General features: G+C 57.6%; 51 protein-coding genes and 1 pseudogene (2 of these 52 cut by a window edge). 17 read left to right on the forward strand and 35 right to left on the reverse strand.

Annotated elements, in window-relative coordinates:
- The 7 genes from IPM39_20640 to IPM39_20670 all read left to right on the forward strand — a co-directional run.
- Nucleotides 1-545, forward strand: the final stretch of a protein-coding gene (locus IPM39_20640; GenBank protein MBK8988443.1) for a putative baseplate assembly protein. The gene continues 1,456 nt to the left of window position 1, outside the view; the window shows 545 of its 2,001 coding nt (coding positions 1,457-2,001); its start codon lies beyond the left edge, outside the window; its stop codon occupies nt 543-545.
- Nucleotides 546-640: 95 nt separating this feature from the next.
- Nucleotides 641-1,876, forward strand: a complete 1,236-nt coding sequence (locus IPM39_20645; protein ID MBK8988444.1) for a hypothetical protein — start codon at nt 641-643, stop codon at nt 1,874-1,876.
- Nucleotides 1,877-5,176: a hypothetical protein gene (locus tag IPM39_20650; protein ID MBK8988445.1), complete on the forward strand. Its 3,300-nt coding sequence runs from the start codon at nt 1,877-1,879 to the stop codon at nt 5,174-5,176.
- 31 nt (nt 5,177-5,207) lie between these two features.
- Nucleotides 5,208-6,143: a phage tail protein I gene (locus IPM39_20655; GenBank protein ID MBK8988446.1), complete on the forward strand. Its 936-nt coding sequence runs from the start codon at nt 5,208-5,210 to the stop codon at nt 6,141-6,143.
- Nucleotides 6,144-6,391: 248 nt separating this feature from the next.
- Nucleotides 6,392-9,742, forward strand: a complete 3,351-nt coding sequence (locus tag IPM39_20660; protein ID MBK8988447.1) for a protein kinase — start codon at nt 6,392-6,394, stop codon at nt 9,740-9,742.
- A 57-nt stretch (nt 9,743-9,799) separates the two neighbouring features.
- On the forward strand, nt 9,800-10,705 hold the full coding sequence (locus tag IPM39_20665) for a hypothetical protein (GenBank protein MBK8988448.1): 906 nt from the start codon (nt 9,800-9,802) through the stop codon (nt 10,703-10,705).
- 65 nt (nt 10,706-10,770) lie between these two features.
- Entirely contained in the window at nt 10,771-11,370 is a 600-nt protein-coding gene (locus IPM39_20670) for a DUF1349 domain-containing protein (protein ID MBK8988449.1), read from the forward strand.
- Between the two features lie 35 nt (nt 11,371-11,405).
- Here IPM39_20670 and IPM39_20675 read toward each other — a convergent pair whose 3' ends face one another.
- The 11 genes from IPM39_20675 to IPM39_20725 form a co-directional block, all read right to left on the reverse strand.
- On the reverse strand, nt 11,406-12,641 hold the full coding sequence (locus IPM39_20675; protein ID MBK8988450.1) for a GAF domain-containing sensor histidine kinase: 1,236 nt from the start codon (nt 12,639-12,641) through the stop codon (nt 11,406-11,408).
- Between the two features lie 239 nt (nt 12,642-12,880).
- On the reverse strand, nt 12,881-13,606 hold the full coding sequence (locus tag IPM39_20680; GenBank protein MBK8988451.1) for an NAD-dependent deacylase: 726 nt from the start codon (nt 13,604-13,606) through the stop codon (nt 12,881-12,883).
- A gap of 85 nt (nt 13,607-13,691) precedes the next feature.
- The gene (locus tag IPM39_20685) at nt 13,692-14,447 is read right to left on the reverse strand and encodes an AAA family ATPase (GenBank protein MBK8988452.1); all 756 of its coding nucleotides are present in this window, start codon (nt 14,445-14,447) and stop codon (nt 13,692-13,694) included.
- Nucleotides 14,356-14,889 carry a response regulator gene (locus IPM39_20690; protein MBK8988453.1) on the reverse strand — a complete coding sequence of 178 codons (534 nt, stop codon included), beginning with the start codon at nt 14,887-14,889 and terminating at the stop codon, nt 14,356-14,358. Before IPM39_20690 ends, IPM39_20685 begins: the two co-directional genes overlap by 92 nt.
- A 77-nt stretch (nt 14,890-14,966) precedes the next feature.
- Nucleotides 14,967-15,731: an SCO1664 family protein gene (locus IPM39_20695; protein MBK8988454.1), complete on the reverse strand. Its 765-nt coding sequence runs from the start codon at nt 15,729-15,731 to the stop codon at nt 14,967-14,969.
- A 2-nt stretch (nt 15,732-15,733) separates the two neighbouring features.
- Nucleotides 15,734-16,249, reverse strand: a complete 516-nt coding sequence (locus IPM39_20700; GenBank protein ID MBK8988455.1) for a DUF3090 domain-containing protein — start codon at nt 16,247-16,249, stop codon at nt 15,734-15,736.
- A gap of 2 nt (nt 16,250-16,251) precedes the next feature.
- The gene (locus IPM39_20705; GenBank protein ID MBK8988456.1) at nt 16,252-16,959 is read right to left on the reverse strand and encodes an MSMEG_4193 family putative phosphomutase; all 708 of its coding nucleotides are present in this window, start codon (nt 16,957-16,959) and stop codon (nt 16,252-16,254) included.
- Nucleotides 16,960-17,023: 64 nt separating this feature from the next.
- Nucleotides 17,024-19,486: a penicillin-binding protein 2 gene (gene mrdA, locus IPM39_20710; protein MBK8988457.1), complete on the reverse strand. Its 2,463-nt coding sequence runs from the start codon at nt 19,484-19,486 to the stop codon at nt 17,024-17,026.
- A 13-nt stretch (nt 19,487-19,499) separates the two neighbouring features.
- The gene (gene mreD / locus IPM39_20715) at nt 19,500-20,000 is read right to left on the reverse strand and encodes a rod shape-determining protein MreD (protein ID MBK8988458.1); all 501 of its coding nucleotides are present in this window, start codon (nt 19,998-20,000) and stop codon (nt 19,500-19,502) included.
- Between the two features lie 6 nt (nt 20,001-20,006).
- The gene (gene mreC / locus IPM39_20720) at nt 20,007-20,867 is read right to left on the reverse strand and encodes a rod shape-determining protein MreC (protein ID MBK8988459.1); all 861 of its coding nucleotides are present in this window, start codon (nt 20,865-20,867) and stop codon (nt 20,007-20,009) included.
- A gap of 76 nt (nt 20,868-20,943) precedes the next feature.
- Nucleotides 20,944-21,984 (reverse strand): rod shape-determining protein, encoded by a 1,041-nt coding sequence (locus IPM39_20725; protein MBK8988460.1) that lies wholly within the window; start codon nt 21,982-21,984, stop codon nt 20,944-20,946.
- Nucleotides 21,985-22,307: 323 nt separating this feature from the next.
- Between IPM39_20725 and IPM39_20730 the strand changes: the two genes are divergently transcribed.
- The 4 genes from IPM39_20730 (at nt 22,308) to IPM39_20745 (ending at nt 26,659) form a co-directional block, all read left to right on the forward strand.
- Nucleotides 22,308-22,718: a hypothetical protein gene (locus tag IPM39_20730; protein ID MBK8988461.1), complete on the forward strand. Its 411-nt coding sequence runs from the start codon at nt 22,308-22,310 to the stop codon at nt 22,716-22,718.
- A gap of 111 nt (nt 22,719-22,829) precedes the next feature.
- The gene (locus tag IPM39_20735) at nt 22,830-24,599 is read left to right on the forward strand and encodes an SH3 domain-containing protein (protein ID MBK8988462.1); all 1,770 of its coding nucleotides are present in this window, start codon (nt 22,830-22,832) and stop codon (nt 24,597-24,599) included.
- Between the two features lie 4 nt (nt 24,600-24,603).
- Nucleotides 24,604-25,665, forward strand: a complete 1,062-nt coding sequence (locus IPM39_20740) for a dipeptide epimerase (protein ID MBK8988463.1) — start codon at nt 24,604-24,606, stop codon at nt 25,663-25,665.
- On the forward strand, nt 25,649-26,659 hold the full coding sequence (locus IPM39_20745) for a C40 family peptidase (protein ID MBK8988464.1): 1,011 nt from the start codon (nt 25,649-25,651) through the stop codon (nt 26,657-26,659). Before IPM39_20740 ends, IPM39_20745 begins: the two co-directional genes overlap by 17 nt.
- A gap of 44 nt (nt 26,660-26,703) precedes the next feature.
- Here the strand turns inward: IPM39_20745 and IPM39_20750 are convergent, their stop codons facing one another.
- The 4 genes from IPM39_20750 to IPM39_20765 are packed head-to-tail and all read right to left on the reverse strand — an operon-like array spanning nt 26,704 to nt 29,488.
- Complete coding sequence (locus tag IPM39_20750; GenBank protein ID MBK8988465.1) at nt 26,704-26,865, reverse strand: hypothetical protein; 162 nt, start codon at nt 26,863-26,865, stop codon at nt 26,704-26,706.
- Nucleotides 26,865-27,683 (reverse strand): ABC transporter permease, encoded by an 819-nt coding sequence (locus IPM39_20755; protein ID MBK8988466.1) that lies wholly within the window; start codon nt 27,681-27,683, stop codon nt 26,865-26,867. Before IPM39_20755 ends, IPM39_20750 begins: the two co-directional genes overlap by 1 nt.
- Complete coding sequence (locus IPM39_20760) at nt 27,680-28,753, reverse strand: ABC transporter permease (GenBank protein MBK8988467.1); 1,074 nt, start codon at nt 28,751-28,753, stop codon at nt 27,680-27,682. The genes IPM39_20755 and IPM39_20760 overlap by 4 nt, the downstream gene beginning before the upstream one ends.
- Before the next feature lie 24 nt (nt 28,754-28,777).
- The gene (locus IPM39_20765) at nt 28,778-29,488 is read right to left on the reverse strand and encodes a hypothetical protein (GenBank protein ID MBK8988468.1); all 711 of its coding nucleotides are present in this window, start codon (nt 29,486-29,488) and stop codon (nt 28,778-28,780) included.
- Between the two features lie 135 nt (nt 29,489-29,623).
- Between IPM39_20765 and IPM39_20770 the strand changes: the two genes are divergently transcribed.
- Entirely contained in the window at nt 29,624-29,794 is a 171-nt protein-coding gene (locus IPM39_20770) for a hypothetical protein (GenBank protein ID MBK8988469.1), read from the forward strand.
- Between the two features lie 133 nt (nt 29,795-29,927).
- On the opposite strand, the gene IPM39_20775 is transcribed toward IPM39_20770, so the two are convergent.
- The 8 genes and pseudogenes from IPM39_20775 to IPM39_20810 all read right to left on the reverse strand — a co-directional run bounded on the left by IPM39_20775 (nt 29,928) and on the right by IPM39_20810 (nt 39,961).
- Nucleotides 29,928-30,701, reverse strand: a complete 774-nt coding sequence (locus IPM39_20775) for a c-type cytochrome (protein MBK8988470.1) — start codon at nt 30,699-30,701, stop codon at nt 29,928-29,930.
- Between the two features lie 233 nt (nt 30,702-30,934).
- Entirely contained in the window at nt 30,935-31,969 is a 1,035-nt protein-coding gene (locus IPM39_20780) for an ABC transporter permease (GenBank protein ID MBK8988471.1), read from the reverse strand.
- Nucleotides 31,970-31,986: 17 nt separating this feature from the next.
- Nucleotides 31,987-33,051 carry an ABC transporter permease gene (locus IPM39_20785; GenBank protein ID MBK8988472.1) on the reverse strand — a complete coding sequence of 355 codons (1,065 nt, stop codon included), beginning with the start codon at nt 33,049-33,051 and terminating at the stop codon, nt 31,987-31,989.
- Nucleotides 33,052-33,296: 245 nt separating this feature from the next.
- Nucleotides 33,297-35,375: an ABC transporter substrate-binding protein gene (locus IPM39_20790; GenBank protein MBK8988473.1), complete on the reverse strand. Its 2,079-nt coding sequence runs from the start codon at nt 35,373-35,375 to the stop codon at nt 33,297-33,299.
- Nucleotides 35,376-35,551: 176 nt separating this feature from the next.
- Nucleotides 35,552-36,568: a dipeptide ABC transporter ATP-binding protein gene (locus tag IPM39_20795; protein MBK8988474.1), complete on the reverse strand. Its 1,017-nt coding sequence runs from the start codon at nt 36,566-36,568 to the stop codon at nt 35,552-35,554.
- Nucleotides 36,565-37,605 carry an ABC transporter ATP-binding protein gene (locus tag IPM39_20800; protein MBK8988475.1) on the reverse strand — a complete coding sequence of 347 codons (1,041 nt, stop codon included), beginning with the start codon at nt 37,603-37,605 and terminating at the stop codon, nt 36,565-36,567. Before IPM39_20800 ends, IPM39_20795 begins: the two co-directional genes overlap by 4 nt.
- A 294-nt stretch (nt 37,606-37,899) precedes the next feature.
- Nucleotides 37,900-39,299 (reverse strand): annotated as a pseudogene (locus IPM39_20805) (potassium transporter).
- Nucleotides 39,296-39,961 (reverse strand): TrkA family potassium uptake protein, encoded by a 666-nt coding sequence (locus IPM39_20810; GenBank protein MBK8988476.1) that lies wholly within the window; start codon nt 39,959-39,961, stop codon nt 39,296-39,298. Before IPM39_20810 ends, IPM39_20805 begins: the two are co-directional and overlap by 4 nt.
- A gap of 269 nt (nt 39,962-40,230) precedes the next feature.
- Between IPM39_20810 and IPM39_20815 the strand changes: the two genes are divergently transcribed.
- Nucleotides 40,231-40,623: a DUF1294 domain-containing protein gene (locus tag IPM39_20815; protein ID MBK8988477.1), complete on the forward strand. Its 393-nt coding sequence runs from the start codon at nt 40,231-40,233 to the stop codon at nt 40,621-40,623.
- On the opposite strand, the gene IPM39_20820 is transcribed toward IPM39_20815, so the two are convergent.
- The 4 genes from IPM39_20820 to IPM39_20835 all read right to left on the reverse strand — a co-directional run bounded on the left by IPM39_20820 (nt 40,582) and on the right by IPM39_20835 (nt 44,333).
- Nucleotides 40,582-41,259, reverse strand: a complete 678-nt coding sequence (locus IPM39_20820; GenBank protein ID MBK8988478.1) for a sulfoxide reductase heme-binding subunit YedZ — start codon at nt 41,257-41,259, stop codon at nt 40,582-40,584. The two genes, IPM39_20815 and IPM39_20820, sit on opposite strands and share 42 nt — an antisense overlap.
- Before the next feature lie 6 nt (nt 41,260-41,265).
- Entirely contained in the window at nt 41,266-42,243 is a 978-nt protein-coding gene (gene msrP / locus IPM39_20825; protein ID MBK8988479.1) for a protein-methionine-sulfoxide reductase catalytic subunit MsrP, read from the reverse strand.
- Nucleotides 42,244-42,644: 401 nt separating this feature from the next.
- Entirely contained in the window at nt 42,645-43,190 is a 546-nt protein-coding gene (locus tag IPM39_20830) for an NUDIX domain-containing protein (protein MBK8988480.1), read from the reverse strand.
- 18 nt (nt 43,191-43,208) lie between these two features.
- A complete protein-coding gene (locus IPM39_20835; GenBank protein MBK8988481.1) occupies nt 43,209-44,333 on the reverse strand; it encodes an aminotransferase class I/II-fold pyridoxal phosphate-dependent enzyme in 1,125 nt (374 codons plus the stop codon).
- Between the two features lie 81 nt (nt 44,334-44,414).
- On the opposite strand from IPM39_20835, the gene IPM39_20840 reads away from it, so the two are divergent.
- The 3 genes from IPM39_20840 (at nt 44,415) to IPM39_20850 (ending at nt 46,229) form a co-directional block, all read left to right on the forward strand.
- Entirely contained in the window at nt 44,415-45,320 is a 906-nt protein-coding gene (locus IPM39_20840; protein MBK8988482.1) for a carbohydrate kinase family protein, read from the forward strand.
- 92 nt (nt 45,321-45,412) lie between these two features.
- On the forward strand, nt 45,413-45,805 hold the full coding sequence (locus IPM39_20845; protein MBK8988483.1) for a hypothetical protein: 393 nt from the start codon (nt 45,413-45,415) through the stop codon (nt 45,803-45,805).
- A gap of 205 nt (nt 45,806-46,010) precedes the next feature.
- A complete protein-coding gene (locus IPM39_20850) occupies nt 46,011-46,229 on the forward strand; it encodes a YgiT-type zinc finger protein (GenBank protein MBK8988484.1) in 219 nt (72 codons plus the stop codon).
- A 58-nt stretch (nt 46,230-46,287) separates the two neighbouring features.
- Here the strand turns inward: IPM39_20850 and IPM39_20855 are convergent, their stop codons facing one another.
- The 8 genes from IPM39_20855 to aceK all read right to left on the reverse strand — a co-directional run bounded on the left by IPM39_20855 (nt 46,288) and on the right by aceK (nt 55,952).
- Nucleotides 46,288-47,466 carry an ABC transporter ATP-binding protein gene (locus IPM39_20855; protein MBK8988485.1) on the reverse strand — a complete coding sequence of 393 codons (1,179 nt, stop codon included), beginning with the start codon at nt 47,464-47,466 and terminating at the stop codon, nt 46,288-46,290.
- 833 nt (nt 47,467-48,299) lie between these two features.
- On the reverse strand, nt 48,300-50,141 hold the full coding sequence (locus IPM39_20860) for an ABC transporter ATP-binding protein (GenBank protein ID MBK8988486.1): 1,842 nt from the start codon (nt 50,139-50,141) through the stop codon (nt 48,300-48,302).
- A gap of 152 nt (nt 50,142-50,293) precedes the next feature.
- Nucleotides 50,294-51,238 carry a hypothetical protein gene (locus IPM39_20865; GenBank protein ID MBK8988487.1) on the reverse strand — a complete coding sequence of 315 codons (945 nt, stop codon included), beginning with the start codon at nt 51,236-51,238 and terminating at the stop codon, nt 50,294-50,296.
- 540 nt (nt 51,239-51,778) lie between these two features.
- Nucleotides 51,779-51,979: a 30S ribosomal protein S21 gene (rpsU, locus tag IPM39_20870; protein MBK8988488.1), complete on the reverse strand. Its 201-nt coding sequence runs from the start codon at nt 51,977-51,979 to the stop codon at nt 51,779-51,781.
- Between the two features lie 225 nt (nt 51,980-52,204).
- Nucleotides 52,205-52,843 (reverse strand): deoxynucleoside kinase, encoded by a 639-nt coding sequence (locus tag IPM39_20875; GenBank protein ID MBK8988489.1) that lies wholly within the window; start codon nt 52,841-52,843, stop codon nt 52,205-52,207.
- A 2-nt stretch (nt 52,844-52,845) separates the two neighbouring features.
- Nucleotides 52,846-53,352, reverse strand: coding sequence for a hypothetical protein (locus IPM39_20880; protein MBK8988490.1), 507 nt, complete (start codon nt 53,350-53,352; stop codon nt 52,846-52,848).
- Nucleotides 53,349-54,182, reverse strand: a complete 834-nt coding sequence (locus IPM39_20885) for a methyltransferase domain-containing protein (protein MBK8988491.1) — start codon at nt 54,180-54,182, stop codon at nt 53,349-53,351. Before IPM39_20885 ends, IPM39_20880 begins: the two co-directional genes overlap by 4 nt.
- 36 nt (nt 54,183-54,218) lie before the next feature.
- Nucleotides 54,219-55,952 carry a bifunctional isocitrate dehydrogenase kinase/phosphatase gene (aceK, locus tag IPM39_20890; protein MBK8988492.1) on the reverse strand — a complete coding sequence of 578 codons (1,734 nt, stop codon included), beginning with the start codon at nt 55,950-55,952 and terminating at the stop codon, nt 54,219-54,221.
- Between the two features lie 275 nt (nt 55,953-56,227).
- Between aceK and IPM39_20895 the strand changes: the two genes are divergently transcribed.
- Nucleotides 56,228-57,671: the 5' portion of a GAF domain-containing protein gene (locus tag IPM39_20895; protein MBK8988493.1), read on the forward strand. The gene runs 188 nt beyond the window's last position; only the first 1,444 of its 1,632 coding nucleotides appear in the window; its start codon is at nt 56,228-56,230; the stop codon falls past the right edge of the window.

A 57,671-nucleotide genomic window follows, 5' to 3' on the forward strand; every position in this document is an offset into this window, starting at 1 on the left:
TTGGACGGGTGAGATGTTTGCAGCCACGGCCGTCGGCCGCCGGGCGTGTCGCGCCGGGGCAGGTGTATGTGCTGGTTGTGCCCCGCGTAGCCAATCCGGCCGGCTTCCTGGCCCCGGAGCAGTTGGAACCCTCCGCGGAACATGTCGCCCGCCTGGGCAGCTATCTCGACGAGCGCCGCTTGTTGACGACGCAGCTAGACATCCGCGCCCCGGCCTACCGTTGGGTGGCTGCCCGCGTGCAGCTTCGCGCCGCCCCCGGCATCAACCAGGCCGACGTGGAAAGCGAGGTGCTGGCCCGCCTCTACCGTTTCCTCAACCCGCTCACCGGCGGACCAGGCGGCGATGGCTGGCCGTTTGGTCGGGAACTCTTTTTGTCGGATGTGTACCAGACGCTCCAGGGCTTGCCCCACGTGCAGTTTATCCGCAACGTGGACCTGTTTATCGCCGCGCCGGGCGGCGGGCCGCAGGGGGAACGGGTGGAATCGGTGGAAGTGGTGGCGCATGGGGTGATTGCATCCGGGCGGCACGAAGTGGTGTTTGTGTAATTCCCAGGGGTTCTTATGAACGGGAAACAGCAGCAGGAAAAGAAAGCGACCAGCGGGCAGTCTGGATTACGGCCGAAAACGGCCGTCTCCCCTCTTTGCCCGATTTGTCGTGGCGGCAGACGGCCGTATTGCAATGGCAGCGGCAGCAGGGCAACGCCTACGTCCAGCGCCGTCTGGCGCAGGGCGTGCCCCAAATCCAGCGCGACTGCCCGCCCGACTGCCCCCGCGAGCCGCGCCGCCGCGTGCCCGGCCTGGACGACGCCATCGTCATGCAGGTTGAAGACGCCATAGATAACAGCAACCCGCAGGGCGCTATCAATCTGGTGGTCAACGCCCTGGCCGCCCAGGGGCGCATCAACACCAGCGAACTGGACGGCGGCATCATGCGCTACGGCGCGGCAATGACCGATGAAGGGCACACCCGGTCCTTCTGGGACAAAGACCCGGCCACCCACCCAGACGCCAAAATGCTGCCTTTTGAAGTGACCATCGGTCCGGCCGCTTTGTCCGACGTGCCCTGGTTGTACGCCACCGTCATTCACGAATGGCGGCACGTGCAGCAGTTCCGCGTGCCGATGGCCATGGCCGACCGCAACGCGGCCACCGAAGCGGATGCCTATCTGAATGGCATCGAGCAGGCATGGGCCAGCGGTCTGACCACCGAGCAGGTGACGGAACTATTTAACCGCCTGCGCGACGACCATTGGAGCCGGATAACCGACCCGACCATTCGCGCCAGCTTGCAGCCGCGCTACGACGCCGCCGAGGCATATGTCAACAGCTTTACCACCAGCGGCCTGGCGCCGCGCATCTTCCAGCAGCTGCACTTTGCGCAGATTTTCTTTGCTACCGGCCAGGCCAAACTGGACAGCGCCGCCAACGATGAAATCGGCATTGTGGTGGACCGGGCCAACCTGCTGCGCAGCGACCATCCTGATTATGATATGCGCTGGACGATCACCGGGTTTGCCAGCCCGCGCTGGCAGCACCCGCGCCGCGGCGAGATGCCAGCCGATTTGAACCAGGCCCTCTCGCGGCAGCGCGCCGACACGACGCTGGCGCAAATCCAAAACGCCTTCCGCGCCGAAGGAGATGGCGCGTGCGATTTCCGCATCCAGACCTGCGCGCCGCAAGCGGTGACGGTGGACGACCCGACCTGGGATTCGCTGGCGCGCGGCGAAGGTTCCGCCCCAGCGCTGGCCGAAGGGCGCGACCTAAACAGCGATGATCAGCAGGACCGGCGGGTGGATGTTTTGGTGGAATTTAGCCCTGGCCCGCGTGTGCCGACACAGCCGCCGGGTTGGCTGGGCGGTGGCGGCGGTGGGACATAGATGATGAGTCGTAGAAAGCGCAGTAAAACAGCCCGAAAGCAGCCGGAACCCCAGCAGCCAATCAACGTGGGCAGGCACGGGGAACAGTCTTCGGTCATTGCCCCGGAGCTGGCCGAACAACTGCCGGAACATGCCACGACACGGCCGTTGCGCCAATCGGCCATCTTGCAGCTGCAACAAACACATGGCAACGGCTTCGTCCAGCGCTACCTGCCCCCGGCCATGAGCGACCAGGCCATCGAAGCCTACGACGCCATGGAAGAAAAAGCGCGCGGCATCGGGGACGCCATTCACGAGGCCCTCTATTCCGGCAAAGCTGTTGGCCCATCGCTGACGGTGATGAAATTAATGGACCACAATTTGGGGATGCGCGCCAAAATTCAGAGCGAATTTGCCTACCATCACGGCCAGAGCTTGCAAAGTTTCCTCAAATCCCACCTGACCGGGGACATGCTGGTGAAGGCGTTTGCCTTGCTCGAAGCCGAACATTTTTACGATTACCATGTGGACGTGGCCCTGGCGCTCATCCCAGAAGGGACCCGCGACGCCCACCTGATCCGCATTTTGCAAAGCCTGCCGCTGGCCGGGCGCAAGAAAATGGAGACCATCTACAACCAGGTTTTCCGGCAAATCGGCGAGGGGTCTTTGTTGGCCGACTTGCAGGGCGACCTGGCGACCGACAAAGACTTATACCAGGCGCTGGCGCTGATGCACCGCGAAAAGCTGAACAAAGCCGACGAATTGTATATGATGAGCACCGGTCAGGCGGGCACGGAGACCGACGCGGTGGTGGAATTGTTTATGAGCGCCTGGGAGCAAGGACCGGAGCAGGTGGTGGCGCTGGAAAAAGATTGGAACGCTTACGTGCGCAACCATGATGGCTGGTCCAGCGCCCGATGGGACAACATGGGCCTTTCGCTCTATGAGGCGATGGACGGGGAATTATCGGGACGGCCGTGGCACACCGTGAAGGCCATTCTCGATGGGACCAAAGCGTACCAGGAGAGCCTGTTTACCGACAAGGCGCTGGCCTGGGGGCAGCAAAGCCTGGCCGAAATCGCTGCCAGCGACGCCGACCCCGGCGCGGCGCTGGTAAACATTGTGCTGCGCGATGCTTTCAAGGTGGCCCTGGGTAAGCCGGTGCTGGAGGAAACGGCCGAAAACAGCCCGCAGATTGCCAGCAAAAATTTGCTGAACGCGGCCATGTCGGGCGATTTGGTGGGGATGGGCCAGGCGACAGAGCAGTTGAACCAGCAGGCGCAGCAAGCGCTAGAACGCCTCTATCGAACGGAAGAAATTCAATTGCAAACCGCCTGGGATATTGTGACGGCGACCACCGACAAGGGTGGCTTCTTGTACACCGGCGCGGGAACCGACGACGCCAATCTGAATCGGGCCATCGGCCAGATGCAAACAATCTGGCAGGGGCGCATCGAACGCGCCGCCGGGACGCCGCAGGAAGCGGTATACAAAGAGCAGTGGGCGGCCGTGCAAACCCGGCTGCGGCTGGTTATCAAAGACGAGATGAGCGAAGGCTCGGTGGAATATGAGCGGGCGCACCTGCGGCTGGCCGGCGATTTACGGCCGGCCGATGAGATTTATCTGGCGCTGCGCGAAAACGACAACGCCAAACTGCTAAAGCTGGCGACGAAATTCTGGGCGACGGGCGAGCTGGCCGATGTTCACCGGGAGATGCGCCGGGAACGGCCGTTGGGCGCTTATACCCGCCCACCCTTCGACGAAGTGGATATTTCGCGCCAGATTGGCGCATTGTCGCCGCTGGATTGGGAGCGCGCCGAATACATGCTGCTGCCCTATCCACCGCGCGAGCAGGCGATGCGCGGCGCGCTGCGCCTGGAACTGGAACTGCGCATTGGCGATGGTGATGGCGACCTCAAACGCGCCTACGACTTCCTGAACGATAAGAACGTCAGCGAGAGCCTGCGCCGCGACATCATCGCCCAGTTTGTGGCGCGGCAGGCGGCCAATCAACCCGGCGACAACGACACGCAGAAGTTTTTGGCCTACATTGACCGGCGTTATGACAGCTCTTACACCTGTTACGAATTCCGCGATTTGCTGGACCCGACCACGGATTTAGGCGAATTGGTGGCGCGCGGCGAGGGGCGGTTGGCTGCTTCGGAATCAGGGCTGATGGACCCACTGTTGAACGTGGTGATAGACAATTGGGACGCCATGACCGGTGAGGATGACCGGATGGTGACGCTGCGCGCCCTGGAGCGGCTGCGATTTATTCAGGCGCAGGCGGGGGCCAAAGACGAAGAGTTGGCGGCGATGCTGGCGATGACCGGCAAGACGACGCCGCAGGAGTTGGGCCAGTTTACCTACGATGAGTTTAAGGCCAATCTGGAACAGGTGCGGGCGGTGAAAAACGGGATTGCCGAGGGGATGGCAACGGCCGTTTCCCTGGCCGTTCAAGCCGTTTTAGCCGCCGCCACCGCCGGGGCCGCTTCTGGTCCATTGGTGGTCGCTTTGGGTGGGGCGGTGGCCGAAATGCTGGCCAAAGAAGCCCTGTTGGGCAAAGATTTTGAGCTGACCAGCGCTGAAAACGCCGGTAAGTTGATGCAGGCCGTTGGCGAAGCGGGCATGGGCATGGCTATTTCTAAAGTAAACATTTTGGATGCCGAAACGCTCAAAAAGATGGGACGCGCCGGTTCCTTTGTGGACGATGCGGCGAAATCGGGCATTGAAATGGTGAGTAAGACGGGTATTGAAGCAGCCTACAAAGAGAAACTGCCTGACGATTCGCAGGTCTTCGAGGCGGCGCTGGCGGTGCTGGTGGCCGGTGGCAAAGGGGCGATGACCCACCGTATCAAGATTGAAGAAGTGACCGACGATATCGGCAAGCTAAAAATCAACGTGGCAGCCAACATTGCCGCCAATGTCAGCGGCGATTTGGGTAAAGAAGGGTACAAAGCGGCCCAGAGCGGCGATTGGGAAGCGGTCCACGCGAAGGTGTTGGAGATTGTAGTCATTGGTACGTTGAAAGGAGCGCACAGCGCCGCTTCCGATTTTGCGAGTGGCAAGGTGGAAGACAAACGCAAGGCGCAGACGCAAAAAGAGATTGAAGCGCTGGACGCCCAGGAGCAGGCAGAGCGGCGAATGGCTGAAGCAAAGTGGCAGCAGGTATGGCAGCAGAAGAACAGCGCGAAACAGTGGAAAGAAATTGAGGCAGAGTGGGAGCGCATCATTCAAGAAGCGGAAACCAGTGACAAATGGGCGGAGATTGACGCCGGGTGGGATGAGATATTAAAGGAGGAGATGGCGAAACGGCCGTAACCTGTAACGGCCGTTGCCCACAGACATACCTATGGCAGAAACCTACATCTTTCAACTCAACATCACCGGACCAGACAGGGCGGAGACGGTCACGCTGGCGATTGGCGCAGCTATCTTTGGCCGCCAGCCCGGCATAGATATTTTATTAGAGCACCCACTGGTTTCGCGGCGGCACGCGCAGGTGGTTGCCACGCCCACCACCTGCGAACTGACCGACCTGGGCAGCAGCAACGGCACGCGGCTGAATGACACGCCGCTGCTGCCCAACACGCCCATTTTCCTCAACCACAACGACGTGATCGAGATAGGGCCGTTTAAGATGGTGCTGGCGGTAACGGCCGTGCAGTCGGAGCCAGAGCCAAAGCCAGAGCTAGAGCTAGAGCTAGAGAGAGAAAACCAACCAGCCCTCTCTATCCCCCCTGCTCCCCCGTCCCCCCGCCCGCCTGCTCCCCGTCTCCCCCACTCCCCATCTCCCCCACTCCCCCCTGGTCTTTCCAGCCATTCCACCCGCCTGCTGGGCTACCTGCCCGGCATCTACCATACCGACTTGATGAGCCGGTTTTTGGCGTTGTTTGAATCTATTCTCATTCCGATTGAGTGGAATATAGACAACTTCGACCTTTACCTGGACCCACACACGTCACCGGTGGGCTTTTTGCCCTGGTTGTGCAACTGGTTCGAGGTGGTGTTTGATGATACCTGGACCGAGCGGCAGCGGCGGCAGTTTTTAGGCGAGGCAGCGGAATTGTACGGCCGTCGGGGAACCAAATGGGCCATGAGCCGCCTGCTGGAAATTTACACCGGTCACCAACCTGAAATCGTAGACAAAGCCGAAAAGCTGGACCCCTTTACGTTTAGTATTGATATACCCGTTCGGGAAAAAGAGTTGAATCGAACCCTGATTGAGCATATCATAGATGGTAACAAACCGGCGCACACCACTTATAAACTACGTTTTAAGCAGTAATCTATACTTGACAAGGTGACATCTGACGACAGCAATTCTCATTCTGCAAATGCCTTACCTGTCGCGCCGTCCCGCCCCTACGATAACACCAGGGCAAATTGAGAACTGCTGATCTGACAAAGCGGCATTTGACAAGGTGACAAAAATGTCGGATTATGACTTTGCGAGTGCAGATTAAGGCGAAAGAGCGTTGGTTTACAAACCAACTAACCAACTAACCAACCAATACACCCAAATACGTGAAATTCATGGACAACATAATCGGACAACAAATTGACGTTTACCGCATTGAGGCGCGACTGGGGGCAGGCGGCATGGGCGCGGTTTACCGCGCTTACGATGCGGGTCTGGCGCGGCGCGTCGCCCTGAAGGTAATGCATGCCCAGTTTGCCAGCCAGCCCCAATTCCAGCGCCGCTTTATGCAAGAAGCCCAGGCTGTCGCCCGCCTGACCCACCCCTCCATCGTCGTCATCCACCGCTTCGACAACAAGCAGGGCTACCTGTACATTGTGATGGAATACGTCAACGGCCTCAGCCTGGGCGCATACATCAAGCAGTTGGCGCAGCGCAATCAGGTGATGCTGCTGACGGAAACGGCGCACATCATCGCCCAGGTGGCCGACGCGCTGGGCTACGCCCATCGCCAGGGGGTGGTTCACCGCGACATCAAGCCGGACAATATCCTGATACGGCCGTTAGACCAACCCGAACGAGACAACGAACCGCCGGTACGCTCCGTGGTGACAGATTTTGGGCTGGCCAAGCTGCTGGAAGGGGGCATCGAAACCCAATCCGGCACATTTATGGGCACACTGCCCTATATGTCGCCAGAACAGGCGTTGGCCAAGACGGTAGACGGCCGTTCCGACATCTATTCCCTCGGCGTCGTCCTCTACCAACTGGCGACCGGCCAACTGCCCTTCGACATCAAAACCCCCACCGAGGCCGTCCTCAAGCATCTCAACGAAATCCCACCGCCGCCGCGCCAATTGCAGCCTGGCCTGCCGGCCACCCTGGAAACCGTCATCACCAAAGCGTTAGCCAAAGAGCCGGCCGACCGCTACCAGACGGCCGAAGCATTCGCCAGCGCCCTGCGCGCCGCCGCCGCCGGCCTGACCAGCGAAGACGTAACCGTCTTCAAAACCGTCGCCGCCACCAACGTTGTCAGCCTGATGACTCAACTGGAAGCGCCGGGTGGCGTGGCCGAGCCGAGCCAATGGGATTACGACGCCGATGCCCCTGGCCGTGTAGACCGGCTGATTATCGCCCACGAGGACGAAACCAACCGGCCGCAAAACCTGGAGAAAAAATCGCTGATCATCGGCCGTACCGATGAAAATGACGTAGTCTTGCCCGCTAAAGGCGTCTCGCGCCGCCATGTCCGGCTGGACAAAACGGCCACCGGCTGGCAAGTAACCGACCTGGGCAGCACCAATGGCACCTTCCTGGAAGGCAGTAAGCTGCTGCCAGACATACCCGAAGCGTGGCAAGTGGGGGAAACGCTGCGGGTCGGGCCGTATCATTTGCAGTGGCAGGCGGGGCAGCCAACGGCCGTGCCGCCGCTGGGAATGCCCGTCGGCGGGTTAACCTACCAGGCCACCCGTCCCGCCTCCACCCCACCCGGCGCATCACAAATTCTCAGCAGCAGCGGCCAACTGAGCGTGGTGGTCAACCCGACGCACGTGGACGTAACCCCAGGACAGCGCGCCGATATGCAGGTGGAACTGTTCAACCAGGGCATGACGGTCGATCATTTCAGCCTGAATATCGAAGGATTACCGGCCAATTGGGTCACGCTGCCGGCCGATTCGCTGCAATTGATGCCCGGCGCGCGCGGCTCTCTGCCCATTTCTGTGCATCCGCCGCAAGACAGCAGCGCCCGTTCCGGCCAGCATCGCTACAGGCTGATTGTCACTTCGCGGTCAGATCAAAAAGAATCGGCGGCCGTTTCTGGCAGCGTTACCGTGAAGCCCTTCAGCCGCTTTAGCCTGGATATGCGGCCCAAACGGATCAACAACCCTGGCATTTGCCGCCTGCTCATTCGCAACGAGGGCAATTTTGACACGACGTTTAGCCTGGTTGCGCGGGATCCGGGCGAGGCGATTAAATTCGAGACAACGCACCAACGCCTGCCCGTGGCTGCCGGGCAGGCGACGACGGTAGATTGGCAGATCGCGGCTAAGAATCGGCCGTTTATGGGGCCAAAACAAACCCTGCCCTTTGAAGTACAGGTGAGCGCGGCTACCAGCGATCAGCAAAGCATTGCCGGCCAGTTGGACGTGAAACCGGTTATCCCTGCCTGGGTTCCTGGTTTGTTGATGGCGCTGTTGGTGCTGCTGTGCGTGGTGGCTGCCGGGGCGTATGCCTACCTCAACCAGCAAAACCAGGCGGCCGAAGCGACAGCCCAGGCCATCGCCAATGCCCAAATCGTGGCCACACAGACCTTTGAGGCGCAGTTGTCGGCGGCGGAGTTGGGCACGCGGACGGCGGAAGACGCGGCGGCGGCGGCAGCCACTTCATTGGCGGCAACGGCCGTTGCCCTGGGCGACGACGACGGCGATGGGCTGAGCAATCAACAAGAATTGCAGTTGGGCACAGACCCCAACAACCCAGATACCGACGGCGATGGCCTGAGCGACGGGGCCGAAGTCAACCAGTTCGGCACAAATCCGAAGAATAAAGACACCGATGGCGACACCTTGTCGGATGGCGACGAGGTGAACATTTACGGCACGTCGCCGACCAACCCAGACACAGACGGCGATGGCATCCCCGATGGCGTCGAAGTGGCGGCGGGCAGCAACCCGCTGCTGCCGCCGACAGCTACCGCCACCAATACGCCGGAACCGGCCCCGGTGACGCCGACGTTTACCCCCACGCCCAGCGCCACGCCGCCAACGGCCGTGGGCATCTGGGACGGCGCATGGGATACCACCTGTTCTTACCTGAATTGCAGCAGCGTCACCCTGAAACAGGCCGATGGCAGCGACACCGTCACCGGCTCTTTCCAGGCGTTGGATAAAACCGGTACGCTGGTGGGCATTGTCGAAGAGAACCGGCTGACGGGCACGTGGTCGCTCAGCGGCAGTAATGGCACGTTTGACTTCTGGATTGATCCGGTCGGCAGTATGTGGCAGGGCAATTGGGACAAAACGGCCGATTGGTGCGGTGTGCGCGACGCCGATGCGCAGACGTTCCCCACGCCCTGCGGTATCGCCCGCTGGTATGGCGAATGGGCCACCACCTACGATACGCTGACCATCACGCAAGATGGCGTGGAAATTGAAGGCGTCTACGCCAACGGCGATGGGACCGTGACCGGCACGGTAAACGGTATTCGCATTAACGGCAATTGGTCCCGCGGCGTCAGCAATGGCACGCTGGCCTTTTTCTTGCAGGGCAGCGGCGACCAGTTTAATGGCAATTGGGATACTTCCAACGCCTGGTGCGGCCGGCGCAGCAGCGTGCCAGAACCAACGCCTTGTTTTAACAGTGGTATTTCTATCTTCGAAATTCCGCCGTTGATCATGGTGACGCTGCAACCGAACCTGCCCATTTTGCCCATCATACCGATTATCATTCCCACGCCCACGCCGTAAACTGCCCGCCCCGAAGGATTTAGGAAAATCCTTCGGGGCTTTTTTTACAAGCGACTTATGAACCGATTTTGGCGGTGGTGGGTAACGGCCGTTACTCTGTTTCTTTTATTAGGCTGCAACCTGACGACGGCCGTGATCCCATCGCCATTTCCCACCGGCACAGCCGCGCCGCCGCCGACCACTGCGATTGTCCCCTTAGCCACGTCGCTGGCAACGGCCGTCCCCCTCATCCCCAGCCCGATCCCCACCGCAACTTACACACCAGCGGCGGCGCAAACGGCAACGGCCGTGCCCGTCCCATCTCGCTTCACCAATGTGCGATTCGCTGCCGCTCCATCTGGCCCGGCGCAAACCGAGTTTCCGGTGGGCACAGCCGAGGTATTCGCCTTGTGGGAGTTCAATGGCATGGCTGCTGGCGACGTGGTCCAGCGCGTCTGGCGTAAAGATGGGGCAACCTGGCTAAACCGCGAAGAAATCTGGGCCGCCGGGTCGTCCGGTGGTGTGACCAATATCTCAATTTTTGATCGTGGTTTGGGCGGATTAGACCCTGGTTTGTACGAATTGGACCTGTTGGTCAACGGCGTCTGGCAGGCGGTCGGCCAATTTACCATCTTGCCCCGGCCGGCCGCCGGCAGCCCGGTTTTTGCCAATTTGCGTTTTGCGGCGACGCCCATCGGTCCGCCGCAAAGTGTGTTCCCGGCCGGGACACAGCGCATTTTTGCCGTGTGGGATTACCAGAACATGGGCGTGACAGACGTGGTACGGCGGGAATGGCGCAGAGACGGCGAACCCTGGCTGATACGTGAAGAGACCTGGGATTATCTGCACTATGGACCGCAAGGCGTGGTCAACGATGTGTCTATTTATGATTTTGAAACTGGCCTGCCGCCGGGTGAGTATGAGTTGCTTCTTTTTTTGAATGGGATACAACAATTAGCGGCTGCTTTGACGATTACCCAATAGCGGCCGCCGCTACAAAAGTCTCTGAGACTTTTGTGGCTTTATTCATTTTCTACAAAAGAGGCAATATGGAACGATTGGAAAAGTTTGACAGCCCGACCATACCAAACGGATTTTACTGGTTCAATCCCCCGGATACGTATCGTTTTGGCGATGGCCTGGAGATTGTGACCAAGCCGCAGACGGATTTCTGGCAGACGACGCATTATGGGTCTCGGCGTGATGATGGGCATTGTCTATTGACGCGCATCAGCGGCGATTTTACCATACAGACGCATGTTACTTTTGCGCCGCGCAATCGGTATGACCAATGTGGTTTAATGGTGCGCCTGAACGCGGAGAACTGGATTAAGATGGGGATTGAGTATGAAGACACGGCCGTTAGCCGTCTTGGCTCGGTGGTAACAAACCTGGGGTACTCTGATTGGGCCACGCAGGACATTGGCTCTGATCTGACCGAAAGGTGGTATCGGCTCAGCCGCAATGGCAACGACTTTTTGCTGGAACAGTCGGTGGACGGCCTGACTTGGGCGCAAATGCGCATCACCCATTTACACCTGGGGCCGCCGCAGTTAGAAGTAGGCCCCTACGCTTGCAGCCCCACCGGCCAGGATTTTCGCTGCCAGTTTTCCTGGGTAGAAATCAGCCCAAACGTCTGGCGGGTTTAGAGGCGTGTTCCGTATTCCGTATGACGGCCTACGGCTTACGGTAAACTCGTCAGGGGCAGTTCAATGGTGAAAGTGGTTCCAGTTCCTACTTCGCTGTAGACGGCGAGACGGCCGTTATGTTCCCGCACGATTTTTTCGGCAATAGCCAGCCCCAGGCCGCTGCCTTCGGCGTGGTCTTCGCTGCCGGGGATGCGGTAGAAACGCTCGAACAGGTGGGGCAGGTCCTCTGGGGCAATGCCTGGGCCGGTGTCGCTGACTGTGAGCACAACTCTGTCGGTGATACTGTCGGCGGTGATGGTGAGACGGCCGTGTTCCCGGTTGTACTTGATGCCGTTGCTCACCAGATTGAGCAGCGCCTGCTTCAGCCGGTCCTGGTCGCCGACCAGGCAAGGCGAGTCGGCGGGGGAAGGCAGGGCGGGGAGGCATACGGCCGTTAACCTGATCTGCCGCGCATCAGCCTGGGCTTGCGACAGGCGCAGCACATCGTGGACCACCTCGGCGATGTCTACCGGCCGGCGCGCCAATTGCATTCGCCCCGATTCCAGGCGGGCGAAATCCACAAATTCCTGCGTCATGCGCGAGAGCCGCTCCGATTCGCGCTGGATCATGCGCACCACTTCCGCCTGTTTGGCCGCCGGAAAATCGGACCGGGCCATCAGCTCGCTGGCGGTGGTGATCGCCATCAGCGGTGTTTTTAGCTCGTGCATAATCTCGGCCAGCAGATCCGATTGGTAAAACAGATGGGCGTTGAGGATGGCGACGGCCGACTGCGAGGCCAGCGCTTCCAGAATCGCCATGTCTTGTGGGCTGTAGGTGCTGTTATCAATCTTGTTAATGACTTCCAGGCAGCCGATGATACCTTTGGCCGTCACCAGGGGCACGGCCAGCATGGAGCGTGTATGAAAAGCCAGGTCTTCATCCACGCTGGCGTAAAAGCGGTCGTCGGCCTGCACATCGGCCAGGACCAGGGAACGGCCGGTGCGCACCACCCAACCGGCAATGCTGGTGTCTAATGGCACGATGATGTCTTTGGGCATCTGGCTGCCGGTGGAGGCGGCGAAATGCAGTTGGCCGGTTTTCTGGTCTACCAGCAAGATGGAGGCGGCTTCGGTGTGAGTCAGTTCCGTCGCCACGTCCATAACCAGGTCGAGCAGGGTGTCCAATTGCAGGGTAGAACTCAGGCGGGTGCTGATCTCCAGCAGGCGCTGCAAGCTGTCGGCGCGAATGGCGGGGGATGACGGCCGTTGCTGTTCTGTTTCGATGATGGTCATGGTACTCCGTTGAAACTGTAGAGCCAGCATCCTGCTGGCGGCGGGCCAGCTATACTCGCAAAGGTTATCATCTGACATTGCTGGTCTGTTTCGATGATGGCCATGGTACTCCGTTGAAACTGTAGCGCCAGCATCCTATTGGCGGCGGGCCAGTTATACTGGCAATGATCATCATCTGCCATTCTTGTCACCTTGTCAGATGTCAGCTTGCCAGATATAGAAGCTGGCGTTTCCACCAATCAGGCAAAACTGGTCGCCAGCCGGGGCAAAACATCCACCACGTCGGCGTGAATAAGCACGTCGGCCATGTCGTCCAGGTGGGTTTCGCCCAGGTTCACGATGATCAATTTGGCGCCGGCGTATTTCGCCAGCATCGGCAGATCGCCGGCGGGCGCAACTTCCAGCGACGATCCGGCGACGATCATCACGTCGCAGTCGCGCGCGTGGCGTTTGGCGCGGTTCATAATGGTAACCGGCAAAATTTCGCCGAACAGAATGACGTTCGGTTTTAAGATACCACCACAGCCGGGGCAGCGAGGAATCTCGCCATCGGCCAGGTAGTCGGTCAGCACGACTTCGGCCAGATAGGTTTGCAGGCAGTGCATACAGGTGGCCTCACGCAAATGGCCGTGTACTTCGTAGATGGTTTTGGACCCGGCTTTGGTGTGCAGCACATCTATATTTTGGGTGATAACAGCTTGTAACGGGCCTGATGCTTCCATGTGGGCCAGGGCCAGGTGGGCCGGGTTGGGTTGGGCGACCATGATTTTTTGGAATAACGGCCGTATCCAACTATAAAAAGCCTGTGGGTTTTGTTTAAAGGCGGTTATCGTCGCCACTTCCATGGGATCATATTGGTCCCATAAGCCAGATTCCGGGCTGCGAAAATCGGGAATGCCAGAGCGGGTGCTGATGCCGGCGCCGGTCAGGGCCACGACGTGTCTTGCTTTGTTTAAGATGTGCATTGCCTGGTTGATTTGTGCTTCAAAGTGGTCCACGGGCCTCTCCCTCTTGCTGGTTGTTGGCAGACACAATGTCGTTACGGTTGGCTCAGGCGTTGACGATCTGGTGGGCTAGTTGGTGCAAATTAAGACCCGCTTGCGTTTGGGCGCTCAGGTATACCAGTGGTTGGGCTTTGTTGACAGCGCGGGTCATTTCTGCGACTGGGATGGAAAGGATAGCCAGGAGGGGGTGGCCCAGAAAGCCTTCAACGGCCGTGCGTGGCAGCTGCGCCGCTTCCTGGCCAAAGTCCAACATCACGGCGCTAATTTCCAGGTAGGGATACATCTCTTTGAGCGTGTTGAGAATCTGGCGGGCAGACGAGAGGGCGACACGCTCCGGGCGCAGGCAGACGATAATTTGGTCTGCCTGTTCCAACACCGGCCGGCTTCTTTCATTCAATTCCTGGCCCAGGTCAGCCACCACGAGCGGACTGATGCGCCTGAGGGTGGCGAGTAAGGCGCTTGTTTGGGGTGGGGTCAGTTGTGGGAAGCGGCGATTTTGATTCACCTGGCTCAATAACAGGCGCAAATTGGGGCTGTAGGTCACCAGAAACGATGGTAACTGTTCGGCAATTTCAACCTCCGGCAGCGTCGCCAGCATGTTCAGGCCGCTGGCATTCTTCTGGTTGAGGTAAAGCCCAACGTGGCCCTGCACCATGTCCAGGTCTACGAGTGTGGTGAGGTGGCCGGCGCCGGCGTAAACGGCCGCCAGATTAATAGCCACCGTGGTGGCCCCGGCGCCACCGCGCGCGCCGAGGACAGCAACGATCTGATGGCTGGCCGCCTGGCCCGCCGACCCAGCCAACAGGCTCGGGGCGTCTGGCGAAGTATGGAGTTGGGTTTTGTCCTGGGGGCCAGTTTCGGGTAAGGGGCCATAGGCCGTTTCCAGCAAGGTTCGTACCCGGTCTACCAATTCGGCCGGTTCGGTGGGTTTGTTCAGGTAATCGTCGGCCCCGGCATCGAAGACGGAGAGTTTTTTGCTGGGGGTCGTCTACGGCCGTAAACATCATGATGGGCACTTTGGCCATTTCTGGCCGTTGGCGCAGGCGTTGGCACGTTTCCCGGCCGTCCATCACCGGCATCATAAAATCCAACGTCACCAGATCGGGCTTTTCCTGTTCGGCCAGTTTTAGCGCTTCCACGCCGTTCGACGCCGTGACAACCTGATACCCCTGCTGTGTCAGGACACGTTCAATAATACTTCGCGTTTCCGGGTGGTCATCCACGATGAGCAGTTTAAAAGTCATGGGTCGTTCGTGTTTGCTGCAGATTACGGCCGTCTGTTAAGCGTCGCCCACAAAACCTGTCTTGTCTCAGGCGAACCTTAAACCGGCGGCCAGGGATAATGGCGTCCAGGGCCGGGGTAACTAAATTTACCTTCGGCGATCAGGTGCTGCAAACGTTTTTGCAGTGCTGCAATTTCGGCCGGGCTAAGCAGGCTGCCCAATTCGGTCCGCAGCCCGCCGTCATTCACTGCCAGACGTTCCTGCAAAACCATCAACGCCTGCCGCAGGTCGTCGGGAATAGGTTCACCGGCAAATTCCCAGATAACGGTGCGCAGTTTGGGATCGCTATGGAAGCAAATACCATGATCAATGGTCCACAGTCGGTTACGGCCGTCTGCGGGTTCCGTTTCTTGCAATAAAACGTGGCCGCTTTTGCGGTCGGCGTTGTTGATGAGGATGTCAAAGAGCACAATTTGCTGCAACTGTGTTCGATGGGTGAGGTCGCCTTCAAACGTCAGATAATGGTTTTCCGGGTTGTGGTGGATAAACGCCTGCACAGACCCCAGGCCATGTGGCCCATCGCGGACTACCGTCGGCGGGACCAGGTCCCAGCCCAGGGCAGCACTGGTTAAAAAGGCGGCCCGTTCGCGCAGACAAAGCGTGCCTGTCGCAAAATCCCATAACGGCCGTTCCCCACGGCGCGGTTTATACACCGCCTCAAACTGCCGGGTTTGCCCGGCGCCGTCTTCACCACAGACCTGCACTAAAAAGGTATAGTTAGAACTCCAGGGCAAAAGCCCTTCAATTTCTAATGCGCCGGCGGCGAGCAGGCGCAAAACCTCGGCCGGGACCATCTCTTCCATGACTAATGGATATGCCCGTTCCGATTAGGGCAAAAATGCCCATCGGCGTCAATGGGCCGGCCACAGTTGCCACAAATCGGTCGGCCGGCGCGCACCACTTCTACCGTATGCCGAATAAGCGATTGAACCTGGTTGCGCGAAGCCCAGAAGCTAACGACGTTTGGCTCTTCTTCTTCCTCGACCAACTCGTAGGCCACCAGAACGATCTGGTCGCTGTCTTCATTGTAGCCCAACCCCATGTGGCCCACGCGGAACAACGCTTCCACCGGCTGCCGCAGCCGTAAATCCGTCCAGATCGGCTCTTGGGATTCCCGGGTTTCCAGGGGATGTTTTTGGTTCAATTCGGCCAACAAAGATTCAAAGCTGCCAGACAGCATGGCTGCCTGTTCTTTTTCAATAACCAGAGTCACAACTTGCGTGCCCTGCCCACCTTGTAAATAAAACGTGCGTTGGCCGGGTTCGCCCAGAGCGCCAATGGTCAGGTGGTGGACCGGGTTGAGTTCGATATGGTGGGCCATGCTTACGCCTCTTTCACTTCGTGGTAGTCGGAATTGTTGTCTGTTTGAATGGGTGGATATTGACTGGCGGTAACGGCCGTTGCCTTTTCTGCTTCCGCCTTAGGCGGCTGCAACGGCCCATCATCATTCAGGCGTACCACCCGCATACCGCCATTGGGCATTAACGCCAGGATGCTAACCGAAGCGGGCGCGATGACAATGCGCTGAAATAAATCTACGTGGACGCCCAAATAGTAGGCCAATACAAGTTTGATGACGTCGGCGTGAGAGACGACGATGATGGTTTCCTTTTCGTGCCGGGCGCTCAATGCCTCTAGCGCCTGGATAGCGCGAAACTGTACTTCGCGTAGGGCTTCGCCTTCGGGGAAACGGAAGCGGCTGGGGTAATGCTGCACCGCGTGCCAGGTGGGGTCTTTGAACAGCTTTTTAATTTTTTGCCCTTCCCACCGCCCATAGCGCACTTCACCCACTTCGGGACATTCGATAACAGGCAGGTTGTGGGGCTGGGCGATGGACACGGCCGTTTCCATGCAGCGAGTGACCGGACTGCTGTAGATGGCCTTCACCGGCAAAACAGACAATCGTTCGGCGGCATGTTGGGCCTGGAGACGGCCGTTTTCATTCAGGTGTACGCCAGGAATCCAACCGGCCAACCGCTGCTTTTTGACCCAATCGTTTTCACCATGACGGACGAGAATAATGGTTGCCATGTCTCAATGATAGCACATTTAAACAGGCAACGGTACGCCTGCCGTCAGCCGGATGTGCGCCGCTTTACGGCTGTTGAATGGTCTGCGGCAAGATCACCTCATCTTCCGGTTCAGGCGCAAATGACAACGGCTCCACAATTGGCACAAACCAGCGCGCCTGCCCTTCGATAAACGTATTGCAGACCCGGTTCTCCTGGCGCAAAGCTTCCTGCCACTCCGCCGCCGTCAGGTTATCGGCATATTGGCCCATGTCAAAATAAGAAGCCATCACGTGGCAGGCAACCGGCGCCGCCCACTGTGACCCCTCGCCGCCGTTGAAGATAAAAGCCATCACCGCAATTTCGGGATTCTCCAGCGGGGCATAGCCCACAAAAAAAGCGTGGGTGGGCTGAATGGCGCGTTCTTCAAAGCGGCACCAGCCCCGTTTAATGGCGATATTGTCGCAATACTCAGACGTACCGGTTTTACCGGCCGTCACCAACCCTACATCCGCCAGCCAGGTCACATAAGTCGTCCCTGTACCGGCCGGCCGCCCTTCTGCATCCACCGAATTAACCCGACGCATCCCTTCCGCGATAATTTCCAGATGCTCACGATCCACGTCCAATGAATCAATTACTTCCGGTTGGTAAACAAAGTTGCCGTCAGCATCGAACTGGATATTGATGGATGGGTCATTCAGGGGATTGCCGGCCGCGTCTAGCAGCACCGTTTCGCCATTTGCCCCCGGGTGGGCGCGGGCGACAATGCTGCCATCGTCGTCTACCACCACCACGTTGCCATCTTCATCGGTCATATGGTTGATAATCGTCGGCCGGTATAAAAAGCCACCATTGGCGATAACAGCGGCCATTTGCACCACCTGTAATGGGGTGGCGGTGGCAAAACCTTGCCCAATGCCCAGGTTGTAATCATCGCCGGTGGACCAGGGTTCACCATAGATTTGCGCCTTCCAGTCCCGTGAGGGGGGCAGGTTGCCGGCCGCTTCTAATGGTAGTTCGATCCCCTGAACCCGACCGTAGCCGAACTGACGGCCGTATCTGGCAATGCGGTCTACCCCCAACCCTTCAACATACTCTCCATCCTGGTCGAACCCACCGGTCACTTTGTAGAAATAAACGTCGCATGAATTGGCCAGCGCCAGCACCGCGTTCATCAGACCATGACCTTCCCGGTTCCAACAGACAAAAATCTGTGCCCGGCCGGGGTCGTTGGGCGCAAAACGGTTGGCAATTTCGATCTGTCCCGGATCGAACAAAAAGCGCGACGCGGAAATGGTTCCTTCTTGCAAAGCGGCGGCTGTCGGAACCATCTTAAAGGTGGAACCCGGCGGGTATGTGCCGCTAATGGCATGGTTCACCAGGGGCGTGTAATCGTTGCGCGCCAGGCTGAGGTAGTACTCCACCGGCACTTCGCTGGCAAAGCGGTTGTTATCAAACGTGGGAAAATTGACCATCGCCAGAACTTCGCCGGTTTGGGGATTAATCGCCACGACAACCCCTTGTTCAACTTCCGGGAACGAACGCTGGCCGGTTATGTTGTCAATACGTACAGTGTGTGAATCTTCCACCATGTATTGCCGTAAGATTTCGGCCGCTTCGCGTTGCAGTTCCATGTCCAGCGTCAGGTGCAAATTTAAGCCAGCCTGCGGTTCGATGGCGCTGCCGATTTGGCGCACTTCGCGCCCGGTCCAATCCTGTTCGATTTGTCGCCGCCCCTTGCTGCCGGCCAGCTCAATCTCCATGGAAGATTCCAACCCAGACCAGCCTACGCGGTCATTGCGTTGGTAGCCTAAAATGTCAATCCAGCCCTGATTGGGGATGGGTCCCATAAAGCCCATGATGTGCGAGGTCAGTTCGCCGGAGGGGTAATAACGCAGCGGCTCCTGAATAACGCGCACGCCGGGTAGGAAGATGCTTTCTTGCTCGATGGTATAGGCCAACGTCACCGGCACGTTGGCGGCAATGGTGGCCGGCAGGTATTGGGCGAAGCTGTTTTCGCGCCAGATGGCTTCAATGCTGCTGGGCAGTTGTTCGACGATACCCGCCCTGTCCAATGTTTCTTGCACATCGGCGCCGTAGATGTCTGCCAGCCGGCTGTAGGTGTTGACCAGTTCAGGGCTGGCTGCTTCGATGAGGATTTGCTGTTGTAGGGTATTGGTAACAGGTACGCCGGTCAGCAGGGAGAGGCGTTCAAACACGGCGCGGCGTTCGGCCGGATCGGAGGGCAGGAAGGCTGGGGTGATGGTGACGTTGTAGCTGGGCAAGTTGACGGCCAGTGGTTCGCCGTGTCTGTCGAACATGACACCGCGCGGGGCGGTGGTTCGGAGGGTGGCAATCTGGTTGTCTGTGGCTAAGGCTTGCAGATCGGGGCCGCGATTTTGTTGCAGCCAATAGACGCGGTACAGCAGCAGGCTGAGGATGATGATGATCAGAGCGCGGAGGAAGTAGAGACGGCCGCGCAGCCCAACGTCTACATTTTCTTGTTCTTCTAACTCTTCAATGCGTTCCCAACCCATGTGTGACATAGGTGTTACCTCGCTATAGTTCTACCCGGCGGGGATGTACCCGGCGGTCTATGGCGTAGACCAGCCAGTATATGGGCAGCATGAACCCGGCGTTTAGCAGGATGATGGGAGCCAGGTTAACGGCCGTTTCCGCCGACGGCGCAAAACCAAAAAGCTGCAAAAGCAGCAGGTAGACAATCAAATAGACAATGCTGCTGATAGCCGCCATCATGGGCGGCACAAAAAAATGGCTCTGTGGCAAGACGCGCAAAAGACCGGCCACGGCCAGGACGGCGACCATGTAGGCCAGGGCGGTGGACCCTGACGGCCCAATGGAGAACAAATCCAGGCTCATCCCGGCGATGAAGGCCCAGGCCACGCCCTCCTCCACGCCATGCAGCAGAAACCAGCTCAGGGCAACCAACAGGGAGATTTGCGGCGTCAGACCGAAGATAGGAAAACGCGTAAGCACGGCCGTTTGCACTATCGCCAACAGCAGCATCACCGGAATCGCCACATAGATGGTTGCGCGCATTGCTGCCTAATTCCCCCCTGGATTGGTAAAAATATCCACGTCCAAAGGCTGAAAATCAATGATCACAAACACCAGTTCCAATGAATCAAAATCGGTGGCCGGCTGCACCAGCGCCCGCTGCGACAATTCCGCCTCGCTGCGGTTTACTTCAATCACCCGGCCAATGACAATGCCCGACGGAAATTCACCCCCCAGCCCAGAAGTCAGGGCTACTTCGCCAATAGCCACCTGATACTTCAGATCAATCCAATCCATCAACAAAGAACCGCCTAACGCGCCGCCGCGCAGCACACCGGTGGCGCGAGAACTGCCCAGCCGGGCCGGCACAGCGCTGGCGTTGTCGGTGATCAGCGCCACCTGGGCCGAGCGGGCCGTGGCGCGATAAACTCGTCCCACCAGCCCACGCGCGCTTTCTACGGGCATGCCCACGCGCACGCCGTCGTCGGTTCCTTTGTCTATGATGATGCTGCGAATGGCGGGGCTGGGGTCGCGGCCGATAACCGAGGCGATCTGGCGGGTATATTCGGGGGTTTGGCGAGCGCGGTTAAACAAGTCTAGCAGCAGTTGGTATTCACCCTGGATTTCGCGCAGTTCTTCGTTTTGGCGCTCCAATTCTTCTACTTGCGATTGCAGCAGAGCCAGTTCAGCGCGGGCGGTTTGCAGATCACGCGGACCAGCCAGCGCCCCGGCCAGGGTATCTGAGCCACCAGAAGAGAGGTTGAGTACGGCCGTAAACGGGTCACGCAGCACACGGAATGCAGCGTCCAGATTGCCGGTGGCGTCTAAAATAGACAGCAGCACGGCTATACCCACCAGAACTGCTATCGTTATCCACCGAATCCGCTGCGGCGCATCATTAAGGTTCATCTTAAACTCTGAACAATGAACGATGAGCCACGAACGTCAGAATGCGTTCCCTGTTCATCGTTCTCAGTTCCTCGTTTTAGTGGTGGGTGCTGCCGCGATGGGTTCCAACCAGAACACGCGAATAGTTGTTCAGGTCTTCCAGCACGCGCCCAGCGCCGCGCGCCACGCACGTCATCGAATCTTCGGCCACCCACACCCGCATCTTCACCACGTCTTCCACCCGTTCGGCCAGCCCGCGAATTTGCGCGCCGCCGCCGGCCAGGCACACGCCCACTTCCATCAGGTCGGCCACCAGTTCCGGCGGCGTATCGTCCAGGGCGTCGCGCACGGTATCGACGATGATGTTGATGGACGGCCCCATCGCTTCGCGCAGTTCGATACTGCTGATTTCCACCGCTTGCGGCAGGCCGTTGATGAGGTTGCGTCCGCGCACCGTCATGGTGCGCTCTTCGGGCAGTGAAAAGGCGGAGCCAATGCCGATTTTGACGCGCTCGGCCATACGTTCGCCGACCAGTAAATTATATTTGCTGCGCACGTATTGGATGATGTCTTCATCCATTTCGTCGCCGGCCACGCGGATGGAGCGGCTGACGACGATGCCGCCCATGGCAAATATCGCTACTTCGGTCGTGCCACCGCCGATGTCTACAATCATGCTGCCGCGTGATTCGATGATCGGCAGCCCGGCGCCAATGGCCGCTGCCATCGGCTCTTCGATCAGAAAAGCCTCACGCGCTCCGGCGGAGATGGTGGCGTCGTAGACGGCCCGTTTTTCCACTTCGGTCACGCCGCTGGGGATGCCCACCACGACGCGCGGCCGGGGAAAGGGCACAATCATCTGTTCGTGGGCTTTGTCTATGAAGTATTTGAGCATGGCTTCGGTGATCTCGAACTCAGAGATCACGCCGTCGCGTAACGGCCGTATCGCCACAATATCACCCGGCGTCCGCCCCACCATTTCGCGCGCTTCGGCCCCAATGGCTAACGGCCGTCTGGTCCGCTTATTAATGGCGACCCAGGAAGGCTCGTTAATCACAATCCCCTTGTCACGAATGTAAACCAGGGTATTGGCCGTGCCCAGATCAATGCCAATGTCTAATGAAAACAGGCCTAGCAGCCAATCGAGTGGTCTAAACAACGTTTGTTACCTTATTTCCCAAAAATATGGTTGTCTCTTCCCGAAATCAACCAAGCGACGATTATACCATACGCCTTTTGCCCTGCACGCATTCTCTAACTTGCCCTCATAAACGCCCACAAATGCCACCAACCGGAAATCTTATCCAGCAAAGGGTGACGCGCGACATCTAACGAGTGACGTAGGAATTGTATGATTATTTCTTGGTTAACCGCCCATAAGTTTGTATGATTTAAGCTAACGTATCATTCGTGGGTCAATTTAGACCTGACAAATTGCGACAGACCCAAAGGATAGAACAGATGGCACAACAAGCGCTTTTCGCCGGATTGGTGTACGACGAGTGGGACCACCCCGTACCCACCCGTCTGATCGGCAGTGATGCCCATTATGTCATTGATGATGATGGTTTTTTGCGGCACATTGATTCAGAAAGTGTAGACCGCCAGGTTTTGGGCGTTTTTTTACAACAGTTGGAAAGCAATAAAGACGTGGCCGTAGAGCAAATGCTCAACATGATGGGCAAAGATGATCTGTTCACCAAAGCGGCCGTAGATGCTTCCCTACGCAACATAGACATGAACCAGATTATCGCCCAGGGCATTCCCGCCCAGGCCCGCGACATGTTGGGCATGTTGGGCTTCCGCATCATCATCAACGTCCACGGCGAGGTTATCCGCATGGACCAACCGGCTGTGCCGGATGAAGAGTGAATAATCGTCAATTTCCCATTGGCATTTGCCAGAGGCAGCGCCCTACGGAATGCGGATTACCGAATACGGGTCCTGGTTCGCCCTTCTCTGAAAGTCCAGTAAAATAGCGGCATGTCTCAACGACTCGCGCTGCTCATTGCCCACACCTCTTACCAGGACGACCGCCTGTCTGTCCCCCATGCGGCTGCGGAAGTGGCCGCCCTGGCCGATGTGCTGCAAGATAGGCAGCACGGCCGTTTTGCTGCCGTCCACACCTTGCTAGACCAAACGGCCGTGGATGTGCAGCTCGCCATCGCCGCCTTTCTGGAACAACCCCTCACCGCCGATGACCTGATCCTGCTCACTATTTCCGGCCACTGCCTGCTGGACCAGAGCGACGTGTACCTGGCAGCGGCCGACACGTTCAGCGAAACCTACCTGGACGCCACGACCATCCAGATGGAGTTTATCCGGCGGCGGCTGGCGTACTGCCCGGCGCAAACAGTGGTGGTGTTAGACTGCTGCCACAGTCGGCTGGATGGCGCGCCCGCCGCCGACGCCGCCCGCCGGGTGGCGCAATCGCTGACCGGACCAGGGCAGGTCCTGCTGCTGGCGGCGCAGCCCGCGCCCCCGGCCGCGCCATCCACCTTCATCCGCACACTGACCGATGGGCTGCGCCATCTGGCGGCCGACAGTGACCGCGACGGCCGTCTGACTGTGCAAGAATGGTTTGCTTATGCCCAATCGGCCGATGCTTCCTGGCAAAAACGGGCCAGTGAAGCGCAAGATGGCTGGGTGCTGACGGCCGTTTCCGCCGCCAAACTTGCCCCACTGCCTGTCGCCTTGTCGGCTGAATCCACGCCAGACGCGGATACGGCCGCTGCCCCAATTGTCCCGGCTGCCCCGGCCAACCGGCGCGGCGTGCTTATCGCCGCGCTGCTGCTGCTGTTGCTCCTGGTCGCCGGTGGGTTGTACGTGCTGCGCGATGGGTTTGCGGCGGTGGGGGCCGCGCCTACCCGCGCCGTTGGCGCGGCGGACAACACAACCACCCCTGAGCCAGCCACAGAAACGGCCGTATCCCCCGCCACGCTGCCGGTCATTGCGCCCACAGATTTCCCCGCCATACCGACGGTGACGCCCACCACCACCTTAACACCGGCTGCCATCTTGTCGCCCACGCCGACCATGTCGCCCACGCTGACCATGTCGCCCACGCCGACCATGTCGCCCACGCTGACCGCAGCGCCAACGCTGACTGTAGCGCCAACGCTGACCGTAGCGCCAACGCTGACCGTAGCGCCAACGGCTTCGTCAACGGCCACGCAGTCGCCCACACCCACGGTCTCGCCCACGCCAGTGCCGATGCAAATTACGGCCGCCGCCGCCTTTTTGCGCGCCGGGCCGGGCATCAATTATCAGATTCTCGCTTTTCCGCCACAGGGGACCCGGGTAACGGCCGTTGGCCGCAATACCGACGCCACCTGGTACAACGTCATCTTGCCCGATGGCCTGACAGGTTGGATTTATACCGATGTGGTGCGCCCGGCGGATACGGCCGTTGGCCCATCACTGCCCATCGCCGCCACCATCCCCGCGCCGGTGAATGAGTTTTACAATTTTGTCGCCCAGGATACCGGCGGCAGCCTCATCACCCAGGTTTACCACGTTTACACCGGCGTGCGCGGCGAAACCGCCTTCCTGCGCGCCCGCCTGCTGCCAGAAACCGATCAGGTGCAGCCCAATTATGTCAATGGCGCGGAATTGGGCCTGGGGCTGCTCATCGTCGAATTTACGCGGGTGGGCAGCCAGCCATATACCAGCACGGCCGTCGAATTTTGCATGACAGACGTCACCGGCGAGGCTTTCCACTGCCAGACCTTCCCGGCGCGTAAAGGGTGGTAAAGACATGAATAACACAACAACATTCCCCCGGTTAACCTGGGAAGCCATCACCTTACAGCTGCGCAATCCATTTCGCATTTCCTATGGCGTCAGCGAGACGCGGCAGGCGTTTTGGCTGCGGCTGGCGAATGATGAAGGCTGGGGCGAGGGCACGATCCCGGCTTATTATGGCATTCCCGATGAGGCGCTGACGGCCGTCTGGCAAACCGCCGCCCATTCCCCCAGCCCTTTCCCCGATGACCCGGCCGACATCCCCGCCTGGGTGGGCGACGACGGCCCCGCGCCGGCCCGCGCCGCCCTGGACCTGGCCCTGCATGATCGGATTGGCAAACTGCGTGGACGGCCGTTGTACCAACTGCTCGGCCTGCCGCGCCCGGAACCCATGCCCACCTCCTTCACCATCAGCCTGGATACGCCGCAGAAAATGGCCGAGATGGCCCGGCAGGTAGGCAGCTACCCCATCATCAAAGTGAAATTAGGCGGCGACGATGACGTCGCCTGCATCGCCGCCATTCACGCCGCCCGGCCAGACGCCCGCCTGCGCGTGGACGCCAACGCCGGTTGGAGCGCCGCGGAAGCTGTGCGCCACGTGGCTGCTCTGGAGCCGTTTAACCTGGAACTCATCGAGCAGCCGACGGCCAAAGAGGACATCGAAGGCATGGGTTACGTGCAGGCCCACACCCGCGTGCCGGTGGTGGCCGACGAATCGGTGCAAACGCTGGCGAACGTCGAGGCGTTGGCGGCGGCCGGGGTGCAAGGCATCAACCTGAAGCTGATGAAAGTGGGCGGGCTGGCCCCGGGGCTGCGTTTGCTGCGGCGGGCGCAGGAATTAGGGCTGCGGGTGATGTTGGGCTGCATGGTGGAAACATCGTTGGGCACAACGGCCATGGCCCACCTGAGCGGTCTGGCTGAATGGATAGACCTGGACGCGCCGCTGCTGATTGCCAATGACCCGTTTGATGGCTTGCGCTATAATCAGTCTCTAGACATTCATGTGCCGTCGCGCCCTGGCATTGGGGTTGTGCGACGCATTGCGGGAGAAAGCAGTTTTGTTAGAGAAAATTGAGGCCGCTTTAAATGATTTTGCCCAACGGGATACCCGCCTGCATTATTGCCAGCTAGACGTGGACAGCCTGGAACGGAGCGTCTGTGCGCTTTCTGGGGTTGTGTTGGATGCGGCCGGGTTGGCCGCAGTGCAGGCAGACCTGGTGGCGCAGTTCCCAACGACGACTTTTGATACGCACAAGGTGAAATTTCTCAGCCAGACGCCGCCGCGCGTGTTGGCCGTCAGCACCAACGTGACCAGCGTTCAGGATGAACCGTCGTGGCGCGCTGAGCGCATGACCCAGATTTTGCATGGCTGGGAGATTGAAATTTTGCTGGAGCAGAAGGAATGGGCCTTTGTGCGGCAGACGGATAATGGTTATTTAGGCTGGGCGTACCGCGCTTATCTGACAGAGCAAGCTCCGCCGCCGCCGACCCATATGGTGGTTGAACCGATTGCCGTGCTGCGCGCCGCGCCGGATAACGCGGCGGAATTGGTGGGGCGGATGTTGGCGGGCACGGCCGTATCTGTCGCCACCATCCACGACCAATGGGCGCAGCTTGGGCTGGCCGATGGCAAAAGTGGCTGGGTACAGGCCGGTTATTTGCGCGGCTTAACCGATGTGCCCGAAGATGAAAACGGCCGTCGCCAGACCATCATCACCGCCGCCCACAGCCTCATGGGCGTGCCCTATCTGTGGGGCGGCTGCACCGCTTTGGGCATAGATTGTTCTGGCTTTGCCCAACTCACCCACCGCCTGGCCGGTGTCACCATCCCCCGCGATGCCGACATGCAGTTCGGCGCCGGTAAACCGATAGAACCCCCTTTCCAGCCGGGCGACCTCCTCTTTTTTGGCAGCGAGCGGGGCCACCGGGCCATCTCCCACGTGGGCATCAGCCTGGGCGGCTGGCGCGCCATCCACTCCTCCCGTTTGCGCAACGGCGTGTACATAGACGATGTGCAAGCGGCCGCCTACCTGCGCGATATTTACGTCGGGGCGCGGTCATTCTTATAAAACGTCAGGCGTTAAATGTCGCCAAAGACGCCCGACGCACCTACTTACTGGCGACGCGGGTTCAGCAAGTCATTTAACCCATCACCCAACAAGTTCCAACCAATGCCAAACAAAACCAGCGCCAGTGAAATGGGGATAAACGTCCACCAATAAGCCAGTGGATTGCCCCCCAATCCGATGATATAGTCGCGGGAGGCTACCAGCATCACCCCCAGGTCACACTGCCGCCGAAGCCGATGAAGATAAAGGCCGAGGCCAAGATCACGGAACCACCCACATCTCTGGCCCCATACACAATGGCCGGTGAGATGACGTTGGGTAGTAAGTGTCGCCAGATTATGCGCCGATGACTGGCGCCCAGGGCGCGCGCGGCTGTTACATAATCGGCCTGCTTTTGCTGGATGACCATGCCGTTAACCAGCCGTGCGTAGGGCATCCAGGCAAACAGGATCAGCGCCAGCATGATGGGGTCCAGGTCCAGCCAGATAAAAGCCCGCTCCCACCCGAGATACATCTCCGGCAGTGTCAGCGGGTTGAAAATACGACCGAAAAGAAGTCGCTGAAAAAGCCAGACAGCGGCGATAACCGGAAAGGTGAGAAAGGCGTCGGTAAAGAGCATCAGTCCTTGCTGCACAATGCCGCCCGCGTAGCCGGAAATCAGGCCGATGAGCAGCCCCAAAACGGCCGTTGTCAGCGTCACCGTCAGTCCAAACCGCAAAGCTGACCGCGTGCCCCATATCAGCGTGTAAAAAACATCCCACTGCTCAAAGCGGTCCTGGCCCGGCGTGAAGCCAAATCGGGCCAGATTCGCCAACTGCCCCACCGAACCAAGAGGACTGTCGCCGCCGGGCGGCTGCGGTAGTCGATCAAATGTGCGGTTGACGCTTTTAAAGGGCGATGGGTTAGCCGGGTTATCTGGCGGGGCCAGCCAGGGCGCGGCCAAAGCCACAAATAGGAATCCACCGACTAGTAAAAGAGCCAGCCAGTTTTGCTTACGTCGGAAAAACCTACGCCAGGCGATCATCGTGATGCCTCGGCTGCCTCGCGGTCGCGGGGATCGGCGATGGCTTTGAGAATGTCCAGCAAGACCATGATGGGGATGACCAGCAAGACGCTGTAGACGGCGAAAGCCAGGGTCAGGGGGGCATCGGGCACGCCGGACATGCCCATGACCAACAGTTCCGATAATCCTTTCAGGCCGAAGATCACCTCAATGACATAAACGCCGGTGATGATGGCCGCGGCCGAAAGTGCTGTGCTGGTCAGGGCGGGGGAAACAGTGTTGCGGAAGGTGTGCCGCCAGACAATGGAGCGCTGCCGCAGGCCACGCGCGCGGGCAGATAAGACGTAATCTTTGTCTTTTTCTTCGATGATGAGGGCACGGGTGACACGCCCCAGGGTGGACCAATGCAGCAGGCTCAGTGTAAAAACGGGCAAGACCAGATGGCGAAAGGCGTTGAGGGTGACATCTAAACGGCCGTTCAACAGCCCATCTAGCGTCAGAAAACCAGTGTGAGCGATGAAGGTGGAACTGCTAAGGCTAAGGCCGGGAATGCTGGAGCGCCCTGGGGGGAACCAGCGCAGTCCGACGTAAAAGACAGACAATAAAATCAGCCCCAGGATATAAGGAGGAATAGACGCACCGATAAATGCAGTCAGGCGAAACAGGCTGTCACCCCAACCGCCGGGCCGCCATCCGGCCACGACGCCGTTGAATAAACCCAGGGGGATAAACAGCAGCAGAGAATAGAAGGTAAGCTCCAGGGTAACGGCCGTGCGCGCCAACAACACCGGCCGTACTTCGCTGCCCAACGTCGGACTCCATCCCCAATAGCCACTCAGCCAATTTTGCGCCCAACGGCCGTACTGTACCCAATATGGATCATTCATGCCTTGCTCGGCGGCAATCCGCTCCAACTCGAAGGCGATTTGCGCCGGCGTCAGGCGGCTGGGTAGGCGCGGCGGCAAATAAAGCGCCGCCCGCTCACTCGGCGGCGCCAACAGGATAATGCCGTAGAGGAACATGGTGATGATGAGCAGGGTGATGGGGATGGTGATCAATCTACCCAACAGGTACTTTTGAAAAGGGGTCATGGCTGCACCTCGACCGGTTTTGGCTCAGGGCGTTTCGTCGCAGCCCACCAGCCGCACATTGCTGACGCCCCGGAACAGGCAGTCGGCCGACTGACGGCCGTCCTCAGACGTGATTGTCATGATAACATAACTGCCATACTGCGCTTGCCGCTGCACCACCGGCGCTGCGCCAAACTGCATCCGGTGGGCGTCGAGCCAGGCTTGCGCCTGTGGCTCTGGGTTGGGGAAACAATCGCCACAATCTTCCGGCTCTGTCTGGCCGGTGAGCAGTCCGATGAGGCCACTGGTGTAGGGTGGTGAGGCATCGTAGCAGTGGGACAACTGTTCGTTGACAACCCGGCAGTTGATCCAGCCGCCAGCGGTGAATACGGCCGTGACGTTGGTTGTTGTTGACACAGCGTCAATCTCGCTCAGGGTCAGCATGTAGTCTGGGCCTAACAGCTCCCGCACCCCTTTTAAGGCGTTGTAATTCACCCCCTCGCGCCGGCTCAATGCAAACAGGTCGCCCTCATAACCACGGCTGCGTTCGATGGCCTGGTGAACCAGAGGCACGGCCTGCCAGGAGCTGCTGCCCATGATCTGGGTGGTGAGGAAGGCAGCCAGGAGAACGATGGGCATGGGCAGCAGCAAGCCTTTCCAGACCTGGGCGTTGGGCCAACGGCCGTCGCCCATTTCGGCCTGCAAACCAAATAGCCGGACCTCTTGAAACACGGCCAGCACCACCGCCGCCAACATGAGAAAAAACCAGCCACCACAATGCTGATGATGGCTAAGGCAGAAAGGTCTACAAAGGGATAAACATTGAGACCCCAAAAGTTACGGTTCACCAACCACACCGTCAGAGTACGTATCTGGTACGGTTGGAAGCTAATGATGAAGGAAGAGAGAACGGCCGTCACCAACCACAACAACACCGTCACCACACTGCGCCCAATTCGCGCCGTCACCCAACCGGTTAAGCCACCCAGCCCCATAATTAGCAGGCCAGACAACAAAATGCTGCCATATTTTAGCGTTACTGGCAGATTGCCCAGCGAGTAGACCTGCGGCCCCCACACCCCCAACGAGATAAACAGGCCAACCATCAGGCCATTTAAAACGGCCAGTCTATCGTTCACCGGCCGAACAGATTCACCGTCGGACAACAACCCCGCGCCCCCTTTTCCCCGATCGTTTATTTGGAGCGACGCCATCGCCTGACCCCTCCGACAACCGCCACCGCGCCCAGCAGAAGCCCGCCGCCAAACAGCCAGGGTATCACTGTTTTATTGGCAGGTGTGGTGGGAGAAACGGCCGTAGACATTGGCGTTACCGTCGCCGCAGCAATTGGCGGATGTTCCTCCGGCCGTAAACGCATCTGCAACACAGTACGCTCTGTCAGCGGTGTACCATCCCAAATTCCCCGTTTATGGGCCAAAAAAGCCGTCAGCGCCAGATACTCTTCATCGGTCAGCCGTCCCGGCATTTCCAGCGGCATCGCCCCCCGTGTGTAATAATACACTTCGCCCAACGTATCAAAGCGCGTCAGACCATCTTCGCCCACCAGCGGTGGAACCACAGTCGGAATCAAAAAACCATGCGGTTCCGGCGGATTGCTGCCATGGCAGCCCGAATTCCAACAATACTGCTCTTCCTCCGGGTATTGCTCGCGCCACTCATCCGTAAGCCCTTGCCCCACATCGCCATGACAGGGTAAGCAATATAACCAATACAAATACGCCCCTTCGTCCGCCTGCGTCGGGTTTTCCACCGTTGGCGGCGCCGCCAGCCGGTCCACTGTCGGCGTCGGTTGTACAACAAAAGGGGTGGGAGTCGCGGTTGCCATACGGATCGGCGTCGCCGATGGTGGCGGCAAAGCATGAACTGCCGGAAATGGCGCAGCCAACCCCATCGCCGCCGCCATGAACAGCATGATCGGCCCAATGAACAATAACAATTTACGTATCATCACAATCCACAAAAATAAAAGCGGGCCACCTGAAGCAGCCCGCCTGTTTTATAACCATGCCAACGCTTGAACGAACGTAACAATTCACCACGTAGGGCACAGAGATTAAACCTGTAAAGCCTCCGTGTCTCCGCGGTGCAATCCCACATGGGCTGTATAGATACGAACGAACAAGCTGTTTCGCTGCCCAGTTTTGGCGTACTCCTATGGAGGAGAACAAGCCGACCGCCCAACTACCTTCCGCGCATTTTAGGATCAAGAATGTCGCGCAGCGCATCTCCCACCAGATTCCAGCCCATGCCGTAAAACAAAAGAGCCAAACCCGGAAATACAATGATGTACCAATGTTTATCCAGCGTCAGAATCCAGGAGCGGGCAAAACTCACAAGCTGCCCCCAGTCTGCATACCCTTCTTGTACGCCAATCCCCAGGAAGCTGAGCGCCGCAAAACTCAATACAATCGCCCCCATGTCCAGCGACAAGACCACCAGCGTGGGGTAAATCGCATTAGGCAAAATATGTCGAGTGATCAGGTGAATGTCACGCGCACCGCTGGCCCGCGCCGCCTGCACATAATCCCGTTCCTTGGTAGACAAGATGTCACCACGCAGCAAACGCGCATAGCCCGTCCAGCCAAAAACAATCAGCGCAATCGAAGCCGGCCAGATACTTCGGCCGAAAATCGGCACTAAAATCGAAGCCAGAATCAAGGCCGCCACCAAGAAAGGAAAGGCGATAAAAATCTCTACCACACGCATTAACGTTTCATCTACCCAACCGCCATAAAAACCGGCCGTGGCCCCAATAAGCATACCGATTAGCGCCGATGTTGTTACCACCATCGTACCCACAAACAACGCCGTGCGGCTGCCCCAAACAACGCCATACCAGATATCGTACTGACCACTGGTAGTACCCATCAAATGAACCCATTCCTCATGACCCGTAATACCGTACCAAAAGGGTATGGTCTCCGGGGCGTTTCGTACCCAAGGCGTCCCTGGCGGCTGTGGCTCGGCGCTGAATCCGGCCCGCGGCACCAGCCGCGTATTCCAGTTGGCGTTGATCGGTGGGGCCAATACAGGCGCAAATATGGCTACGAGAATAAAACCAGTAAGAATGATCAGGCCAGCAACCGAGAGTGGATTGGTGACAATCCCTTTTAAGAGCCGTGCCCACTCCGGACCCAACAGCTTTTCCAGCCGACTCTGTTCATCCAAATATTCGTCTTCAAGTTGCACAGGCGAAGAAGCAGCATTCGCACTCATGTTTTAACCTCCACAAACTACTCCAGGCGTACCCTGGGATCGAGAACACCATACAAAATATCAACTAGAAGGTTGACAAGGATGAACAAACTGGCTGTAAACAAAGCAAAACCAAGCATTGTTAGAACGTCCAGACTCAACGCCGCCGCCGCCGCCGCCGACCCTATGCCCGGCAGGTTAAAGATCGTTTCTGTAATGACCACGCCGTTCAAAAGGCCGGCAACGGTTGCTCCGGCAATGGTTGCCACCGGGATCAACGCATTTTTCCGCACATGCCGGTTTACGACCACTTTCTCGCTCAACCCTTTGGCCCGCGCTGTGGTTACGTAATCCTGGCGCAGCGCCTCCAACATGGAGGAGCGCGTCACTTTCAGCAGCAGCGCCCAAGATAGATAAGAAAGTGTAATGACTGGCAAAATCAGGTGACGCAAGGCATCCAGGAATATGTCAAATCGTAGATTTAGCAAGGCGTCTACGCTCATCATCCTGGTGTAGTTCACAAATTCTGGCTTGAGAACTTGTTGGCTGAACTGCGTAGACAAACGTCCGGGAGGAAACCAGCCTAATTTCGCATAAAATATCAACAGCACCAACAACCCAAAGACAAAGGTTGGGAAAGAATAACCCAGAATCGCAATGATACGCGCCAACTGATCCGGCCATTTGTTGTGGTTTAGGGCCGCTTTAATTCCCAACCAGATGCCGATAAACACGATAGGAAACATACTCCATAGAGCCAATTCCATGGTCATGGGAATGCGACGTTTGAGCGTGTCTACCACTGGCTCGCGCCCAGTGCGCGAATAGCCTAAATCGCCGCGCAGAACCCCACCAATGGTTTCACCGTTTATAGGGTCTGTCCGGCCGACCAGCCAGGACCAATACTGCTTATAGAACGGGTCGTTCAGGCCATACCGCTTGATAATGGCATCCAATGCCGCATCGGAATGGGGCAGGTCCTTCACGTATAATGCCGAACGCTCTACAGGCCCTAACACCTGCAACATGGCAAAAATAAGAAGCGTTACCCCTAGCAAAATAATGGGTAATACCATAAGCCGTCGAAGTATGTAGGCTGTCATCCTGAAGGACCTCCCAATGGATTGGAATTTCTAAACCTTTTGTCACGTATGCCATGAATCCATTTGATTCGTGGCATACGTGGTAAAACGTTTCTCAGTTGTTAAAAAGGGTTGGTGGAGCTTTGCATACAGTGTATGTCAAAGCTCCACCAAGGGTTCATGGGCAGACAATGCTTCTCAGTTTTGTCTGAAACAATCAATCGTTCAGACCTGGTTGAGCAAGCGTTATCACGCCATTGGTATTGTTACTCGTCCAGACTCATGGCGTAGTAATAGGGGGCAAACGCGCCAACCCGATTGTACCAGCCTTGCACCCAACGTTGCTCGTAGCGGTTGCTCAACGCCTGGGCGCCGGTGATCTGGATGGCCGTGTCGTAGTGCAGCTGCTGCAATTCAAAGTAGATAGCTTCACGTTCGACCGGATCGGAGGCCAACACGCCGCGGGTAACCAGGTCGTTGAATTGGTCTACCAAATCTTGCGGCAGATTTTGGCGGCCGGCAAATGTGCCAACGGTGAACGGCTGCGCCCAGTTGTGCGGGTCATGGATATCTTCGACCCAGCCGCTGACAGCCAGCGGCAGTTGAGCGGCGCGGAAGGAGCGCAGCAGCGTCGGCCACGGCACACCTACGATCTCAACCTGGTAAGCCGGGTTGATGGTACTGAGATTGGCTTGCAGGATTTCACCAATAATCTGGCGGGTGGTGTTGCCGGTGTTGAAGACAACCTGTACGCGGAAGCCATTCTCGGCCACAGCGCCATCCCAGGCCATTTCCAATTCAGACGCGCACATGTCCATATCAAACTGAACGTACGGACCATCCGGGTTGTAACCGAGCATGTCCTGAATGATGGGGCCATTATTGCGGATGCCCTTGCCATTCAACGCCTCAGCGATGTAGGTGTCATAATCGAAGCAGGCACGGAAGGCCTGACGCACATGAATGTCGGAGAAGAAGTCGGCCGGAACGCCATTGCCATCCAGTTTACCGCTGCCGATGTACGGGTTGTTGCCCTGGTCATCGGTGACGACATTGAAGTTCATGAAGATGTCTGTACGGCTGACGCTGGGCAGATCGGGCCAGACACGCAATGTCCCTTGCGGATTGTCGCTGGGCACGCATTCATCGGTGTGGTAATCGCAGATTTCGCCTACCAGCGGATCAACCTGGGTGTAGTTTTCCAGCGGAACGCTGACCCATTCAGCATCACCAGCCTGCAAAGCAGCAAAGCGGGTACCCCATTCGCTGACGTTCTTGATAATAACAGTCGAGACTTTGGCGACGCCAGAGGGGCCATTTTCCCACATTGGATCGCCTTCTGGACGCCAGTAATTCTCGTTGGCGACCATCACGATCTCTTCGTTGGGGGTCCAATGATCCAGGATGTAGGGGCCGGTGCCATTGATTTTGTCGGTGATCGGGCTGTTTTCGGCGCCAGGAGCATAGTAATTCTGCCAAGTGGCGCAATCGCCGTCCCAGTCACCCTGGGCTGCGGTCCATTCTTGATCCAGCACGTAGCTAAAGCCAGCCATTGTGGACAGGAAAGGTCCCCAGGGTTGGGCCAGGTTGAAGGTGACAGTGCCGGCCGCATCATCGGGCACAACGGCCGCTTTCACAACCTCGCATACACCGGCCAGCGTGTCGGCGTCGAGCGCTTTCACGGCGTCAGGATCACCGGCAATCGCACACTCTGGGTCAATGCCTTCGGTCACGTCGTAGCAGTTGCTGTAACCCAGGATGGGTTCCAACCACAGCCACTGCGGGCCATTGGGGTCAGACTGGAGCAAACCACGCCAGAAGGTGTAGGCCACGTCGTGGGCTTCCAGCGTACCGCCATCGTGGAAAGTTACACCCGGACGGATGTTGAAGGTGTAGGTGAGGCCATCTTCAGAAATCAGGCCATTATCCAGGCTGGGGACTTCCATCGCCAACACAGGCACGTAAGAGGTGGCGTCTTTGTGATTGTAGAAAATCAGGGGTTCCATCACCTGCATGATCACGCCGCTGCTGGCGGTATCGTAGGCAAGATTCGGATCCAGGGTGTCCGGATCGCCAAACAAGATTTCGGTATACGTGCCCGGATTCGGGGCGACAAAGCTAACGGGCGCAACTGGTTCCGGCGTAGCCGTTACCACAATTTGTTCCGTGACAACACGGGTCACTTCCACCGATTCACCAGCTTCGGTGACGGTTTCGGTAATGACGCGGGTTACTTCTACGGGCACTTCTTTGATGACTTCAACTGTTTCTGGCTGACAGGCCACCAGCAAAACAGCAAAAATCATCATCAAGGCCACTAACAGGCTCATTTTTTTATTAAACATCTAACTAAACCTCCTCCAAATTTTGCATAAAAGTAAAACGTTAACGCTTGTAAATTTTTGTCAGCTGCACTTTGTTCAGGCATCACCTCCTTTCATAAAGGCTTGGCGGTTCACCATAGAAATGTGTTCATTCAGGCAGACCTGGCAAGTTTTTAATATCTGCCAGATGAGTACATCTATAGAAATTTATCGGCGTGATGGCAGGCTACCATGTGCGGTTTTGTTTCTGTGCCCAGATTGCGGAATTCCGGGTCTTCCTGGCGACAAATATCGGTGGCGAAGGAGCAGCGGGGGTTGAAACGACAACCGGCGGGGGGATTGGCCGGGCTGGGGACGTCGCCTTCGAGAAGAATGCGCTTTCTGGTGGCTTCTTTGTCTGGATCGGGAATGGGAATGGCCGACAGCAGCGCCTGGGTATAAGGATGCAGCGGATGGTCATACACTTCATCCCGCTCGCTTAACTCGACGATGCGTCCTAAATACATCACGGCGACCCGGTCGCTGATGTAGCGGACCATTGATAGGTCGTGGGCGATAAATAAATAGGTGAGGCCGAGTTCGGACTTTAAGTCGTCCAACAAATTGACGACCTGGGCCTGGATGGAAACATCCAGGGCGGAAATGGGTTCGTCGGCGACGATGAAGGAGGGGTTGGTGGCCAGGGCGCGGGCGATGCCAATGCGTTGGCGCTGGCCGCCAGAGAATTCGTGGGGGTAACGTTTGACAAAATAGGGGTTCAGACCGACCACGCTCAGTAGTTCTTGCACGCGCTCTTTGCGGCTGGCGGCGTTGCCGATGCCATGAATTTGCAGCGGTTCACCGACAATGCTGCCTACCTGCATCCGGGGATTGAGTGAGGAATAGGGGTCCTGGAATATCATTTGCATGTGCCGTCGTTTGCGGCGCAAATCGTTTCGCTTGAGAGTGGTCAGGTCTTCCTGGCCGAAATAAACTTGCCCGTCTGTGGGGGCTAACAATTGCAAAATTGTGCGGCCGGCGGTGGATTTGCCACAGCCGCTTTCGCCCACCAGGCCCAGCGTTTCGCCTTTGTAAATGTCGAAACTGATGCCATCAACGGCCTGAACTGCGCCAACCTGGCGGCGGAAGACGCCGCGGCGAATGGGAAAATGTTTTTTGAGGTTTTTGACGCTGATGAGGACTTCTTTGCTGCCGTTGTTGTTTGTCTGGTTCATGCTGTCGCTCCAACAGGTGCAGTTTGTTGTTGCAGGTCTTCGGCGGTGATACGCACACCGTCATGGATGTCTTCCCAACGCCAGCAGGCTGAATAATGTTCTGGCGCTACGGCTTCTAATGGAGGGTTTTCTTCCCAGCAGCGCTGTATGGCATAACGGCAGCGTGGGGCAAAGGGGCAGTGCTTGGGTTCTCGGAGCAGATCGGGGGGCAAACCCTGAATAGGGATCAGGCGTTTTTTCTCTTTGGCGTCAATTTTGGGCAGCGATTCCAGCAGACCTAAGGTATAGGGGTGGCTGGTGTGGCGATAAAGTTCACGGACGGGGGCCGACTCGACAATGAAGCCAGAGTACATGACGGCGACTTTTTCAACGACACTGGTGACGACGCCCAGATCGTGGGTGATCCAGATGATGGCCATGCCGAGTTGTTTACGCAAGCGGGTGACCAAGTCTACGATTTGGGCCTGGATGGTGACGTCCAGGGCAGTAGTGGGTTCGTCGGCGATGAGGAGGGAAGGGTTGCAGGAAAGGGCCATGGCGATGCCAATGCGTTGGCGCTGGCCGCCGGAGAATTGATGGGGATAGTCGTCTAAACGTTCTTTGGCGTTGGGCAGGCCGACCAGGACAAGCATTTCGGCGGCGCGTTCGTTGGCTTGGTCGCGGTTCATGCCCAGGTGGAGTTCCAGGCCTTCGGTCATTTGGCGACCGATAGTTAGCACGGGGTTGAGGGAAGTCATGGGGTCTTGGAAGACCATGGCCATTTCCCGACCACGTACATGGCGTACTTCTTCTTTGGAGAGTTTAAGAAGATCACGGCCGTTAAAAAAAACTTTGCCCGCTTCTACCTGTCCCGGTGGGGTAGGTATCAAACCCATGATGGAAAGGACACCGACGGATTTGCCGGACCCACTTTCACCGACAATGGCCATTGCCTCACCCTCGTTCAGGGTGTAGGAAATGCCATTTACTGCATGAACAATTCCTTCTTCGGTGTAAAACCTGGTTACAAGATTTTCAACTTCAAGTAAATGGGTCATGTTTCCCCGTTTGACGTGAGATAGTTTGTTAATTTGTTTGGCTGATGCGCAGAGTTAAAATCAGGAGGATTGGATTAACACCGAACATCGTTCCTTTCCCTTGCAGTTTGAAACTATACCCGAACAAACGGGACTTAACAAGTGTTAAGGTTTGACCACAAAACAGGAAATCTTTCCCGTTTTGCCAGTCTGGCGCTCATAAAAATTCTATAACAGTTGGCATTGTCTGTCAATCTGGTGTCAAATAAGGGTCAATTCAGGGGCGACGGCCGTCTGTGTGAATCACGGCCGTAACTACCCAATTAACACCCGCGCTTCGGGGTACTGCACCAACTGCTTAGATGGTTCCTGCCGGAACAGGGCCACGGCAATGGTCAATGCTCCCAATCGTCCCCAGAACATCATAAAAATAATGATGATCCGGCCAAACAGGTTCAACTCGCCAGTAATGCCCAACGATAAACCGCAGGTCGCCAGAGCCGAAACCACTTCAAACAGCACTTCATTCAGAGCCAGATCGTGCGTTAGCAAAATGAGCCAACTGGCAATAAAGACCAGGCCCAGGCTGATGCTCAACACGGCCGCGGCGCGGCGCACCGTCTCGTCCATAATCGTGCGCCGCCGAAAGCGCACGGCCGTCCGACCTCTGGCCGAACTCCACAAAGCCATCGCCAGCACGCCAAACGTGCCCGTGGTAATACCACCGCCCATCGAAGCTGGGGCGCAGCCGATAAACATCAACATCATCACCAATAAGCGGCTCTCCGGCAAAAGCTGATCAAAATCTTCCAACCCAGGGAATCCGGCGGTGCGCGCCGACACGGACTGAAACCAGGTATGAACAAGCCGGTCCCGAATGACCGCCTCGCTTAAAACACCATCCACCTGCGTTTCGGCCACCAGCAGCCCCACCCAGCCCAGCACAATCAAAAACACAACCACAATCAGCGTCAGTTGGGTGTGCGAAGAGAGCGCCGCCGCGCGCGCCACTGCGAAAAATCCAAAAAAACCGGGATACCCAGGCCGCCCAACAAAACCAGACCGCCCAAAATAAGCAGGGTGATGCTGTCGCCAGGGATGCCGCGTGGATACTGGGGCAGGCCGGCAAACAGATCAAATCCGGCGTTGCAGAAGGCTGATACCGCATGGAAAATGGCATAAAAGAGGGCCTGGTCGGCCGACACAATGCCACTGATGCGCCAATGCGCATACAACAGCAGCGCGCCAATGCCTTCGATAACCAGGATGCCCACGATGACGCGCCGCAGCAGAAACAAGATGGCCGCCGGTTTATCCAGCCCCAAAGAGCTGGAAACGGCCAGGCGGTCTAACAGCGAAATGCGCCGACCGAGGAGCTGCAGTGTCAGGGCGACCAAAACCATGTACCCCACGCCTCCTAGTTGGATGAGGATCAGCAGGATAACCTGACCCAGAAACGTAAAGTCGGTGCTGGTTGTCAGCACCGTTAATCCGGTAATGGCCGCTGCCGATGTAGCCGTAAACCAGGCATCCATAAAAGTGATGGGACGGGTGGTCATGCCTGGCAGCAAGAGCAGCATCGTCCCAATGGCTACCAGGACCGCCAAACCCAATACCAGGCGAGCAGGCACAGACAGATGCGGCCGTCGTCGGGCACTTTTCACCGGCTGGCGCAAGTGTTCGATGCGGGTTTTAGGCCGCGCGTGTTGGCTCATGTCAGTTTGCTGAAGCGGGTGATGGATTGGTTGTCGCCAAAGACGATCAAGAGATCGCCCTGCTGCAGAATGGTGTCGGCGGTGGGGGAAATAAGCACCTCGTCGCCCCGTTTGATGAGCAAAATAGTCAGGTGGTGTTTATTACGCAGATCGCTTTGGGCCAGACTTTGCCAGGTCAGACACATCGGCAAGACGATTTCGGCGATGGCGTAGCCCTGGCTCAGGTTAAATTTTTCCAGCAAGGTGGGGGTACTTAGCTCTTCGGCCAGACGGCGGGCGCTGTTTTGTTCGGGCTGCACCACCATGTCGGCGCCCACGCGCAGCAAAATCTCTTTTTGTCGGCTGGTTTGTGTCTTGCAGATAACCCGCCGCACGCCCAGGCTTTTGAGCGAGGCTGTGGTGAGGAGGTTGGCTTCAAAATCGGCGCCAATGGCGACAATGACGGTATCGAAGGAACCAATATCTACGGTACGCAAAGCGTCTTCATTGGTAGAGTCCAGAACGGCCGCATGGGTCACTTCATCGGCAACGCTTTGCACCAGTTGGGCATTCTCGTCAATTGCCATTACGGTTTGGCCGTTTTCTTCCAGCGCGCGCGCCAGGCTGCTGCCAAACCGCCCTAATCCGATCACTGCAAATTCCTGGGGCTGCTTTTTTGCCATCAGTAAAACCTCGGACCTGTGAAATGCTGCTGGTAGCTGTGAACCGTATTCCGTGAACCGTATTGCGTCAATGGCATTTCGTGAATCGTATTCCGTTAAGGCATTTGCCAGAGTTAGCGCCCACCGATTACGGATTACCAACTACGGACCACCGACTACGGCACTAGTATAAAGAGGTTTTACGGCCAGGCAAAGAAGCTCGCTGACGTTTTAGAGAGCGTGGGGTAAACTAATAGCTGAAATTTATGGACTGTGAAGGATGATGCGTGATGTCGAAGAATTCTAAATCGGGTTTGTACCGGCGGTATCGGTATCAATCGAATGCGACGTTGGTGGGGTTGGTGGTAACGGCCGTTCTTGTCGGCGTTCTGGCATTTACCACCACCTGGCCCTTTTACCTGGTGTGGGTCTTGTCGTTGACGGTTACAACATTCATGTTGTTTGGCCTGGACAAAAGCCTGGCCGTCGCCAATCAGAAGCGCGTGCCAGAAATTGTGCTGCATTTGTTTACGCTGTTGGGTGGGTTTGTGGGGCAGACCGTGGGACGGGCCATTTTTCGGCACAAGATCAGCAGCCAGAAGCGGTTGGTTTTTAACGTGGTGCTGCTGTTAGCCGTTGTCTTACATGCCGGCATCATCTATTGGCTCTATTTTTCCGGCTGAACCGCGCACCGTCCGGCTTTTCAGCTCTCGCCGCCAACTCACAATCCGCCGTCTAACGGCCGGTAGACGCGCTGTTAACAAAAGCGCCAAAATCAGCGCCAGGAAAAGCGGCTGCGTGTACGCCTGCTTCACCAGCAGCACATAATGCAGCACAGCCAAAATTCCGGCCAGATACACCCAACGGTGCAGAGAGGTCCATCGCTTGCCCAACCGCTTCATCATCCCCTGGGTAGAGGTTAGCGCCAGGGGCAACAAGATGAGAAAAGCGGCCAAACCGACCAGCGCGTATCGTTTTTCCACGATGGCCTCGCTGATGAGGGGCCAACTCAATCCATAATCCAGCCAGACAAACGTCAACAAGTGCAGCACGACGTAAGCAAACGCATACAGCCCCAAAATACGGCGCAGCGGGTGGAGTTGGTTCCAGCCTAAGATCAATTTGAGCGGCGTTACGGCTAACGAAGCCAGCAGCAGCAAGATGGCCGCCTTCCCGGTACGCAGCGTAATTTCGCGTACCGGGTCGGGGCTAAAATTGGCTGTCTGCCAATCTAGCAGCAGCAGCGTCAGGGGGATAAGCGCCACCAGATGGCCGCCAATGCGTAACAGCCGGGTTTGCAGTTTACGATCCACTTTCATACCCCTCTAAAAATTCGCCCGCAGGTTCATGCCTTCATACAGGTAAGCCACCTGCTCCTCGTAGCCATTAAACTTTAGCGTGGGGCGTCGGCTTAATTCGCCGATGCGCCGTTCATTGGTCTGCGACCAGCGTGGGTGGGCTACTTCAGGATTGACGTTGGCGAAGAAACCGTATTCGTTGGGCGCGGCGTCCATCCACAAAGAAGAGGGTCTTTGCTCCACCAGATCGATTTTGACAATGGATTTAATGCTCTTGAAACCATACTTCCAGGGCATTACCAGGCGAATGGGCGCGCCATTTTGTGGCAGCAAGTCCTTGCCGTAAAGGCCGGTGGCCAGCAGCGTTAGCTCGTTCATCGCCTCGTCCAGACGCAGCCCTTCGACATAGGGCCAACTGAACCAGCGGCTTTTCTGACCGGGCATGTTGTCGGGGTCGTATAGGGTCTCGAAGCGCACGTATTGAGCGTTGGCTGTGGGCTGGACTTCTTCCAGGAGTTTTGCCAGGGGGAAACCCATCCAGGGAATGACCATGGACCAGGCTTCCACGCAGCGCAGCCGATATATGCGTTCCTCCTGGTCGAATTTAGTGCGCAGATCGTCTACATCATAGACGCCCGGATTGTTCACCAATCCGCCGATGGTGACTTGCCAGGGAGAGGTGACGAAATTTTGCGCTAATTTGGCCGGACCATCTTTGTCGGTGGAGAACTCGTAATAATTATTGTAGGTGATGATGTCTTCGTAGCTGTTGAGCGGATCGCCCAGTTCATCGGTAGTGGCGCTGGTTGCGCCGGGCATGGACTGCGTGTCGCCAACCGGGGCGCGACCCTGGGGGGTGTTGGGGTTGGGGCTGCATGCGGCTAACAGTGAACCGGCGGCTACGGCCGTTGCCCCCTGTATAAACTGACGACGTGATAAATACAAGGATTCCGGCGTAATTTCGGAAGATGGTAGTGCATAAGTGGCACGTTTTTTGATTAGCATTCGTTTCCCTCGCAGATAATAGATTTATCGGTGCTGCCCTTCAAGAAGCTAAACGGTAAATGAAGAGTATGATATTTTTCTAAAGAGAAGATGACAAAATGATGACAAAACTGGGCATGGTTCAAAATAGCCATCAATAGACTTTATCGGCAATAAGATTTTGTCCACAGATTTTGACATAATACTAAAGCCGATACTATCTATTACACCTCGGCACAAATAACGCGCGAGTTTTTTGTTGGGCGATTTTGTAAATCGCCCCGGAACGATTTGCAAAATCGTTCTACAAATTGTCGGCTTATTTCTGCCATTGTGTACGATTGATCTTTGCAAATTTTCTGAAGTTACGTGGAGGTTCACGGAGATTTTAGAGGGGAAGCAGGGTTTTTCTCCGTCGTTGCCTAAACCGCCGCTCGCCATGCCCACAAATGGCGCTGCACCGGGTCGCCGGTCCGGGCGGCCAGGTTGTCGCGCCAAAAGGGTCCATCTGGCAGCCCGGTCACCTGGGCGACGACTGGATAAAAGGTGTAGTTTGTTAGCAGACCCGGATAAGAGGGTGAATCGGCAATCTGTTGGTAGGGCGGGTCGGTGTGGGGCAGCCAGGTAACGGCCGTTTCTGCCACCGCCAATTCTTCCTGCAAACAGCGCCGGGCAGCGGAGTCCAGCGCTTCTCCCGTTTTTATTTTTTCAGAGGGGAGATGGTTGCGGGCACGGAAACGGCCGTTTTCCATCTCCTGCTCTATTTCCAGCAGCACGCACGCGCCGCGGCGGATGGTAATTTGCACCACCGCCACCTCCCGGCGCGGTGGATTGTCGGCCAGCGTGCAGTCACCGCCGCGCAGCTCTTCCCAAAGGTCAGCCACGCTTTTGGCCGCGCCTGTGCCCCACGCCGACGTATCAATGCCCCGCGCCGCCAGCCAATCGGTTAAGTCATTTACTGTTTCCATTGTCACAAGTAAAGAAGTTTAGTGTTCAGTGTTCAGGTGTAAATGCTGTTCGTAGAGCGCCAGATTGGCCGCAAAATCCCGACGGCCTAGACCCAGGCGCACATGCCCATCACCGTACCCCAGGCAGCTGCTCGGCAGCAGTAAAATGCCCGCCTCGGCCGCCAGTTGGTGGCAGTAGGCGGTGGCCGAGGGCGCGTTCAGCCCCACCAGGGCCACCGAACCGGCCAGCGGCGGCCGCCAGTCGAACATCTGCGGCCAACGGCCGAAAAACGCCTCGGCCACCGCCAGATTCCCGGCGATGATAGCCTGATTGCCAGCAACCAACCGCTGGTGGACGCGCAGGGCGGTCTGCGCCAGAAATTCGCTGGGGCCGGGTGGGCAAATGGTGGTGTAATGCTTCCAGTTGATCAGCCGTTCGCGCAGATCGGCGTCCTGAATGAGCAGCCAGCCAGAGCGCAAACCGGGCAGCCCGTGCGTTTTAGACAAACCGGCCAGAACGATGGCGCGTTCATACAACGTGGCCGCCGAGGGCAGCGTTTCCTGGCCGGGCAGTTCCAGACCGCGATACATCTCGTCGCAAAAGAGCCAGGCTCCATGCCGCCGGGCAATGGTGATGATCGCCTGCAATTCTTCGAGTGTGGGCAGAAAACCGGTGGGGTTGTGGGGGAAGTTGACAATCAGCAGGCGGGTCTGGTCGGTGACGAGATGTTCCAGGCGGTTGAGGTTGAGCTGCCAACGGCCGTTTCCCCCCTTTTCCACCTCCCAGCGGCTCACGTTGCCCGTCACATGCTGCGCCAGATTCAGCAGCGAATCATATGCCGGCGTCAGGACGACGACGTGGTCGCCCGGCTCCAGCAGCGTGTGCAGCGCCAGGAAAATACCCTCCTCCGGGGCAGTCACCACCACCACGTCGTCCGGTGACCAGGCTGGATAAAGGGCGGCGATTTGCGCCCGCAGCGCCGGACTGCCCTGCGATTCCGTGTAGCTCAGGCGCAAATCCAGCAGCCCACCCGATGGCTCCCCGGCCAGGGCCAGCAGTTCGCCCACGGTCAGCGCCTCGCAGTCGGAAGCGCACAAAATATGGGGCGTGCTAAATTCGTACACGGCAAAAAATTGTTCGATGGTAAAAGGGGCAATGTGCATAAAACCGCCTCCATTCAGACCTGTCTGGTCTTTGTCTTTCACGCTATCATAGCGCAACAAACCCTTTGGAGCATGATTTTTATGAGCAACATCCTGGTCTCTGGTCTGATCAACATCGAAACGACGTTGAAAGTGGATGGGTTTCCGGTGCAGTATGAGCCGGTGCGCTATCCATTTTGGGGCGTCCACAGCGCGGTCTCTGGCGTTGGTTACAATGTCGCCAAGGCCCTGACGACATTGGGTGATACGGTGAGTTTACTGTCGTTGATTGGAGGCGATTTGTCCGGGCAGACAGTGGCGCGAGCGTTGGCGCAGGCGGACATCTCGGCCGATTGCGTCCTGGCGCAGTTGGCGCAAACGGCCCAATCGGTGATTTTATACGAGCCGTCGGGCCGGCGGCAAATTCACGTGGACCTGAAGGACATTCAGGAACAGGTTTATCCGCTAGACCGGTTCGATGCAGCTTTGGCCGGCTGTGATTTGGCGGTGCTGTGTAACATCAATTTCAGCCGCCCACTTCTGGCGCGCGCCCGGCAGGCGGGCGTGCCCATCGCTACCGACGTGCATACCATTGCCGATCTGGACGATCCATATAACCGGGAGTTTATGGCGGCCGCCGATGTGTTATTTATGAGCGATGCGAAGCTGCCTTGCCCGCCAGAAGAGTGGGCGCGGCGGCTGCAAGGGCGGTTTGGCACGGCCGTTATCGTCATTGGCCTGGGCGCAGAGGGGGCGCTGCTGGCGGTGAAGGGGGATGGCGCGCTGGAAAGGGTAACGGCCGCTGCCACCCGCCCCGTTGTCAACACCATTGGCGCCGGGGACGCTCTCTTTTCTGCCTTCATTCACATCTACCACCAGACTGGCAATCCTTACAACGCTTTGCGCCAGGCGGTGGTCTTTGCCTCGTACAAAATTGGCGAAACCGGCGCGGCCAACGGCTTTCTAACTGCCGCCGAACTGGCCGCCTGGGTGGATCGCCTAAATTGACGTGTGAAAGACTTCACAAACACGGCCGTTGTGTGCTACAATGATGCAGTGCGTCATAAAAAGAGTATAGCTAATCTGAACCACAGAAGGAGATGCGGGCAATGTTAGAAGTTGTCATGCCAAAAAATTACCTCAATTTATTTGCCGGGTTGGTAAGCCTGGCTTTTGAACGCCTGGCGACGGTGGGTAAAGCCCTGCCGGAGCAGCCAGAAGTTGTAGTAACAGAAGTTGCGAAAACCGAAGCAATAAAAAAAGAAGTTGTAGAACCATTGCCGCCAGTTGCCACGTCGGTAAAACCGGACGATCTGACCCTGATCAATGGCATTGGCCCGACGTTTGCCCGGCGGTTAAACGAAGCCGGCATCAATACCTTCGCCAAGCTGGCCGCCACCAAACCAGAAGAGGTGAAGGTCATCGCCAAAGTCGCCGATTGGCAGGCCGTTGATCCGGCCCATTGGGTTGCGATGGCGAAGCAGTTGGCCTAGGTCGAATCATTTAAGATGCAGTTTGCAGCGCCAACGGCCGTTTACCTCCGAAAACAGTCGTTGGCGTTGATGTGAGGGGCTGTTAGCAACGGCCGTCTCTGGGCTTGTGGGAGCCAACACAAAAACAGCCTCACAACTGATGTCAACCACCCTGGTCGGTTTCGGGAAGGAAACCGGTCCAGGGTGGTTGCTTTTTGGAGCAGCCATGAAATCAATGAAGTGCCCCTACTGCCGCGGCGAAATGCGCGAAGAGTTGTTGGACTACATCGTAGAAATGGAAAACGGCCAGCAGCTTCGCCTGGAAGAAGTGCCCACCTGGTACTGCGAAAAATGCGACTACACCGAAGTGGAAGAAGAGGTCGGCGAAGCTATCGAGGACATGTTGGAACACCTGGATACGGTGCAAGGGGAGGAAGAAGAGTAAGAGGTGTTCAGTGTTCAGTAGTCGGTGTTCAGTGAACACGCAAGTATGCCTGTTTCACTTAGGCGCTGTTGATGTCCCCGTGCCAGAGGCGCTGCATTTCTGGCGATGTCGCCAGCAGGTGGTCCAGCGCGCCCTGGGCTTCGATACGGCCGTCTTTCAGCACCACGATCTGGTCCGCCTGCTGCCAGGCCAGCCGCCGGTGCGAAACCACCAGGCAGGTGATTGCGGATATTTGATTGCGGATTTCGAATTGTTTTCCATCCCGCAATCCGACATCCGCAATCCGCAATGCCAACAATCGTTCCCACAACGTCTTTTCCGTCTCCACGTCCAGGGCGCTGGAGAGGTCGTCGAAGACCAACAGGTCGGCGGGGCGGGCCAACATGCGGGCGGCGGCGGCGCGCTGCACCTGTCCGCCAGACAGCCGCACGCCGCGCGGCCCAACGATGGTGTCCAGCCCGTTTTCTAACTGGGCGATGTCGGCGGTGAGAACGGCCGTTTCCACCACCCGCTCCATATCCACCGCATCCTCCGGCATACCCAGCAGAATGTTGCGGCGCAATGTCTCGCTGAACAGGCGCGGCGCTTGGGGCGTATAAGCGCTGCGCGGCGGCGTGAAGAAGGTCGCCGGGTCCGTCACCAATTCGCCGTTCCACAAAATCTCGCCGCCATCTTGGGGCAGCAGCCCCAACAACACCCGCAGCAGCGTCGTCTTGCCCGACCCGATCCGCCCGGTGATGACGGTGAAGGAGCCGCGCGGGATGGTGAGGGAGATGTCGTGGATGCCGTGTTGCGTAATCCGTAATCCGTGAGCCATATTCCGTGAGCCGTATTCCGGGTTGCCGGTTCCGATTGACGGATTACGGTTCACGGAATATGGAAAACGATAAGATAGGTTTTTCACTTCCAACACTTGCAGGGGGGTAACGGCCGTTGCCCCTGCTGCCTCCACCCCTCTTTTCTCCGTGCCCGCCGTGCCTCCGTGGTGCATCTCTTCATGCAAATCGGCATGGGCCACCAGGCTTTCCGGCGGGGCGTCTGGGGTGATGGCCTGCATCCGGTCCAGCACCACCCGCTGCTGCGCCACCTCGGAAATATAGCTGCCGATGGTCGCCGGAAAGCGGCTGACGAAGAACAAATAGCTGCTGAACAAGACAAAATCACCGACGGTAAACGTGCCTTGCGCCAGACCAATCCCGGCCATCACCACCATCAGCGCCACCGCCACATCGCCCATGTTGTCGGAGATGGCCTGGAAAAGGGCATAGAACACGCCGTAGCGCACGTTGGTGCGGCGACGTGTTTCATTCAATTCGTCGAAGTAGGCCAGCGTGCCGGCCTCGGCATCGGCGATTTTGAGGGCCTGGATGGCGCCAAACATTTCGCCCAGGAAGCCGGTGACGCGGCTGGAGGCGGCGCGGCTGGCGTGGCTGTAAGTAAGGAAGCGCTGCCAGGCAAAGCGGTTGAGGAAAAAAACGCCAACGAGTGGGATGAGGGTAACGGCCGTGATCAACGGCGCAATACGGAACATAATCGCCAGGGCAAACAGGGTGAACAACCCGTGCCCAACCAGTTCGGGAATCCAGGTCGGGAAATCGGCGAAGTCGCCCAGGTCGTTGTTCAGGCGGTTCATGGCATCGCCGGTGGACACCGGCAGCGGCGATGCGCCCGGTTTGCGCAGCACGTTTTGGGTGATGTTCTGGCGCATGAGCGAATTCCCGGCCATACGCACTTTGGCGCTGCCCCAATGTCCAGCCGTGTCGGCCCCCAGGCGAATGGTCTCGGTAACGACCAATAGCGTCAGCAGGAGATAAATGGGGGCGATGGCTTCCGCCTCGCCGGTGAGTTGATCATACACCGACCTTTCCAGCAAGCCGGGAATCAGCCGGGTGACAAAGGCGTAACTAATGCCCGCCACTCCCACCAGAAACGCCCACGGCCGAAAACGAATCAGCGCCCAGGTTCCAGTGAAAATGGGGAGTTTGTGTTTGTTCATAGTTTGTTGTGTTGCGTATTCCGTCTTGCGGCTCACGGTTTACGGCTTACGGCTCACGGTTTACGGCTTACGGCTCACGCCAACATCTCTTCCAGCCCGGTTTGCAGCAGGCGGTAGAAGCGCGAGGTTGAGTCGTTGGCTAAGCGGCTGCGTGGTCCGTTTTCCAGGACACGGCCGTTTTCCAGAATCAATATATCATCCGCCCGCTGCACCGTGCGCAGGCGATGGGCGATGATGATGCCGGTACGGCCGTCTAGCAGTCGGTCAATCGCTTTCTCCAACAACTGCTCCGTCGCCGGGTCCAGCCGCGAAGACGCCTCGTCCAAAATCACCAGCTTTGGGTCGCGCAGGAAGACCCGCGTAAAGGCCAGAAGCTGCGACTGCCCGGCCGACAGCCCTTGCCCGCCCGATTGCAGCACCGTGTCCAGACCATCCGGCAAGGCACGCAGCCAATCGCCCAGCCCCAACGTCTCAAGGGCGGCAATGATGTCGGCGTCGGCGATGGGTGGGCGGGAATGGTCGCGAACGCGGTCGCGGAAAAGGGTCAGGTTGTCACGCACGGTCGCCTCGAACAACTGCACGTCTTGTGTCACCATGCCCACGTGCTGGCGCAAATTGCTTAACTGGACGGCGCGCAGGTCACGGCCGTGCAGCCTAATCCCGCCCTCATCCACGTCATAGAGGCGAAAGAGCAGCCGCGTCAGCGTCGTTTTACCGCTGCCCGTGCGGCCCAGGATGCCCAGGACTTTACCGGGTTCAAGGGTGAAGGTGATGTCGTTTAGGACGTAAGCCGTGTTCCGTAACCCGTATTCGGTGTTTTGGGTTTCGTGTTCTGTGTTGAGCGAGTCGTCATTCGGCCCACGGTTTACGGGTTGGTCTTTGTAGGCGAAGCACACGCCGTTGAAGGCAACAGACGGCGCGATATGGGGCAGAACGGCCGTTCCTTCATCCTTCACCTCTGGCCGCAGCTGAAAAAATTCGTTGATCCGGCCGATGCTCGCCAGCGCCCGCTGCAAGTTCCCCATTTGCCGGCGAATGTACTTGATGGGACCTTCCATCAAACCGATGTAAAAAGTCATTAGATACACTGTGCCGATAGTCATCTCGCCGCGCAAATAGAGCGCGGCGGCCAACCCCAGGGTGGCCGCCAGCGCCAGGATGTACAACAATTGGCCGGTGGCAAAGGTGAAGCCGCCGAACAGATCAACGCGCACCCGCTGCCGGGCGATGCGGGCGTGCAGCGGATACAGCCCGGCCAGCACATAGGCTTCGCCACCGTTGGCGCGAATATCCTCTGTGCCGCCGAAGCGCTCTTCCAGGTAGCCAAACAGGCTGGCGCTGGTCTGGCTAATGTCACGCCAGAAGCTCACCATCGGGTTTTGGATGAGGCGCAGGAAGATCACCGTTACCAGCGCGTAGGTCAGGCCAATCAGCCCAAAACGCCAATCTTCGCGGAACAGCAGGGCCAACACGCCGATGAGCAGCAGGGCGTTGCTCAATACGTGAATGATCAACTGCGAGAAGTATTCGGCCAGGTGGCCCACGTCGCCATCAATGCGCTCGATGATTTCGCCGGGGGTGCGCAGCTTGTGGAAGCCCATGTCCAGGCGCATGGTGTGGGCGGCCAGGTCGGCGCGCAGCCGATTGGTGGACGCCCAGCCCAGGTCTTCGCCCAGGTAGGTGTTCACCAGGTTGACGCCCTTCTGCCCGACGACGACGAGCAAAAAGAGCAGTCCCATCGTCACCAACTCGCCGGCCGCCGCGCCGGTTTGCGCTGCATCCAAAAAGCGGCGGATCACCTGGGGCGCGAACAGTTGCAGGCCAATGCCCAGCAGCAGCAGCAGCCCCAATAAAAAAACACGGGGAAAAAACGGCCGTAAGTAAATCCACAAAAAGTTCAGGCTGTGTTGTTTCATAAGGGGTTGGCTAGTACACAATGGCAGAAATAAGCCGACAGTATGTAGAACGATTTTGTAAATCGCCCGACAAAAAACTCGCGCGTTATTTATGCCGAGGTGTACTAGTTGGTTAGTTGGCTGGTTAACAAACCCAACCAACTAACCAATCTCTACTCTCCATTGATATACGGTTGCCACATTTCCAGCGTGATTTCCACCGGGTTGGCGCTAACGCCGAAGCGGGCGAAATAGTCGCAAACGCGGGTCACGTCACGCTGGAGTAGGTCCAGGGCGTGCGGGTTAACGCGGGCATCCACCACCTGGGGAAAATCTATCAGGCAGATGTCGCCATCCCAGTAGAGGATGTTGTAGGCGGATAGATCGCCATGGATGAGGTGATGGTTGAGCAGCAGATGTACGTTATCCATCACCCGTTGGAACAGGGGGCCAGCTTCTTTGCGGTCCAGGGTGATTTCGTTGAGCGCCGGCGCTGCGCCGTACTCGTCACCGACGAATTCCATCAGGATGGTGTGGCCGTTGTGTCCGATGGGCTTGGGCACGTCGGCGCCGGCTTCGTAGAGCAGGGTTTGGGCGCGGAACTCGGCGCCCACCCACATCATGAAGTCCAGGTGCAGGCCATAACCTGTTTTGTTGAGAACGGCCGTTCTCTCCCGTCGGCTGCGAATCTGTTTACCCTGGGCGTCGCGCAGCATTCGTCCCTCTTTGTAGATGGCGTCGTTCTTCAGGCTGCGCAGCATACGCTCGCGGTACAGTTTGGCGGCTACCAGTTCGTAGCCGGTGGCCGGGTTGGCCAGGCAGGTGTAGACGTTGGCCTCTTTGCCGCCCTTCACCAACCGCGTTACGTCGGTGATGACGTTTTCGCGGTAGAAATGCTCCAGGGAGCTGATCAGCCAGTGACGCTCGTGGTGTTGTGGGTCCAGGCTGGCGGCGTAGGTAGGAACCCAACTCTCAACGCCGTCGTCCATGGCTACCATCTCGGCGGCGAAAGGTTGTGGTTTTGCTTTTTGTGGCCGTTTGTGTTGGCGATGGGCGGAACGGCCGTTGTCAGTATATTCATAATCGGCAAATAGTTCTTGCCAGTCAGTTGTACTCATTGTCAGTCTGATAATCCTGTTTTCGTGGGCGGAATGGCTCGTGAGCCGCCCGATGGGTTGATTTAAAATAAAAAAGCCACCGAACAAATCAATGTCCCGTGGCTTACGGTGGCTAACAACTAACCACTATCAACTCCCAACTGGATCAAAAAAGCCACGGGTCAACGTCGTGTGAACCGTGGCTGCCGCCAGCTCTTGGCAGATCGCTGCCGTTATTCAGTTTAGGGCTGAAAGATTACCCAAAACAGCTTACCGGCAAACAGGCGTACTCACACGACGCATATTCAATTCGCGCACCTGGACTTCATTCAATTTTTGCATCATGTCAGTACCTCCTCAAAATGTAGTGTTGTGTCTTCTAATCAGACAAGCGACAGTCTACCACAGGCTGACTGTCGTGGTCAAGCCCCTTTTAAAGGCAAAAATCTCCGTTAACGGCCGTTACGCGGAGATTTTAGGAACGAGATTTGAATAATCTACACGTTTAGATTGGACAAATCTTCTGAGATTTGTCCAATCTTCCGTATGCCAAGTGGGGGATCAGGTAGTTGGAACCTGTCGTGAAACGCGGCGTTGACGACGGGCCGCCTTCTTCATTTTGATGCGTTTAACTTCGCTCTTGGAGACGAACCAGCGCTTGCGGCGCACGTCGGCCAATACTTTGCTTTTCATGACTTCTTTGCGAAAACGCCGGAGCAGCTGCTCTTGCGATTCATTGTGTCGTAATTCGACCTTGGGCAAGTTTTCCTCACCTCCTCGTGTCTGGTCTCATCCCTACAAACGCAGACAACCACATCCAGAGGAAATAAATGATTGTTCCCTGGTTAGGATGAAAGTCTGCGGCTAGTTGATAACGAAGGTAAAAGCTACCATTCGCGGGGGCGGGATGGCGCCTAGCAATCTTGTAATATGTGGCAGGCCACACTTCGACTCTCCAGTCTACCGCCAGAGGATGTCTGTGTCAAATTATCGCAGAGCCAAATAATCTTTGCCTTGCAGACGATCTTCGATTTTGTGCCAGATTTGGTCCAGATGTTCGTCGTACTGGACGTAATTGAGGTTATCGGTGTCTACGGTGAGTACCGGACTCAGGCGGAAGGCGTCTGACCAGCGATCATACAGTTTGTTCAGGCGGTCCAGGTAGGCGGCGCCTATTTCTTGCTCGTAATCACGGCCGCGTTGTTCGATGCGGCGGCGCAGTGTGGGTACCGAAGCGCGCAGGTAAATGACCAGATCGGGCGGGCGCAGCAAAGTCGCCAGGGTACGATACAGATCGAAGTAGCAGTTCCAATCGCGTTCGCTCATGTGGCCCTGGTCGTAGAGGTTGCGGGCGAAGATTTCGGCGTCTTCGTAGACGCTGCGGTCCTGCACGACGGATTTGCTGAGCTGCAGCAGGCTGTGGTGTTGGCGCAGCCTCCGGGAAAGGAAGAATACCTGTGATTGAAAGCTCCATTGGGGCATGTCCTGGTAAAAGTCGGCCAGGTAGGGGTTTTCTTCGACGGCTTCATAAACCGGTTCCCAGGCCAGCCGTTGGGTAAGCAGGCGTACCAGGGTGGATTTGCCGACGCCGATGTTGCCGGCGATGGTGATGAAGTAGGTTTCCATGCTTACTGTTGGGCCTCGATCAGAGCAGTGGTCTGGCGCACGGCCGTTGCGCCGCTGTCTGGCCCGTAATAGGTGCTGTAGATTTGACCGTCGCCATTCAACAAAGCCAGGGCCAGGTGGCGGCGAATGTCTGGAACCCGGTAAGCCTGGCACACCTTGCCTTCCCAATCTGGCAGGATAATCAGGTGGTCATCGGGGTTGTACTCTTTGGGGATTTGGCGGGCGGCTTGTTCATAGATGGTGTTCATGATGCGCTGCGATGGCCCCCGCATCAGGCGAGGCACGCCGCGGAAATCTATGACGTTTAAAATCATCAACTGCTGTGGATCGTCGTAGCGGCGGCGTACTGTTTTGACCAAGTCCTGGATGGTGTGGGCGGTCTGGTAATCGCTAAAGGTGAGCAAGACCGGCCGCCCGCGGTATTTGCCGGGAGTGATGGGGGTTTCGGTGTAAACGGCCGTCAACGTAAACAGCGGCGCGGCCATTCCGGTGGGTAAAAAATCGGTCATACTGCTCCTTGATGGGCGATGAAGAGTCCCGTTTCTTTTTGGATGTGATAGGCGCCCCGGGCGGTGATCATCTCCTGGAGGTGCTGTTCCAGAGCAGCAGCGTCCTCTGGTGTTATGAGCTGCGCCAGGGACATGGAGTGCAGGTAGGCCAGCAGGGGGGCAACGGCCGTTACCCGCAAACCATCCGCGTACAACACCAGGTCTACTGTGTCGAAGGTGGCAGCGAGTAGGGCACGGCCATTTTCCAGCCGAAACGCCAGTTGCGGCCAGGTATTGAGCAGACCGGGGGCAAATTGGCGGGCCAGTTCTCTGAGTTCGCGCATGTGGCTGTCGCCGTTGGTGGCGGCGAAGAAACGGCCGTTGGCCTTCAGCACCCGCCGCACTTCGCGCAATGCCTGGGGTAAGTCTGGCACATGGTAGAGCATGTGGTTGGCGACCACCACGTCGAAGCTGGCGTCGGCGAAGGGTAGATCTTCGATGCTGGCTGTCTGGAAATGGAAGCCAGGCCGGCCGGCAAAAGCCGCTTCTGCCTCGGCGACCGCCGACTGTGCTTCGGCGACCATGCCCGGCGACAGGTCGGTGAGGGTGATGGCGCAGCCAGCCGGAATACGGTCCAGATTGTGTCGCCACAGCCAGCCAGGACCACAACCGCATTCTAAAACGGCCGTGCCCGGTTCCAGCGCCAATTGATCAAACACCCACATTTGCCAATCATACGGGTTGGTGCTGAAATCGCGGTGCAGCGCCACCCGCGCCTCCAAGTTCCGCGACGTGCGGTACTGCTGCTCACGCAAATAGGACTTATCTTGAAACAGTGGTTTTGTAGACATAAAAATCTTTGTATTGCAGACTTGTCAACGCTTTGTTCAGGACATGTTTTTCAGCCGTTGGTGCGGCGCATAGGGGAAAATGTCAATCACTTCCCCATCCTTCAACCGCCCCTGTACGGAATGCCAATAAGCCAGGTCAAAAAGGTCGGCGTGATGCGCCAGAAACGCTTCGCGGATACGCCCCGACAGCCCCATAAAATGCTCAAACTCCTCCGGGAAATAATCGTTGTCGTTGACGGTGAACCAGGGTTCGGAGGCCAGATCGTCTTCATAATATGCCGACTGGGGCATCTTGCGGAAATTACAGGTGTCTAGCAGGCACAATTCATCGTAATCATAAAAAATCACACGGCCGTGCCGGGTGACGCCAAAATTCTTCAACAACATGTCACCGGGGAAGATATTGCTCACCGCCATGTCTTTGATGGCGTAGCCATAATCAATGGCGGCGGCGACAGCCGCTTCTTCCGTCGCCTCACTCAGGTAAATGTTCAGCGGGATGATAGCCCGCTCCACGTAGCAGTGGCAGATGATGACGTGATCCGCTTCGATCTGCACGGTGCTGGCGGCCACCGCTTGCAGCTCGGCTAACAAGTCTGCTTCAAAGCGGTCACGCTCAAATTTTAGAAACTCAAATTCCTGCGCGTCCACCAGCCGCCCGGCGCGATCATGGCGGAAGACCAGTTTATATTTGTCTTTCACATCCTGGCGGGTATTTTTCTTGGGATAAGCAAAGCGATCCTTGATCAGCTTAAAAACCACGTCGAAGGCGGGCATAGCAAACACAGTCATCACCATGCCTTTTTCGCCGCGAGCAATCTCAAATTTGTCGTTGGACGCAGCCAGATGTTGCAGCAGGTCGCGGTACAACTCTGTCTTGCCATGTTTGTTGTAGCCGATGGAGATGTACAACTCGGCGTCACGTTTACGCGGGATGATGGATTTAAGGAAGCGCACCAAGTCATACGGCCGTTCCACCTCCACCTGAAAATAGGAGCGGGTAAAACTAAACAAAATGCTCAGGTCATTTTCGTCCAGCATCACCGCGTCCACCACCACCCCCTGCGGCGTATTCAACAGCGCCAACGCCAGGGGGATGATGTGCGAAGCGCTGAACATGCGCCCGACCAGATAGGCCCCTTTGCCCCGAAAAAAAACCGAACGCACCGTCTCCACCCGGCTGACAAAGCGCAGCGCGCCAATGTCGCGCAAACGCGCTTCCACTGCCTGGGCCACCAGGCGGGCGTCTCGTTTTATGTTTTCATAGGGTGTGTCAAACGCATAGGCCGTCAGAATTTTAGTGAATAAATCGGCCGTAGAGGTAGCACGGTTAAAGGTTTGGTAAACGGGCTGCCGCGACGGCGTCGGCGGCGTGTCGAAATCGGTAGCGACAAATTCAAGTTGTTCATCCACGCCCACCGTCGTAAAGATACGCCGCGTCACAGAGTTAAAAAACGTCTCCGCCTGCTCCCAATCGTCCCGCGCCGTAATCAACCCGGAATACACCGCTTTGGCCCCGGCCCACACGGCCGTACTCTGCACCCGGTCCCCCAAAATCTGGCGTGTGTTCTTTTCCAGATCGTCAATCACCTGGCGGTATAGGTCCAGCCGGGCGCGGGCATTTTGCTGCCCGGCGCGCCAATCGCGCACTTCAAACAACACCTTCGCCTGGTGGGTATAAATTTTGAATTGGGTGTTGTACCGATCAAAAGCATCATAAATGATTTGCGCCGCCATGTTGGCCAGACGACTGTCGGTGAATTGGGCCATGTGTCATCCCTGGAGAGAAGGTATGCAGTGTTCAGTATGCAGTGTTCAGTGTTCAGTGTTCAGTACGGTGAGCTTACAATAAACTAGCCTTATTGTAGCGCGGATGTGGCAAACGTCTAAAAGCATTGCCGGCAGCACAAATTGGCTTAAAATGGAGCGGTTAAGGAAGGCTACGGCCGTTGGTCATACGTCAGAAGATCAATGTTAAACCCAAACCGAAACACACCATACTCTATGGCTATAAATTGATACCCGTCACCCTGTCACCTATACCCATGCAACCACCCCCCTCCTCCACCCGCCCACAGGCAGTCGCGGCGCTGCGCGAAATTGCGCGGGCGCTCAGCGCCGCCTGGGACCTGGACACCACCCTGGACCTCATCGCCCGCAAAACCACCGAAGTGATGCACGTGGATTCCTGCACCATCTACCTGCTGGACCCAGACAGCGACACCCTGCGGCTGCGAGCCTCCACCGGCCTCTCGCGGCGCGCTCTGGGTCGGGCCACGCTAAAAGTGGGCGAGGGCATGACCGGTTACGCCGTCCAGTCTAATCGCCCCGTTTACGCGGCCGACGCGCAAGGAAACCCCCATTTTAAGCAGGTGGCTGAAGCCGAAGAGGCTTCTTATCGCTCGCTGCTGGCTGTGCCGCTGGTGATTGAAGCGCGGCCCATTGGCGCGCTAAACGTACAGACTTTGCCGACGCATGAATTTACGCCAGACGAAATCGAAGTGCTGTCGCTGGTGGGCGACCTGGCGGCCGGGGCGCTGGCCAAGGCGCAGTTGTATGACAAACAGCGGCGACAAATCGAAGAGTTACGCGCTTTGGCGCAGATCAGCGAGGTGGTCACGTCGCCGCAATACCTGGATGACATCTTAGACGTGGTGACGGAAATGGCGGCGCAGGCGATGGGCGCGGCCGTTTGCTCTATCTTTTTGTTGGATGAATCAGGCGATACGCTGACGCTGCGTTCGGCCAAACGAACGAGCAGCAGCTACCGCCCCCGGCCACCGCTGCGCCTGGGCGAAGGGGTTGTAGGCCAGGTGGTGCTGACAGGGAAAGCCGCCTATATCGCCGACGTGCGAACGGACAAACAATATCTAGGAGCAGAATTAGCCCGCGTCGAGGGATTGGTCTCGCTGCTTTCTGTGCCGCTGAGCGTGCGCGAACGCAACATTGGCGCGTTGAACTGCTATACCAATGAAGTGGTTCACTTCAGCGAAGAGCAGATGACGCTGTTTACCACGTTGGCTAACCAGACCGCCCTGGCGATTGAGAATGCCCGGCTGGTGACCAATGCGGCCGTTGTGCGGGAGATGCACCATCGCATCAAAAACAATCTGCAAACGGTGGCGATGCTCATGCAGCTGCAAATCCCGGATGCAGACCGGCTGGATACGCGCCAGGTGTTGGAGACCAATATCCACCGCATTCGCAGCATTGCCGCCGTGCATGAATCGCTGTCGGAGCAGGGCTTTCGGCTGGTGGACGTGAAGGATGTGCTGGAACGCATTACACAGACAACGGCCGAATCCATGCTGCGGCCTGATCAGGCGGTGCAAATTGTTGTGTTTGGCGAGTCGCTGCTGCTGCCCAGCCGGGCGGCTACGGCCCTGACGTTGGTGGTGAATGAACTGGTGCAAAATGCCCTGGAACACGCCTTTGTGGACCGGCCAGCTGGCCGGGTGGAGATTTCTTTGGGGCGGTCGCCGGATGAGT

The sequence above is a fragment of the Candidatus Leptovillus gracilis genome, assembly GCA_016716065.1.
Taxonomy (GTDB): Bacteria; Chloroflexota; Anaerolineae; order Promineifilales; family Promineifilaceae; genus Leptovillus; species Leptovillus gracilis.

What these genes read in the sequence shown, in the direction of transcription:
- IPM39_20650 (MBK8988445.1), top strand. Translation starts at nt 1,877, where the DNA reads ATGATGAGTCGTAGAAAGCGCAGTAAAACAGCCCGAAAGCAGCCGGAA.
- IPM39_20655 (MBK8988446.1), top strand. Translation starts at nt 5,208, where the DNA reads ATGGCAGAAACCTACATCTTTCAACTCAACATCACCGGACCAGACAGG.
- IPM39_20660 (MBK8988447.1), top strand. Translation starts at nt 6,392, where the DNA reads ATGGACAACATAATCGGACAACAAATTGACGTTTACCGCATTGAGGCG.
- IPM39_20665 (MBK8988448.1), top strand. Translation starts at nt 9,800, where the DNA reads ATGAACCGATTTTGGCGGTGGTGGGTAACGGCCGTTACTCTGTTTCTT.
- IPM39_20670 (MBK8988449.1), top strand. Translation starts at nt 10,771, where the DNA reads ATGGAACGATTGGAAAAGTTTGACAGCCCGACCATACCAAACGGATTT.
- IPM39_20675 (MBK8988450.1), bottom strand. Translation starts at nt 12,641, where the DNA reads ATGACCATCATCGAAACAGAACAGCAACGGCCGTCATCCCCCGCCATT.
- IPM39_20680 (MBK8988451.1), bottom strand. Translation starts at nt 13,606, where the DNA reads ATGCACATCTTAAACAAAGCAAGACACGTCGTGGCCCTGACCGGCGCC.
- IPM39_20690 (MBK8988453.1), bottom strand. Translation starts at nt 14,889, where the DNA reads ATGACTTTTAAACTGCTCATCGTGGATGACCACCCGGAAACGCGAAGT.
- IPM39_20695 (MBK8988454.1), bottom strand. Translation starts at nt 15,731, where the DNA reads ATGGAAGAGATGGTCCCGGCCGAGGTTTTGCGCCTGCTCGCCGCCGGC.
- IPM39_20700 (MBK8988455.1), bottom strand. Translation starts at nt 16,249, where the DNA reads ATGGCCCACCATATCGAACTCAACCCGGTCCACCACCTGACCATTGGC.
- IPM39_20705 (MBK8988456.1), bottom strand. Translation starts at nt 16,959, where the DNA reads ATGGCAACCATTATTCTCGTCCGTCATGGTGAAAACGATTGGGTCAAA.
- mrdA (MBK8988457.1), bottom strand. Translation starts at nt 19,486, where the DNA reads ATGTCACACATGGGTTGGGAACGCATTGAAGAGTTAGAAGAACAAGAA.
- mreD (MBK8988458.1), bottom strand. Translation starts at nt 20,000, where the DNA reads ATGCGCGCAACCATCTATGTGGCGATTCCGGTGATGCTGCTGTTGGCG.
- mreC (MBK8988459.1), bottom strand. Translation starts at nt 20,867, where the DNA reads ATGAACCTTAATGATGCGCCGCAGCGGATTCGGTGGATAACGATAGCA.
- IPM39_20730 (MBK8988461.1), top strand. Translation starts at nt 22,308, where the DNA reads ATGGCACAACAAGCGCTTTTCGCCGGATTGGTGTACGACGAGTGGGAC.
- IPM39_20735 (MBK8988462.1), top strand. Translation starts at nt 22,830, where the DNA reads ATGTCTCAACGACTCGCGCTGCTCATTGCCCACACCTCTTACCAGGAC.
- IPM39_20740 (MBK8988463.1), top strand. Translation starts at nt 24,604, where the DNA reads ATGAATAACACAACAACATTCCCCCGGTTAACCTGGGAAGCCATCACC.
- IPM39_20750 (MBK8988465.1), bottom strand. Translation starts at nt 26,865, where the DNA reads ATGCTGGTAGCCTCCCGCGACTATATCATCGGATTGGGGGGCAATCCA.
- IPM39_20755 (MBK8988466.1), bottom strand. Translation starts at nt 27,683, where the DNA reads ATGATCGCCTGGCGTAGGTTTTTCCGACGTAAGCAAAACTGGCTGGCT.
- IPM39_20760 (MBK8988467.1), bottom strand. Translation starts at nt 28,753, where the DNA reads ATGACCCCTTTTCAAAAGTACCTGTTGGGTAGATTGATCACCATCCCC.
- IPM39_20765 (MBK8988468.1), bottom strand. Translation starts at nt 29,488, where the DNA reads ATGTTGGCGGCGGTGGTGCTGGCCGTGTTTCAAGAGGTCCGGCTATTT.
- IPM39_20770 (MBK8988469.1), top strand. Translation starts at nt 29,624, where the DNA reads ATGATGAAGGAAGAGAGAACGGCCGTCACCAACCACAACAACACCGTC.
- IPM39_20775 (MBK8988470.1), bottom strand. Translation starts at nt 30,701, where the DNA reads ATGATACGTAAATTGTTATTGTTCATTGGGCCGATCATGCTGTTCATG.
- IPM39_20780 (MBK8988471.1), bottom strand. Translation starts at nt 31,969, where the DNA reads ATGAGTGCGAATGCTGCTTCTTCGCCTGTGCAACTTGAAGACGAATAT.
- IPM39_20785 (MBK8988472.1), bottom strand. Translation starts at nt 33,051, where the DNA reads ATGACAGCCTACATACTTCGACGGCTTATGGTATTACCCATTATTTTG.
- IPM39_20790 (MBK8988473.1), bottom strand. Translation starts at nt 35,375, where the DNA reads ATGTTTAATAAAAAAATGAGCCTGTTAGTGGCCTTGATGATGATTTTT.
- IPM39_20795 (MBK8988474.1), bottom strand. Translation starts at nt 36,568, where the DNA reads ATGAACCAGACAAACAACAACGGCAGCAAAGAAGTCCTCATCAGCGTC.
- IPM39_20800 (MBK8988475.1), bottom strand. Translation starts at nt 37,605, where the DNA reads ATGACCCATTTACTTGAAGTTGAAAATCTTGTAACCAGGTTTTACACC.
- IPM39_20810 (MBK8988476.1), bottom strand. Translation starts at nt 39,961, where the DNA reads ATGGCAAAAAAGCAGCCCCAGGAATTTGCAGTGATCGGATTAGGGCGG.
- IPM39_20815 (MBK8988477.1), top strand. Translation starts at nt 40,231, where the DNA reads ATGTCGAAGAATTCTAAATCGGGTTTGTACCGGCGGTATCGGTATCAA.
- IPM39_20820 (MBK8988478.1), bottom strand. Translation starts at nt 41,259, where the DNA reads ATGAAAGTGGATCGTAAACTGCAAACCCGGCTGTTACGCATTGGCGGC.
- msrP (MBK8988479.1), bottom strand. Translation starts at nt 42,243, where the DNA reads ATGCTAATCAAAAAACGTGCCACTTATGCACTACCATCTTCCGAAATT.
- IPM39_20830 (MBK8988480.1), bottom strand. Translation starts at nt 43,190, where the DNA reads ATGGAAACAGTAAATGACTTAACCGATTGGCTGGCGGCGCGGGGCATT.
- IPM39_20835 (MBK8988481.1), bottom strand. Translation starts at nt 44,333, where the DNA reads ATGCACATTGCCCCTTTTACCATCGAACAATTTTTTGCCGTGTACGAA.
- IPM39_20840 (MBK8988482.1), top strand. Translation starts at nt 44,415, where the DNA reads ATGAGCAACATCCTGGTCTCTGGTCTGATCAACATCGAAACGACGTTG.
- IPM39_20845 (MBK8988483.1), top strand. Translation starts at nt 45,413, where the DNA reads ATGCGGGCAATGTTAGAAGTTGTCATGCCAAAAAATTACCTCAATTTA.
- IPM39_20850 (MBK8988484.1), top strand. Translation starts at nt 46,011, where the DNA reads ATGAAATCAATGAAGTGCCCCTACTGCCGCGGCGAAATGCGCGAAGAG.
- IPM39_20855 (MBK8988485.1), bottom strand. Translation starts at nt 47,466, where the DNA reads ATGGGCGATGTGGCGGTGGCGCTGATGGTGGTGATGGCCGGGATTGGT.
- IPM39_20860 (MBK8988486.1), bottom strand. Translation starts at nt 50,141, where the DNA reads ATGAAACAACACAGCCTGAACTTTTTGTGGATTTACTTACGGCCGTTT.
- IPM39_20865 (MBK8988487.1), bottom strand. Translation starts at nt 51,238, where the DNA reads ATGAGTACAACTGACTGGCAAGAACTATTTGCCGATTATGAATATACT.
- IPM39_20875 (MBK8988489.1), bottom strand. Translation starts at nt 52,843, where the DNA reads ATGGAAACCTACTTCATCACCATCGCCGGCAACATCGGCGTCGGCAAA.
- IPM39_20880 (MBK8988490.1), bottom strand. Translation starts at nt 53,352, where the DNA reads ATGACCGATTTTTTACCCACCGGAATGGCCGCGCCGCTGTTTACGTTG.
- IPM39_20885 (MBK8988491.1), bottom strand. Translation starts at nt 54,182, where the DNA reads ATGTCTACAAAACCACTGTTTCAAGATAAGTCCTATTTGCGTGAGCAG.
- aceK (MBK8988492.1), bottom strand. Translation starts at nt 55,952, where the DNA reads ATGGCCCAATTCACCGACAGTCGTCTGGCCAACATGGCGGCGCAAATC.